General features: G+C 70.5%; 49 protein-coding genes and 1 tRNA gene (2 of these 50 only partly in view). 36 read left to right on the forward strand and 14 right to left on the reverse strand.

What is annotated here, in order from left to right; genetic code table 11:
- A protein-coding gene (gene pyk, locus BM028_RS12950) for a pyruvate kinase (RefSeq protein WP_070416231.1) crosses the window boundary here: on the forward strand, window positions 1-678 show its 3' end. 768 nt of this gene lie to the left of the window's left edge; 678 of the gene's 1,446 nt are visible here — the last part of the coding sequence; its start codon lies beyond the left edge, outside the window; the stop codon is at window positions 676-678.
- A gap of 127 nt (window positions 679-805) precedes the next feature.
- Complete coding sequence (locus tag BM028_RS12955) at window positions 806-1,885, forward strand: VIT1/CCC1 transporter family protein (RefSeq protein WP_092387019.1); 1,080 nt, start codon at window positions 806-808, stop codon at window positions 1,883-1,885.
- Between the two features lie 22 nt (window positions 1,886-1,907).
- Here BM028_RS12955 and BM028_RS12960 read toward each other — a convergent pair whose 3' ends face one another.
- Complete coding sequence (locus BM028_RS12960; protein ID WP_070416229.1) at window positions 1,908-2,447, reverse strand: HdeD family acid-resistance protein; 540 nt, start codon at window positions 2,445-2,447, stop codon at window positions 1,908-1,910.
- 178 nt (window positions 2,448-2,625) lie between these two features.
- On the opposite strand from BM028_RS12960, the gene exaC reads away from it, so the two are divergent.
- The 3 genes from exaC to BM028_RS12975 are packed head-to-tail and all read left to right on the forward strand — an operon-like array spanning window position 2,626 to window position 5,843.
- Entirely contained in the window at window positions 2,626-4,167 is a 1,542-nt protein-coding gene (exaC, locus tag BM028_RS12965; protein ID WP_071296289.1) for an acetaldehyde dehydrogenase ExaC, read from the forward strand.
- On the forward strand, window positions 4,167-4,622 hold the full coding sequence (locus BM028_RS12970) for a DUF779 domain-containing protein (RefSeq protein WP_092387021.1): 456 nt from the start codon (window positions 4,167-4,169) through the stop codon (window positions 4,620-4,622). The genes exaC and BM028_RS12970 overlap by 1 nt, the downstream gene beginning before the upstream one ends.
- Window positions 4,623-4,667: 45 nt before the next feature.
- Complete coding sequence (locus BM028_RS12975) at window positions 4,668-5,843, forward strand: GAF domain-containing protein (protein ID WP_092387023.1); 1,176 nt, start codon at window positions 4,668-4,670, stop codon at window positions 5,841-5,843.
- 86 nt (window positions 5,844-5,929) lie between these two features.
- On the opposite strand, the gene BM028_RS12980 is transcribed toward BM028_RS12975, so the two are convergent.
- The gene (locus tag BM028_RS12980; protein ID WP_092387033.1) at window positions 5,930-6,517 is read right to left on the reverse strand and encodes a hypothetical protein; all 588 of its coding nucleotides are present in this window, start codon (window positions 6,515-6,517) and stop codon (window positions 5,930-5,932) included.
- Between the two features lie 159 nt (window positions 6,518-6,676).
- On the opposite strand from BM028_RS12980, the gene BM028_RS12985 reads away from it, so the two are divergent.
- The 5 genes from BM028_RS12985 to BM028_RS13005 all read left to right on the forward strand — a co-directional run bounded on the left by BM028_RS12985 (window position 6,677) and on the right by BM028_RS13005 (window position 10,096).
- The gene (locus tag BM028_RS12985; RefSeq protein ID WP_071296365.1) at window positions 6,677-7,360 is read left to right on the forward strand and encodes a response regulator transcription factor; all 684 of its coding nucleotides are present in this window, start codon (window positions 6,677-6,679) and stop codon (window positions 7,358-7,360) included.
- Window positions 7,360-8,850 (forward strand): HAMP domain-containing sensor histidine kinase, encoded by a 1,491-nt coding sequence (locus BM028_RS12990; RefSeq protein WP_092387034.1) that lies wholly within the window; start codon window positions 7,360-7,362, stop codon window positions 8,848-8,850. Before BM028_RS12985 ends, BM028_RS12990 begins: the two co-directional genes overlap by 1 nt.
- Before the next feature lie 8 nt (window positions 8,851-8,858).
- Window positions 8,859-8,939 (forward strand) — tRNA-Leu (locus BM028_RS12995).
- A gap of 36 nt (window positions 8,940-8,975) precedes the next feature.
- Window positions 8,976-9,581 (forward strand): ANTAR domain-containing response regulator, encoded by a 606-nt coding sequence (locus BM028_RS13000; protein ID WP_022905562.1) that lies wholly within the window; start codon window positions 8,976-8,978, stop codon window positions 9,579-9,581.
- A gap of 44 nt (window positions 9,582-9,625) precedes the next feature.
- Complete coding sequence (locus tag BM028_RS13005; RefSeq protein WP_092387035.1) at window positions 9,626-10,096, forward strand: GNAT family N-acetyltransferase; 471 nt, start codon at window positions 9,626-9,628, stop codon at window positions 10,094-10,096.
- Window positions 10,097-10,100: 4 nt separating this feature from the next.
- Here the strand turns inward: BM028_RS13005 and BM028_RS13010 are convergent, their stop codons facing one another.
- Together BM028_RS13010 and BM028_RS13015 are read right to left on the reverse strand one after the other, a co-directional pair.
- On the reverse strand, window positions 10,101-10,484 hold the full coding sequence (locus tag BM028_RS13010; protein ID WP_092387036.1) for a VOC family protein: 384 nt from the start codon (window positions 10,482-10,484) through the stop codon (window positions 10,101-10,103).
- A gap of 29 nt (window positions 10,485-10,513) precedes the next feature.
- The gene (locus BM028_RS13015; protein ID WP_071296366.1) at window positions 10,514-10,882 is read right to left on the reverse strand and encodes a PaaI family thioesterase; all 369 of its coding nucleotides are present in this window, start codon (window positions 10,880-10,882) and stop codon (window positions 10,514-10,516) included.
- Between the two features lie 100 nt (window positions 10,883-10,982).
- On the opposite strand from BM028_RS13015, the gene polA reads away from it, so the two are divergent.
- The 8 genes from polA to BM028_RS13055 all read left to right on the forward strand — a co-directional run bounded on the left by polA (window position 10,983) and on the right by BM028_RS13055 (window position 22,973).
- Complete coding sequence (gene polA, locus BM028_RS13020) at window positions 10,983-13,655, forward strand: DNA polymerase I (RefSeq protein ID WP_092387037.1); 2,673 nt, start codon at window positions 10,983-10,985, stop codon at window positions 13,653-13,655.
- 101 nt (window positions 13,656-13,756) lie between these two features.
- Complete coding sequence (locus tag BM028_RS13025) at window positions 13,757-15,436, forward strand: DUF885 domain-containing protein (protein ID WP_092387316.1); 1,680 nt, start codon at window positions 13,757-13,759, stop codon at window positions 15,434-15,436.
- A gap of 189 nt (window positions 15,437-15,625) precedes the next feature.
- The gene (rpsA, locus tag BM028_RS13030) at window positions 15,626-17,095 is read left to right on the forward strand and encodes a 30S ribosomal protein S1 (protein ID WP_070416219.1); all 1,470 of its coding nucleotides are present in this window, start codon (window positions 15,626-15,628) and stop codon (window positions 17,093-17,095) included.
- Between the two features lie 151 nt (window positions 17,096-17,246).
- Window positions 17,247-18,341, forward strand: a complete 1,095-nt coding sequence (locus BM028_RS13035) for an acyltransferase family protein (protein ID WP_092387038.1) — start codon at window positions 17,247-17,249, stop codon at window positions 18,339-18,341.
- Between the two features lie 112 nt (window positions 18,342-18,453).
- Window positions 18,454-19,056: a dephospho-CoA kinase gene (gene coaE / locus BM028_RS13040; RefSeq protein WP_092387039.1), complete on the forward strand. Its 603-nt coding sequence runs from the start codon at window positions 18,454-18,456 to the stop codon at window positions 19,054-19,056.
- A complete protein-coding gene (locus BM028_RS13045) occupies window positions 19,053-20,084 on the forward strand; it encodes a BPSS1187 family protein (RefSeq protein ID WP_092387040.1) in 1,032 nt (343 codons plus the stop codon). Before coaE ends, BM028_RS13045 begins: the two co-directional genes overlap by 4 nt.
- Before the next feature lie 22 nt (window positions 20,085-20,106).
- Window positions 20,107-21,603, forward strand: a complete 1,497-nt coding sequence (locus tag BM028_RS13050) for a class I adenylate-forming enzyme family protein (protein WP_092387042.1) — start codon at window positions 20,107-20,109, stop codon at window positions 21,601-21,603.
- On the forward strand, window positions 21,600-22,973 hold the full coding sequence (locus tag BM028_RS13055) for an acyltransferase (RefSeq protein WP_092387044.1): 1,374 nt from the start codon (window positions 21,600-21,602) through the stop codon (window positions 22,971-22,973). Before BM028_RS13050 ends, BM028_RS13055 begins: the two co-directional genes overlap by 4 nt.
- Window positions 22,974-23,134: 161 nt before the next feature.
- Here BM028_RS13055 and BM028_RS13060 read toward each other — a convergent pair whose 3' ends face one another.
- Complete coding sequence (locus BM028_RS13060) at window positions 23,135-24,463, reverse strand: MFS transporter (RefSeq protein WP_092387046.1); 1,329 nt, start codon at window positions 24,461-24,463, stop codon at window positions 23,135-23,137.
- Between the two features lie 170 nt (window positions 24,464-24,633).
- Here BM028_RS13060 and uvrB point away from each other — a divergent pair, with 170 nt between their 5' ends.
- The 11 genes from uvrB (at window position 24,634) to BM028_RS13120 (ending at window position 39,143) form a co-directional block, all read left to right on the forward strand.
- A complete protein-coding gene (gene uvrB, locus BM028_RS13065; protein ID WP_070419051.1) occupies window positions 24,634-26,706 on the forward strand; it encodes an excinuclease ABC subunit UvrB in 2,073 nt (690 codons plus the stop codon).
- Window positions 26,696-27,640 carry an SDR family NAD(P)-dependent oxidoreductase gene (locus BM028_RS13070; RefSeq protein WP_092387047.1) on the forward strand — a complete coding sequence of 315 codons (945 nt, stop codon included), beginning with the start codon at window positions 26,696-26,698 and terminating at the stop codon, window positions 27,638-27,640. Before uvrB ends, BM028_RS13070 begins: the two co-directional genes overlap by 11 nt.
- Before the next feature lie 48 nt (window positions 27,641-27,688).
- Window positions 27,689-30,715, forward strand: coding sequence for an excinuclease ABC subunit UvrA (gene uvrA, locus BM028_RS13075; protein ID WP_092387048.1), 3,027 nt, complete (start codon window positions 27,689-27,691; stop codon window positions 30,713-30,715).
- The gene (gene uvrC, locus BM028_RS13080) at window positions 30,716-32,896 is read left to right on the forward strand and encodes an excinuclease ABC subunit UvrC (RefSeq protein ID WP_254789571.1); all 2,181 of its coding nucleotides are present in this window, start codon (window positions 30,716-30,718) and stop codon (window positions 32,894-32,896) included.
- A 294-nt stretch (window positions 32,897-33,190) separates the two neighbouring features.
- A complete protein-coding gene (gene rapZ / locus BM028_RS13090) occupies window positions 33,191-34,093 on the forward strand; it encodes an RNase adapter RapZ (protein WP_070416211.1) in 903 nt (300 codons plus the stop codon).
- A gap of 75 nt (window positions 34,094-34,168) precedes the next feature.
- The gene (whiA, locus tag BM028_RS13095) at window positions 34,169-35,149 is read left to right on the forward strand and encodes a DNA-binding protein WhiA (RefSeq protein WP_070416210.1); all 981 of its coding nucleotides are present in this window, start codon (window positions 34,169-34,171) and stop codon (window positions 35,147-35,149) included.
- A 258-nt stretch (window positions 35,150-35,407) separates the two neighbouring features.
- Window positions 35,408-36,412, forward strand: coding sequence for a type I glyceraldehyde-3-phosphate dehydrogenase (gap, locus tag BM028_RS13100; RefSeq protein ID WP_070416209.1), 1,005 nt, complete (start codon window positions 35,408-35,410; stop codon window positions 36,410-36,412).
- A 3-nt stretch (window positions 36,413-36,415) separates the two neighbouring features.
- Window positions 36,416-37,633 carry a phosphoglycerate kinase gene (locus BM028_RS13105; RefSeq protein WP_071296303.1) on the forward strand — a complete coding sequence of 406 codons (1,218 nt, stop codon included), beginning with the start codon at window positions 36,416-36,418 and terminating at the stop codon, window positions 37,631-37,633.
- Complete coding sequence (gene tpiA, locus BM028_RS13110; RefSeq protein ID WP_071296368.1) at window positions 37,630-38,409, forward strand: triose-phosphate isomerase; 780 nt, start codon at window positions 37,630-37,632, stop codon at window positions 38,407-38,409. Before BM028_RS13105 ends, tpiA begins: the two co-directional genes overlap by 4 nt.
- A 119-nt stretch (window positions 38,410-38,528) precedes the next feature.
- On the forward strand, window positions 38,529-38,780 hold the full coding sequence (secG, locus tag BM028_RS13115; RefSeq protein ID WP_056124375.1) for a preprotein translocase subunit SecG: 252 nt from the start codon (window positions 38,529-38,531) through the stop codon (window positions 38,778-38,780).
- Window positions 38,781-38,783: 3 nt separating this feature from the next.
- A complete protein-coding gene (locus tag BM028_RS13120) occupies window positions 38,784-39,143 on the forward strand; it encodes an RNA polymerase-binding protein RbpA (RefSeq protein WP_070416207.1) in 360 nt (119 codons plus the stop codon).
- Between the two features lie 268 nt (window positions 39,144-39,411).
- Here the strand turns inward: BM028_RS13120 and pgl are convergent, their stop codons facing one another.
- The 6 genes from pgl to tkt form a co-directional block, all read right to left on the reverse strand.
- Window positions 39,412-40,182 (reverse strand): 6-phosphogluconolactonase, encoded by a 771-nt coding sequence (pgl, locus tag BM028_RS13125; RefSeq protein WP_071296304.1) that lies wholly within the window; start codon window positions 40,180-40,182, stop codon window positions 39,412-39,414.
- Window positions 40,183-40,303: 121 nt separating this feature from the next.
- Window positions 40,304-41,248, reverse strand: coding sequence for a glucose-6-phosphate dehydrogenase assembly protein OpcA (locus BM028_RS13130; RefSeq protein WP_070416205.1), 945 nt, complete (start codon window positions 41,246-41,248; stop codon window positions 40,304-40,306).
- A complete protein-coding gene (gene zwf / locus BM028_RS13135; RefSeq protein WP_092387050.1) occupies window positions 41,245-42,783 on the reverse strand; it encodes a glucose-6-phosphate dehydrogenase in 1,539 nt (512 codons plus the stop codon). Before zwf ends, BM028_RS13130 begins: the two co-directional genes overlap by 4 nt.
- 23 nt (window positions 42,784-42,806) lie before the next feature.
- The gene (locus tag BM028_RS13140; protein ID WP_092387051.1) at window positions 42,807-44,405 is read right to left on the reverse strand and encodes a glucose-6-phosphate isomerase; all 1,599 of its coding nucleotides are present in this window, start codon (window positions 44,403-44,405) and stop codon (window positions 42,807-42,809) included.
- On the reverse strand, window positions 44,405-45,517 hold the full coding sequence (gene tal / locus BM028_RS13145; protein WP_070416202.1) for a transaldolase: 1,113 nt from the start codon (window positions 45,515-45,517) through the stop codon (window positions 44,405-44,407). The genes BM028_RS13140 and tal overlap by 1 nt, the downstream gene beginning before the upstream one ends.
- A 129-nt stretch (window positions 45,518-45,646) precedes the next feature.
- Complete coding sequence (gene tkt / locus BM028_RS13150) at window positions 45,647-47,740, reverse strand: transketolase (RefSeq protein WP_092387053.1); 2,094 nt, start codon at window positions 47,738-47,740, stop codon at window positions 45,647-45,649.
- Window positions 47,741-48,164: 424 nt separating this feature from the next.
- Between tkt and BM028_RS13155 the strand changes: the two genes are divergently transcribed.
- Entirely contained in the window at window positions 48,165-49,091 is a 927-nt protein-coding gene (locus BM028_RS13155) for a heme o synthase (RefSeq protein WP_070416200.1), read from the forward strand.
- A gap of 331 nt (window positions 49,092-49,422) precedes the next feature.
- On the opposite strand, the gene BM028_RS13160 is transcribed toward BM028_RS13155, so the two are convergent.
- Window positions 49,423-50,397 (reverse strand): COX15/CtaA family protein, encoded by a 975-nt coding sequence (locus BM028_RS13160; protein ID WP_092387054.1) that lies wholly within the window; start codon window positions 50,395-50,397, stop codon window positions 49,423-49,425.
- A 281-nt stretch (window positions 50,398-50,678) separates the two neighbouring features.
- Here BM028_RS13160 and sufB point away from each other — a divergent pair, with 281 nt between their 5' ends.
- From sufB to BM028_RS13185, 5 genes are all read left to right on the forward strand, one after another.
- On the forward strand, window positions 50,679-52,097 hold the full coding sequence (gene sufB, locus BM028_RS13165) for a Fe-S cluster assembly protein SufB (RefSeq protein WP_092387056.1): 1,419 nt from the start codon (window positions 50,679-50,681) through the stop codon (window positions 52,095-52,097).
- The gene (sufD, locus tag BM028_RS13170; RefSeq protein WP_071303096.1) at window positions 52,098-53,354 is read left to right on the forward strand and encodes a Fe-S cluster assembly protein SufD; all 1,257 of its coding nucleotides are present in this window, start codon (window positions 52,098-52,100) and stop codon (window positions 53,352-53,354) included.
- Window positions 53,354-53,680: a non-heme iron oxygenase ferredoxin subunit gene (locus BM028_RS13175; protein ID WP_092387058.1), complete on the forward strand. Its 327-nt coding sequence runs from the start codon at window positions 53,354-53,356 to the stop codon at window positions 53,678-53,680. The genes sufD and BM028_RS13175 overlap by 1 nt, the downstream gene beginning before the upstream one ends.
- 82 nt (window positions 53,681-53,762) lie before the next feature.
- Window positions 53,763-54,536, forward strand: coding sequence for a Fe-S cluster assembly ATPase SufC (gene sufC, locus BM028_RS13180; protein ID WP_070419045.1), 774 nt, complete (start codon window positions 53,763-53,765; stop codon window positions 54,534-54,536).
- Window positions 54,536-54,865, forward strand: coding sequence for a metal-sulfur cluster assembly factor (locus BM028_RS13185; protein WP_022906025.1), 330 nt, complete (start codon window positions 54,536-54,538; stop codon window positions 54,863-54,865). Before sufC ends, BM028_RS13185 begins: the two co-directional genes overlap by 1 nt.
- A gap of 259 nt (window positions 54,866-55,124) precedes the next feature.
- Here BM028_RS13185 and BM028_RS13190 read toward each other — a convergent pair whose 3' ends face one another.
- Window positions 55,125-55,724 carry a biotin transporter BioY gene (locus tag BM028_RS13190; RefSeq protein WP_070419044.1) on the reverse strand — a complete coding sequence of 200 codons (600 nt, stop codon included), beginning with the start codon at window positions 55,722-55,724 and terminating at the stop codon, window positions 55,125-55,127.
- Window positions 55,725-55,839: 115 nt separating this feature from the next.
- Between BM028_RS13190 and BM028_RS13195 the strand changes: the two genes are divergently transcribed.
- Window positions 55,840-57,438, forward strand: coding sequence for an ABC-F family ATP-binding cassette domain-containing protein (locus BM028_RS13195; protein WP_031261586.1), 1,599 nt, complete (start codon window positions 55,840-55,842; stop codon window positions 57,436-57,438).
- A gap of 103 nt (window positions 57,439-57,541) precedes the next feature.
- Here the strand turns inward: BM028_RS13195 and BM028_RS13200 are convergent, their stop codons facing one another.
- On the reverse strand, window positions 57,542-57,671 hold the 3' end of the coding sequence (locus BM028_RS13200) for an SURF1 family cytochrome oxidase biogenesis protein (protein ID WP_092387060.1). 857 nt of this gene lie beyond the right edge of the window; 130 of the gene's 987 nt are visible here — the last part of the coding sequence; its start codon lies off the right edge, out of view; the stop codon is at window positions 57,542-57,544.

Consider the following 57,671-nt stretch of genomic DNA (forward strand, 5'->3'; position numbering starts at 1 on the left):
CAGAAGCGCGCCGTCGAGCTCGCCCGCCGCATGGCGAAGCCGGTCATCGTCGCGACCCAGATGCTCGAGTCGATGATCTCGTCGCCGATCCCGACCCGCGCCGAGACCTCCGACGTCGCGAACGCCGTGCTCGACGGCGCGGACGCGGTCATGCTCTCGGGCGAGACCAGCGTCGGCGAGTACCCGGTGCAGACGGTCCGCACGATGGCCCGCATCGTCGAGTCCACCGAGGACCACGGCCTCGAGCGCATCGCGCCGCTCGGCACCAAGCCGCGCACCCTCGGCGGGGCGATCACGCTCGCCGCGGTCGAGATCGCGGAGTTCACCGAGGCCTCGTACCTCTGCGTGTTCACCGAGTCCGGCGACTCGGCCCGACGCATGTCGCGTCTGCGCCACGGCCTGCCGATCATCGCGTTCACCCCGAACGAGGCGACGCGTCGCCGCATGGCCCTCACCTGGGGTGTCCGCTCGTTCCTCGTCGAGCGCAAGACCCACACCGACGAGCTCTTCTCGCAGGTGGACGACGTCCTCCTCGAGAACGGCCTCGCCGCCCCCGGGGACCGCGTCATCGTGACGGCCGGTTCCCCTCCCGGCATCGAGGGGTCGACGAACGACCTGCGCGTGCACCGCGTGGGCGACGCCCACGCCGAGGCCGCTCCGGCCTACGTGCGCGACTGACGTCGCGTCGCGTCCCGACAGGGCGCGGACGGGAGGCGCGGTGCGGCGACGCACGCAGCCTCCGGTCCGCGCCCTGTCGCGTTCCGCCCCGCGGCCGCGTGACCACGCGGTCGCGCGAGCGGGCAGGATGGCCGGTGTGAGCCTCCAGTCCCGACCCACCGCCCAGCGCACCGACGTCCGACGCTGGCGCCGCTACCTGGCGGACGAACGGGCGGAAGCCGCCGTCTACCGGAACCTCGCCGCCCGGCGACACGGTGAGGAACGCGAGATCCTGTCCGCCCTGGCCGAGGCCGAGGGCCGGCACGAACAGCACTGGCTCGACCTGCTCGGCGACGACGTGGGTCGGCCGCAGCGCGGGAGCCTCCGCACCCGGGTGCTCGCGTCGCTGGCGAAGCGGTTCGGGTCGGTGTTCGTCCTCGCGCTCATGCAGCGCGCCGAGGACCGCTCGCCCTACGCCGACGACGCCGACGCGACCGCGAGCATGGCGGCCGACGAACGGATCCACGGCGAGGTCGTCCGCGGGCTCGCCAACCGCGGGCGGATGCGTCTGTCCGGCACCTTCCGAGCCGCGGTGTTCGGCGCGAACGACGGCCTCGTGTCGAACCTGGCGCTCATCATCGGCGTCAGCGCGTCCGGGGCGGACCGGCACTTCGTCCTCCTGAGCGGCATCGCGGGACTCCTCGCCGGCGCGCTGTCGATGGGGGCGGGGGAGTACGTCTCGGTGCGGTCGCAGCGCGAGCTCCTCACGGCATCGGCCCCGCACCCCGAAGCCGGCCGGGCCGTCGCGGACCTCGACGTGGACGCGAACGAGCTCGCCCTCGTGTACCGCGCTCGGGGCATGTCCGAGGCCGAGGCCCAGCAGCACGCCGACGACGTCCTCGGCGGAGCCGCGGTGACGGGCACGGCGCCGGTGGACGACCACGAGGCCATCGGCAACGGCATGAGCGCGGCGGTCTCGAGCTTCTGCTTCTTCGCGTCGGGGGCGATCATCCCGGTGCTCCCGTACCTGTTCGGCCTCGAGGGGTGGGCGGCGATCGTGGTCGCGGCGCTCCTCGTGGGGATCGCCCTGCTCGGCACGGGCGCGGTGGTCGGCGTGCTGAGCGGTGCGTCGCCGCTGCGTCGGGCGCTCCGGCAGCTCGCGATCGGGTTCGGTGCGGCAGCGGTCACCTACGGGCTCGGGCTGCTGTTCGGGACGGGCAGCGCCTAGCCCGAGGACCGTAGAGGCCCCGCTAGCGACGGACGGCCGCCCGGGGCGGGAGCAGCAGCAGGGCCGCGGCGCCCACGACGATGAGCGCGATGCCCGAGAAGACCATGAACACGGTCAGTGCGAGCCCGGGCGCGACCAGCACGACCACGCCCCCGAGGATCGAGAGCACCCCGCTCACGATCGACGGGACCCGCGACGACCCCGGGTGTCCCACGAAGCCGCCGATCAACGACGCGATCCCCTCGACGATGAAGCCGACGCCGGCGAGCACCGCGTAGACGACGAGCGGGACGGCGGGGTCCAGCAGCGTCACGAGTCCGGCGACCCCGACCAGGCCACCGACGACGCCAGAGGTCCAGCGCCACACCGGCGGCGTGCCGTGGCCCCGCACCGCGGCGAACACCCGCAGTGCGCCGGCCACGACGAGGTACACGCCGAAGAGCAGCGCGACGACGACGAGCGACGGCCGTGGCCAGACGATCGCGACGATGCCGAGCGCGATGGCGACGACCGCGGTGACGATGACGAACACGCGGAACGTGCGGACGGCACGAGAGTCCACGAGCACTCCTCCCTGTCAGGTCTGCTCGGTCCGACGCTACCTCGGCCGGCAGCGGTCGGTTCGTCGCGCGGAGGGCGAAGCGCCGCGAAGCGGTGCAACCGGATGCAACCTGCGCCGCCGTAGCGTTCGGGCAGGCGCGGACCCAGCGCCCCGACAGAGTCGTCGAAAGGTGTCCACCATGACCATCGCACCGTCACCATCCACCTACGCCGCACCCGGCGAGGAGGGGTCCCTCGTCTCGTACCGCTCCCGGTACGACCACTACATCGGCGGCGCGTACGTCCCGCCGGCCGGGGGGCAGTACTTCGAGAACCCCACACCCGTCACCGGCAAGGTCTTCACCGAGATCGCCCGCGGTGACTCCACCGACGTCGACCGTGCGGTCGAGGCCGCGTGGAAGGCGTTCCCGGCCTGGGGTCGGACGAGCGTCGCCGAACGCGCCGGCATCCTCAACAGGATCGCGGACCGGATGGAGCAGAACCTCGAGGCCCTGGCGGTCGCGGAGACGTGGGAGAACGGCAAGCCCATCCGCGAGACGATCGGCGCGGACATCCCGCTGGCGATCGACCACTTCCGCTACTTCGCCGGGGCGATCCGCGCGCAGGAGGGCTCGACGGGGGAGATCGACCACGACACCGTGGCCTACCACTTCCACGAACCGCTCGGCGTCGTCGGGCAGATCATCCCGTGGAACTTCCCCATCCTGATGGCGGTGTGGAAGCTCGCCCCGGCACTGGCGGCGGGCAACTGCGTCGTCCTGAAGCCGGCCGAGCAGACGCCGGCGTCCATCCACGTGCTCATCGACCTGATCGGGGACCTGCTCCCGGCCGGTGTCCTCAACGTCGTGAACGGCTTCGGCATCGAGGTCGGTGCACCGCTCGCGCAGCACCCGGACATCCGCAAGGTCGCCTTCACGGGGGAGACGACCACGGGCCGGCTCATCATGCAGTACGCGTCGCAGAACCTCATCCCCGTGACGCTCGAACTCGGCGGCAAGAGCCCGAACGTCTTCTTCGCCGACGTCGCCCAGCAGCAGGACGCCTTCTACGACAAGGCACTCGAGGGCTTCGCGTTCTTCAACCTCAACCAGGGCGAGGTCTGCACCTGCCCGTCGCGGGCACTCGTGGCGAGGGAGATCTACGACGGCTTCGTCGCGGACGGCCTCGACCGGGTGCGCGCGGTCAAGCAGGGGCACCCGCTCGACCTGTCGACGATGATCGGCGCGCAGGCGTCGAACGACCAGCTCGAGAAGATCCTGAGCTACATCGACATCGGGAAGCAGGAGGGCGCGAAGCTCCTCACCGGTGGCGAGCGGGCGGACCTCGGCGGGGAGCTGTCCGGCGGGTACTACGTCACGCCGACGGTCTTCGAGGGGGACAACTCGATGCGGATCTTCCAGGAGGAGATCTTCGGCCCGGTCCTCGCGCTGACGAGCTTCAGCGGCTACGACGACGCGATCTCGATCGCCAACGACACGCTGTACGGCCTCGGCGCCGGGGTGTGGAGCCGCGAGGCCACCACGCTCTACCGCGCCGGCCGTGACATCCAGGCCGGGCGCGTGTGGGAGAACACCTACCACCAGTACCCCGCCGGAGCGGCGTTCGGCGGCTACAAGCAGTCCGGCATCGGACGGGAGAACCACAAGATGATGCTGGAGCACTACCAGCAGACGAAGAACCTGCTGGTGTCCTACGCCGAGGGCCCGATGGGCTTCTTCTGATGCCCGACACCGACGACCGGCCGGCCACCGACGACCGGCCCGCCACCGCCCGCGTGGCGGTGACGCCGGCGGCGGGGGAGCTCCTGCGCTCCCTCGCCGCCCGGCACGGCCCGCTCATGTTCCACCAGTCGGGCGGGTGCTGCGACGGCTCCAGCCCGATGTGCTACCCCGTCGGCATGTTCATGACCGGCTCGGGCGACGTGCTCCTCGGCGCGCTCGAGGTCGACGGCATCGCGCCCGTCGAGGTGTACATGTCGCGGTCGCAGTTCGAGTACTGGAAGTACACCCACCTCACGATCGACGTCGTGGACGGTCGTGGCGCGGGCTTCTCCCTCGAGGTGCCGGAGGGCAAGCGGTTCCTCACCCGCTCCCGGATGCTGGACGACGCCGAGCTCGCGGATCTCGGCCTGGTCAGCGCCGGCCCTGGCCCGAGCGGGGTGCCGGACGTAGGCTGACCGCACCGCTCGCGACGACGCGACGGGGACCGGACAGGAGGGCGCATGCGCGAACCGTCCGGTCTCCGCCCGCTCGTCGCCGCGTCCTGGCGTCGCTCCGCCCGCGTCGACCCCGAGACCGTGCCGACGCCCTCGATCGGCGAGGACGAACTCGACGCCCTCCGCCGTGCCGGTCCGCTCGGCACGGCGCTGCCGGTCGTCCGACGGCTCCTGCTCGACGACGTCCGGTCGGCGGGGTGCGTCGTCGCCCTCGCGGACGCATCGGGTCGGCTCGTCTGGGTGGACGGCGCACGATCCGCCCGGCGCGCCGCGGAGGGCATGGGGTTCGTCCCCGGTGCCGACTGGGCGGAGGAACGCGCCGGGACGAGTGCTCCGGGGACCGCGCTCCGGCTCGGACGCGCCGTGCAGATCCACGCGGAGGAGCACTACGCGACGGCCGTGAAGGGGTTCTCCTGCACGGCGGTCCCGCTCCGCGACGCCGCGGGCACGGTGGTCGGCGCGCTCGACATCACGGGCGACGACCGCGCCGTCGAACGCCACACGCTGCCGCTCCTGACGGCGACGGCCGCGGCGGCCGAGGCCGAACTCGCACTGGCGGCGCTCTCGGCCCGGACCGCACACCGTCCGGCTGCGGCCCCGTCCGCCGAGCTCACGCTGCTCGGGTCCGACACCGCGACGCTGCAGGTCGGGTCGCGGTCGGTCGCGTTGTCGGAGCGGCATTCGGAGATCCTCGCGGTGCTCGCCGCGAACCCGCAGGGACTGGCCGCCGCGGACCTCGCGGTCGCCGTCTACGGCGACCCGCGCGCCGTCCAGACGCTGCGGGCCGAGGTGGTGCGGCTCCGCCGTGTCCTCGCCCACCACGCGCTCGACGCGCGCCTGACGTCCAGGCCGTACCGCCTGGAGGGGATCCGGACCGACGTCGAGACGGTCCTGTCCGCGCTCGACCGCGGGGCGCGCCTCCAGGCCGTCGACCGGTACACCGGACCGGTCCTGCCGGGGTCCGCGTCGCCCGGGGTCGACGACCTGCGTGACCGCGTCCGGTCCCGGTTCCGTGAGTCGCTCCTCCAGGACGGCGGGGTGGACGCGCTGCAGGCGTGGGCACGCACCGCGGACGGTGCGGCGGACGAGCAGGTGCTGCGGGCGCTGCTCGCGGCGTTGCCGCGTCGGTCGCCGCGGCGGGCGGGCGTGGTGGCGGCGATCGAGGCGATCGAGCGTCCCTGAGCGGACGGCTCCGCCGGCTCGGGAGGCACGGCACACGTCGGTCCGTCGGCCGACGGCGCGCGCCTCCCGCGGCGGGTGCGGGGTGGTCAGGACCCGGTCGTCGGCTCCGGTGTCGAGGTCGCGTCCGCGTCGGGTGCGGCCGGCGGGGTCGGTGCCGTTCCGTTCTTCGGCGGGGTCGGAACCTTCCCGTCCTTCGGCGGCTTCGGTGCCGTTCCGTCCTTCGGCGGGGTGGGTGCCGTGCCGTCCTTCGGGGGCTCGGGTGCCTTCCCGTCCTTCGGCGGGGTGGGTGCCGTGCCGTCCTTCGGGGGCTTGGGTGCCTTCCCGTCCTTCGGGGGCTTGGGTGCCTTCCCGTCCTTCGGCGGGGTCGGAGCCGTGCCGTCCTTCGGCGGGGTCGGCGCCTTCCCGTCGGCGAGCGGGCCGGCGACGCAGCCGGGGGCGGTGCCGGTGTCGCCCTTCCCGGCGGGCCCGGCGGCGGGTCCGTCCGTGGGCGCGCCGGTCGGTGCGCCGCTCGGTGCTCCGGACGGGGTTCCGGTCGCCGCTGCGCTCGGCGTGGCGGGGGCCGCCACCGCGGCGCTCACCCCGATCCCGCCGAGGACCAGCACGGCCGCCGCTGCGGATCCGATCCCGACCGCGCGGAGGGTCCGGCGACGCTTCGTGCCCTGTTCGTTCTCCATGGTGTTCTCCTGTTCGTCCGTCGGTCGACCGGGTCGGTCCGCCGACGAGGACGACGCTCGGGTTCGAATCTGAAGCAGGACTGAAGCATTCGTGGAGCACAGGGTTTCTCCAGGCCGTTCCATGCTCCGTGCTGGCGGAGCCGACCTACGGTGTCCGCCGTGACCGCACCCGCCCGCATCCTGGTCGTCGAGGACGACGACTCCCTCCGCACCGCCGTCGTGACGACCCTCCGCGCCGAGGGGTTCTCCGTCGCCGAGGTCGCGGACGGCCGTTCCATCGCCGCCGACCTCGACCGCACCGCCCCGGACCTCGTCCTGCTCGACTGGATGCTCCCCGGGCCGAGCGGCATCCTGCTCGCCGCCCGCATCCGGGCCCGGTCGGACGCCGCCGTCGTGATGACCACCGCGCGGGACGAGCTCGACGACCGACTGCGCGGGTTCGCCGAGGGGGCGGACGACTACGTCGTGAAGCCGTTCGCGATGGCCGAACTCGTCGCCCGGGTGACGGCGGTGCTCCGGCGCCGAGGACGGGTGCCGTCCGTGATCGAGGTGGGCGACCTCGTGCTCGACCCCGACGGCTCCACTGTCCGTCGCGCCGGCGTGCTGCTCGACCTGACCGCGACCGAGTTCCGACTCCTCCGGTTCCTCGCCGAGAGCCGCGGACGGACGGTGTCGAAGGGGCAGATCACGACCCAGGTCTGGGGCTACGAGGACATCGCACCCAACCTGGTCGAGGTGCACCTCAGCGCACTGCGGCGGAAGATGGAGGCGCACGGGCCGCGGCTCGTGCACACCGTCCGGGGCCTCGGGTACCGGCTCGCGGTGGACCGGGGTGCGGCGTGATGCGCGACGGACGCCTGCGGACCACCTCGCTCCGGCTGCGGACCGTGGTCGCGATCCTGGTGCTCCTCGCGGTCCTGCTGACGGCCCTCGTCGTCGCGGTCGAGGCCGTCCTCGGCGCCCGACTGACCGCGCAGGTCGAGGACCGCCTGCGTGACCGGGCGTCCGCCGCGGCCGCGCTCGTCGGGGTACTCGACGCGAGCGACCTCGCCGATCGGTTGTCGGCGCAGGGGCTCTCCGTGCGGATCGTCGAACCCGACGGCGCCGCGGTCGAGGCCGGCCCCAGCCCCGAGCAGTTGCGGAAGGGGCCAGCCGACCCGACGGGCCTGCCCGGACCGGCGGCCCGGTCCTCGGCGGCTCCGTCGACCACCGGCACGTCCGACAGTGCCGGCGACACCATCACGTCGTCGTCGGTGCACGAGGACGACGGCGTGCTGACCCTCCGCTCGGACCTCGAGGACGGTACCCGCATCACGTTGACCGCCGGCACGCGCGACGTGCAGGAGACCCTGACGCAGCTCGGCTGGGTGATGGGCGGTGCGTCCGCCGCGTTCCTCGGCGTCGCCGTCGTGGGTGTCGTGCTCGTCGTCCGACGCTCGCTGCGCCCGCTCGACGAGATGACCGCCGCCGCCCGGTCCATCACCGCGGGGGACCGCGGACGCCGACTCCGGCCGTCCCGGACCGACACGGAGATCGGCCGGGTGGCGCTCGCCCTCGACGAGATGCTCGACGCGGTCGAGGGCGCGGAGGCACAGGCCGTCGCCGCCGAGGAACGTGTCCGCGCGTTCCTGTCCGATGCCGCCCACGAGCTGCGGACGCCGATCGCCGGTGTCCGGGCCGCGGCGGACACCCTCGTGCGCAACGGCCCGGACGACCCGGAGACGAACGAGCTGCTCGCGGTGCACGTCGTGCGGCAGGCCGACCGGGCGGCTCGGCTCGTCGACGACATGCTGACGATGGCGCGGCTGGACCGGGGGATCGCCCTCGACCGGCACCGGACGGACCTCGTCGACTGGCTCGACACCGAGGCCGAGCGGCTCCGCATCCGGTTGCCCGGCGTGGAGCTGCACGTCGAGGTCCCCGAGCACCCGGTCGACGCCGACGTGGACCCGGACCGACTCGCCCAGGTGCTCGGCAACCTGGTCGACAACGCCGCGAGGGCCACCGGGGGCACCGGCACGGTCTGGCTCCGCCTCAGCGTGGGACCGGAGGGGGCTCGACTCCGTGTCGAGGACGACGGCCCCGGGATCCCGGCAGCCGACCGCGAGCGCGTGTTCGACCGACTCGTCCGGCTCGAGGACGCTCGGGACACCCGCTCCGGCGGCGCCGGCCTCGGGCTGCCGATCGCGCGCGGGATCGCCGTCGCGCACGGCGGTTCGCTCGCGCACGGGGGCGACGGCGAGCTCGGCGGCGCGGTGTTCGACGTGCGCCTGCCCGCGAGCGCGACGGTGCCGGCCGGTGCACGTCCGCGAGCGGGCGTCCTGCTAGCCTGATGCCCTACGCGAGTGTGGTGGAATGGTAGACACGGGGCACTCAAAATGCTCTGCTTCACGGCGTGCGGGTTCGAGTCCCGCCACTCGTACAACTGGCACTTCCGAGGTCTAGTAGGCTTCTGCGTGTGAGTGACACAGAAGCAACTGCAACAGCACCCCGTCGCGTCGTCGTCGCCGAGGACGAGTCGCTCATCCGCCTCGACATCGTCGAGATCCTCCGCGACAACGGGTTCGACGTCGTCGGCGAAGCGGGTGACGGCGAGACCGCCGTGCAGCTCGCGACCGACCTCCGTCCCGACCTCGTCGTGATGGACGTCAAGATGCCGCAGCTCGACGGCATCTCCGCCGCCGAGAAGCTCTCGAAGAACCACATCGCCCCCGTGGTCCTCCTCACGGCGTTCAGCCAGAAGGACCTCGTCGAGCGTGCGACCGAGGCCGGCGCCCTCGCCTACGTCGTCAAGCCGTTCACGCCGAACGACCTCCTGCCCGCGATCGAGATCGCCCTCTCGCGGCACCAGCAGATCATCACGCTCGAGGCCGAGGTCGCCGACCTCGTCGAGCGCTTCGAGACCCGCAAGCTCGTCGACCGCGCCAAGGGCCTGCTCAACGAGAAGATGGGCCTCACCGAGCCCGAGGCCTTCCGCTGGATCCAGAAGGCCTCGATGGACCGCCGCCTGACCATGCACGACGTCGCCAAGGCGATCATCGAGCAGCTCAGCGCCAAGAAGTAGCGACCCGAGCGCGCACCAGGCCGACCACCTGGCAGGGTGGAGCCATGGACGACGTGGTGATCCGTGCCTCCAGGCCCGAAGACATGCCGGCGGTGGCCGATCTGCGATGGCGGTGGAGCGTCGACGAAGGCGGTGCGACGCCGGGCGTGACCCCGGACGAGTACCGCGAGGCGATGTCGGCGTTCGCCGCCGCCCACCCCGACACGCACCGCTGCGTCGTGGCCGAACGCGACGACCGGGTGCTCGGCATGGCGTGGCTCGGGCTCGTCGCACGGCCCCCGACGCCGGACCGACCCGGGCGACGGCTGACCGCTGACGTGCAGACCGTCTACGTCCACCCAGACCTGCGGGGCGCCGGCGTCGCGAAGCGCCTCGTGACCGCGTTGCTCGACGCCGCCGACGAGCTCGGTGCGGAGCGGACGTCGGTGCACTCGAGCGTCGAGGGCGAGACGCTCTACCGCCGCCTCGGGTTCGGCGACGCCCGACTGCTGCTGCAGCGCCCGCCCGAGGACTGACCCGTCATCCGCGCGCCGGGAGCTGCTGCAGCGTCCACGCGTTCCGGTCGGGATCGGTGAAGAACACGAAGCGTCCCCACGCCATCTCGTCCACCCCGATCGCGTCGACGCCGAGCCCCTGCAGGTGCGCGAGGGCCTCGTCGGCGTCCGGGACGACGACCTGGATCGACTTGAGCGAGCCGGGGACGACGTCCGGGGACATGATGCCCTCACCGAACGCGATGGAGCAGGCGGACCCGGGCGGGGTGGCCTGCACGAAGCGGAGCTCGTCGGAGACGCGCTGGTCGTGGTCGATCGAGAAGCCGATCCGTTCGTAGAACTCGCGGGATCGGTCGACGTCGCTGACGGGGACGAGGATCAGTTCGATCCTCCAGTCGGTGGCGGGCACGGGTCACTCCTTCGTGACGCCCGCCGGGGTCAGCGGGCTTCGCGGATCATGTTGGTGATGCGCACGGTGGAGCAGCGCCGCCCCTGGTCGTCGGTGAGGACGATCTCGTGCGTGGTGAGCGTGTTGCCCAGGTGCAGTGCCGTGCAGGTACCGGTGACCAGGCCGCTCGTGGCGCTCCGGGAGTGCGAGGCGTTCAGCTCGATGCCGACCGCGTACCGGCCGGGACCGGCGTGCACGTTCGCGGCCATCGACCCGAGGCTCTCGGCCAGGACGACGTAGGCGCCGCCGTGCAGGAGTCCGACGGGCTGACGGTTGCCCTCGACCGGGATCGTGCCCACCGCGCGCTCGGCCGTGAGCTCCGTGATGACCATGCCCATCTTCTCGGCGAGCTCGCCCATCCCACGGTCGGCGAGGCGCTCGTCGACGGTCCCGGTGGTGGCAGCTCGATCGGTCACGCTGGCGGACTCCCGTGTCGGATGGCGTCGGTAGGCTGTCCGGGTGTCGGACTCCGCAAAGCCTACCCTCATGGTCATCGACGGCCACTCGCTCGCCTTCCGGGCCTTCTACGCGCTGCCGGTCGACAGTTTCGTGAACCGTGACGGGCAGCACACGAACGCCATCCACGGCTTCATCTCGATGCTGCTCATGCTCCTCCAGCGCGAGAAGCCCACCCACCTCGCGGTCGCGTTCGACATCTCGCGCTTCTCGTTCCGCACGCGTGAGTACGAGGACTACAAGGGCACCCGCTCCGAGACCCCGGCCGAGTTCAAGGGCCAGATCCCGCTCCTCCAGCAGGCGCTCGAGGCGATGGGCATCACCACCGTCACGAAAGAGGACTACGAGGCCGACGACATCCTCGCCACCTTCGCCCGCCAGGGCTCCGAACAGGGCTACCAGGTCTACGTGGTGTCCGGCGACCGCGACTCGATCCAGCTCGTGAACGACGACGTCACGCTGCTGTACCCGTCGGTCCGCGGCGTCTCCGAGCTCACCCGGTACGACCGCGACAAGGTGTACGAGCGGTACGGCATCGAGCCGCACCAGTACCCCGACATCGCTGCCCTCGTCGGCGAGACCAGCGACAACCTCATCGGCATCGACAAGGTCGGCGAGAAGACCGCGGTGAAGTGGATCACGGCGTACGGCTCCCTCGACGGCGTCCTCGAGCACGCCGACGAGATCAAGGGCGTCGTCGGCAACAACCTGCGCGAGCAGAAGGACCGGGCGATCCGCAACCGGAAGCTCAACCGGCTCGTGAACGACGTGGAACTGCCCGTCGGGCCGGCTGACGTCGCACTCCGTCCCCTCGACGAGGCCGCGGTGCGCGAGCTCTTCGCGAAGCTGCAGTTCCGCACGCTGCTCGACCGCGTGTTCAAGGTCGCGGGCTCCGGCGAGGCGTCGGAGTCCAGCGCGGTCGAGGGCTCGGTCGACAGCGGTGCGCCGACGCCGCCCGCGGTCAAGACCCTCATCGACGAGGAGCTCGGCTACTGGCTCGAGCGGCGCAACGCGGCCGAGGCGGCGAACGGCTACGGCGTCGCGGTCGAGGTCATCGACGGGCGCCTCAGCGCGATCGGCATCGCCACGCACGACGACGCCGTCCTCGTCCCGGGCGGCAGCGGCGCGAAGGACTACGAGCAGCTGTCGGCGTGGTTCGCCTCCGACGCCCCGAAGCACTTCCACGACGCCAAGACCGCGATCAAGGCACTCGCCACGGTCGGCTTCGAGGTGAACGGCATCGCCGGCGACGCCCGCCTGACCGGGTGGCTCGCGCAGCCGGGCAAGCAGGGGCAGCCCCTCGCCGACCTCGTCTACCAGGAACTCGGCGAAGAGCTCCCCACGGCCGACCCGAACCAGCTCGTCCCCGAGACCGACCCGGTGAACGTCGGCGTGCACGCGTGGTTCGTGCTCCGGGTCACCACCGCGCTGCGTGCGCGTCTCGACGAGTCCTCGCTCACCGTCCTCGACGACATCGAGCTCCCGCTCGTCCCGGTCCTCGCCGGCATGGAGACCACGGGTGTCGCGATCGACCGTCCGGTGCTCACCGGGCTGTCGCACGACCTGGGGGAGCGCGCGGCCGAACTCGCGCAGCAGGCCTTCGCCGAGATCGGGCACGAGGTGAACCTCGGGTCGCCGAAGCAGCTGCAGGAGGTCCTCTTCATCGAGCTCGCGATGCCGAAGACCCGCAAGACGAAGACCGGGTTCTCGACCGACGCCGCGAGCCTCGCCGACCTGCAGGAACAGCACCCGCACCCGTTCCTCGGCCTGCTGCTCCAGCACCGCGACGCCACGAAGCTCCGGCAGATCGTGGACACGCTCGACGCCGCGATCGTCGACGGTCGCATCCACACCCGGTACGAGCAGACCGGCAGCAGCACCGGCCGCATCTCGTCGACCGACCCGAACCTGCAGAACATCCCGGTGAAGACCGCGGTGGGGCGCCGGGTCCGGTCGGCGTTCGCCGTCGCCGAGCCCTACACGACGCTCATCACGGCCGACTACTCGCAGATCGAGATGCGCATCATGGCGCACCTGTCCGGTGACCCGGGTCTCATCCAGGCCTTCAACGAGGGCGAGGACCTGCACCGGTTCGTCGGCGCCCGGGTGTTCTCGGTCGAGCCGGCCGACGTCACGCCCGAGATGCGCACGAAGGTCAAGGCGATGTCGTACGGCCTCGCGTACGGCCTCAGCCCGTTCGGCCTGTCGAAGCAGCTCCGCATCGAGCAGTCAGAGGCGCGCACCCTCATGAACGAGTACTTCGCCCGGTTCGGCGCGGTGCGCGACTACCTGCGCGGTGTCGTCGAGCAGGCGCGCGAGGACGGCTACACCGAGACCATCTTCGGTCGCCGTCGCCCGTTCCCCGACTTGAAGAGCCCAAACCGCGTCCTCCGCGAGAACGCCGAGCGCGCGGCGCTGAACGCGCCGATCCAGGGCTCGGCGGCCGACATCATGAAGATCGCGATGCTCGGCGTCGCCGCCGACCTCCGCGACGGCGAGCTCGCGTCGCACCTGCTGCTGCAGGTGCACGACGAGCTCATCCTCGAGGTCGCGCCCGGCGAGCAGGAGCGGGTCGAGGAGATCCTCCGCACCCGCATGGGCGGCGCGGCCGAGCTGACCGTCCCGCTGGACGTGTCCGTGGGCGTCGGCCCGAACTGGGAAGCCGCCGCGCACTGAGGCGCGACCGGTCGCGGGACTGGAGGCACGGTGCCGGCCCGCACCGCGCCTCCAGTCCCGCAGGTTCCTCGTCGTGAGCCGTCGTGGATAGGGTCGTGAGCATGACCGATGACCGTCCCGACCGCCAGCCCTCCGCCGTCGACCGCGTCGCCGAGGACTGGGTGTCCACCCTCGTCGACCTCGACCCGACCGTCGCCACGTACATCGGCGTCCCGGGGCGCACGGGGGAGTACGGCGACACGTCGCCCGCCGGTGCGGCGGCCATGGCGGACGCGGCGCGCGCCGCGAAGCGTGCGCTGGACGCGGCCGACGCGGTGGACGCCGTCGACGAGGTGACGAAGACCGATCTCGGCGCAGAGCTCGACCTCGTCCAGGAGTCCTTCGACCGCAAGCTCCACCTCCGCGACCTCAACGTCATCGCCAGCCCGGCGCAGTCCGTGCGCGACGTCCTCGACCTCATGCCGACCGCGACCGAGTCCGACTGGCAGGACATCGCGAGTCGGCTGCACGCGCTCCCCGACGCGATCGAGGGCATCCGCGAGACCCTGCTCGAGGGAACGCGCGAGGACGTCACGCCCGCTCGTCGCCAGGTCGCGCTCATCGCCGAGCAGGCCACCCGCACCGGTGCGGCGGACGGCGTCTTCCGGCAGCTGGTCGACGGCGCCGCGTTCGACGACGGTGGTCCGGTGCCTGAGCCGCTCCGGGCCGAGCTCGCCCGCGGGGCCGAGGTCGCCGCTGCTGCGTACCGGTCGTTCGGGCAGTTCCTCGAGCACGAGCTGATGCCGCTCGCGACGCCGGTCGACGCCGTCGGGCGCGAGGCGTACGAGCTGCACTCGCGGCGATTCCTCGGTGCGGTCGTCGACCTCGACGAGACGTACCAGTGGGGGATCGAGGAACTCGCGCGGATGCGTGACGAGCAGGAGCGCATCGCCGACCGCATCGAGTCCGGTGCGAGCGTCGCCCGGGCGATCGAGGTCCTCGACGCCGACCCGGCGCGGGTGCTGCACGGCACCGACGCCCTGCAGCGGTGGATGCAGGAGACGAGCGACGAGTCGATCCGGGCGATGGACGGCAAGTACTTCGACATCGCCGACCCGATCAAGCGCCTCGAGTGCCGGATCGCCCCCACACAAGAGGGCGGGATCTACTACACCGGCCCGTCCGACGACTTCTCGCGCGCCGGCCGCATGTGGTGGTCCGTGCCGCAGGGCGTCACCGAGTTCGGCACCTGGCGCGAGAAGACGACGGTCTACCACGAGGGTGTCCCCGGCCACCACCTCCAGATCAGCCAGGGCGTCTACAACCGCGGCGAGCTGAACACCTGGCGTCGGCAGCTGTCCGGGTCCTCGGGGCACGTCGAGGGCTGGGCGCTCTACGCCGAGCGCCTCATGGAGCAGCTCGGCTTCCTCGACGACGACGGGGACCGGCTCGGCATGCTCGACGGGCAGCGCATGCGTGCGGCCCGAGTGGTGCTCGACATCGGCGTCCACCTGCAGAAGACGAACCCCGACGGTGGCGCCTGGACGTGGGAGTACGCCCTCGACTTCATGCGCCAGAACGTGAACATGTCCGACGAGTTCGTCCAGTTCGAGGTGGCGCGCTACTTCGGCTGGCCCGGGCAGGCGCCGTCGTACAAGGTCGGTCAGCGCGTCTGGGAGTCCATCCGCGACGAGGTGGCCGCCCGCGAGGGTGCGTGGTTCGACCTCAAGGCCTTCCACCACCGGGCCCTCGCGCTCGGCAGCATCGGTCTGGACACGCTCCGCAGCGCCCTGCTCGGCTGATCGATCGGGGCCGACACGATCCGACACGCCCGGTTGTGGGCGCTCGCTCGCTGCGGTTAGACTTGTGCGGCGCAATCCGCGCTCACCAAACACATCGCCAGGACGGCTCGAACCGGCATCCGGTTCGGACCAGGGGGTCGCTCCCTCGCCGTCTCGGCCCGACTCATGTCCGTTCGGAGCAATCTCTACATGACAACCACCACGACCAAGGCTCCCAAGCAGGTCGCCATCAACGACATCGGCTCGGCTGATGACTTCCTGGCCGAGGTCGAGAAGACCCTGAAGTTCTTCAACGACGGAGACCTCATCTCCGGCACCGTCGTGAAGATCGACCGCGACGAGGTCCTCCTCGACGTCGGTTACAAGACCGAGGGTGTCATCCCCTCGCGCGAACTCTCCATCAAGCACGACGTCGACCCCAACGAGGTCGTCGAGGTCGGCGACGAGGTCGAGGCCCTGGTTCTCCAGAAGGAGGACAAGGAAGGTCGCCTCATCCTGTCGAAGAAGCGTGCGCAGTACGAGCGCGCCTGGGGCGACGTCGAGAAGATCAAGGAGTCCGACGGCGTCGTGACCGGTACGGTCATCGAGGTCGTCAAGGGCGGTCTGATCGTCGACATCGGCCTCCGCGGCTTCCTCCCGGCGTCGCTCATCGAGCTGCGTCGCGTCCGCGACCTCACGCCGTACCTCGGTCAGGAGCTCGAGGCGAAGATCCTCGAGCTCGACAAGAACCGGAACAACGTCGTCCTCTCGCGCCGCGCGCTGCTCGAGCAGACGCAGTCCGAGTCGCGGACCACGTTCCTCAACAACCTCCACAAGGGCCAGGTCCGCAAGGGCATCGTGTCGTCGATCGTCAACTTCGGTGCGTTCGTCGACCTGGGCGGCGTCGACGGTCTCGTCCACGTCTCCGAGCTCAGCTGGAAGCACATCGAGCACGCCAGCGAGGTCGTCGAGGTCGGTCAGGAAGTCACCGTCGAGATCCTCGAGGTGGACCTGGACCGCGAGCGCGTGTCGCTCTCGCTCAAGGCCACGCAGGAAGACCCGTGGCAGGTCTTCGCCCGCACGCACGCGATCGGCCAGATCGCACCGGGCAAGGTAACGAAGCTCGTGCCGTTCGGTGCCTTCGTCCGCGTTGCCGACGGCATCGAGGGCCTCGTGCACATCTCGGAGCTCTCGAACAAGCACGTCGAGCTCGCCGAGCAGGTCGTCTCGGTCAACGACGAGGTCTTCGTCAAGATCATCGACATCGACCTCGACCGTCGTCGCATCTCGCTCAGCCTCAAGCAGGCGAACGAGGGCGTGGACCCGGAAGGCTCCGAGTTCGACCCGGCGCTCTACGGCATGCCGACCGAGTACGACGACAAGGGCGACTACAAGTACCCGGACGGCTTCGACCCGGAGACGAACGAGTGGCTCGAGGGCTTCGACACCCAGCGCGAGGAGTGGGAGCGTCAGTACGCTGCCGCCCAGTCGCGTTGGGAGGCCCACAAGGCGCAGGTCGCGAAGACCATCGCCGACGAGGCGCAGGGTGGCTTCGACCTCCCGGCGACCGCTTCGTCGTCGTCGTCCTCGACGTTCGCGACCGAGTCGAACGGTCAGGGCACCCTGGCCGACGACGCTTCGCTCGCAGCGCTCCGCGAGAAGCTCAGCTCGACCAACTGATCGAGCGGCGCAGCCGTACCGGAAGCCCGGCATCCCTGAGAAGGGGTGCCGGGCTTCCGGCCGTTCCGGCGCCACCTCAAAGTCTGTGGTATATTGTATTTCGTACATGCATGGGTTGCGCTTTGCGCACATGAGGTGATGGAGACGCCAAATGAGTGCATCGACGAGCAGCAAGCCGCGGATCCACTTCCTTTCACCACTCCGGATCGTCATGTTCCTGACGGTGGTCTGGAACCACGCTGAGGCCTTCGCCCGAGAGCGCACCGCGGATGATCCCTTGGCGCAGTTGCTCTTCTCGCTCTTGCCGGAGGGACGATTCCTGTTCGTCACCATCACCGCATGTCTCATCGCGCGCTCGGCATCGTCGTCGTCGACGGTCAAGCGGTTGTTCGTGATCGCGTGGCCGTTCCTGGTCTGGTCCGCTGTGTACGCCGGCGTCGAGATCGCGGCGAACGGCTCCGGCCCAGGCGGGGTCGGTGGCATCGTGGTGTCGATCCTGACCGGTTCCGCGGCCCCACACCTGTACTTCGTGTTCGTCACGATCCAGTTGACGCTCCTGGCGCCGCTCATCCAGTTCCTCGCCCGTCTGGGGCGACGTACGCAGGTCGTTCTCGTCGTCGTTGCGGCCGTGGGACAGTTCGCCGTCGTCGGGTTCGGCCTGGTGATCGCGCCGATACAGTTCCCGTTGGGCCGACTCTGCATCGCGTACCCGTTCTGGGTGATCGGTGGCGTGGCCCTCGCGGCGAACCTCGAGGTGGCGACGACGTGGTTCCGTGCGCACGTCGTGCACCTGACCGTGGGACTCGGGGCCTTCGCCGCTGCGTACATCGGCATCGCTACGTCGGTGGACGATCCGCGCTCCTTCGGCAACGACCTCCTGCTCAGCGAGCTCCGATTCGTGTGGAACGTGCTCTTCGGGCTCGCCGCCGTTGCGATGTGCATGCAGCTGGTCGCGTCGACCGGGCGATGGTCGTCGATGGCGAAGCGCGCCGGTGAACGCATGCAGGACCTCGGGTACGGCCTCTTCCTCGCCCACGAACTCCTCCTGTACGGGGTGGCCGCTGTGCTCGCCCCGGTCTCCGGGCCCGTGCCGTTCGCGGTACTGACCCCCGTGTTCTTCGTCGGTGCGGTCATCGCGACGCTGGGGTTCGTGCTCGTCGTCCGCCGGACGCCGTTGAGCTGGAGCCTGACCGGTCGGCCGATGCAACGGCGCGTGACCCGGGTGCCGGCGCTCGTGAGTGGGTAGACGCTTCCGCAGGACGACGACGAACACCCCCCGCTGCGGTGCTCACCGTCTCGACCCGGTGCCGCGCACGGTCGTCGGGGGTCTCGCCGGTGCGGGTCGGTAGCCTGTCGGTGTGCGCATCATCGGTCTCACGGGCGGCATCGCCGCGGGCAAGTCCACCGTCTCCGGCCGCTGGGCCGAGCACGGCGCGGTCGTGGTGGACGCCGACCGGCTGGCGCGCGACGCCGTCGCTCCCGGCAGCCCGGGCCTCGCGCAGGTCGCCGAGCGGTTCGGCCCCGGCGTGATCGCACCCGACGGTTCGCTCGACCGGCCGGCACTCGGCGCGATCGTGTTCGCCGACGCCGCGGCGCGGAAGGACCTCGAGCGGATCACCCACCCTGAGGTCTGGCGTCTCGCCCAGGCGGCGTTCGACGCAGCCGAGGCAGCGGACCCGGGCGCCGTCGTGGTCTACGACGTGCCGCTCCTCGCCGAAGCCCGGGGGAGCCGGCCGCTGCGGTTCGACGCGGTCGTGGTGGTCGATGCTCCCGCTGCCCAGCGGATCGAGCGGCTCGTGGAGCACCGCGGCATGCCCCGCGACGAAGCCGAGCGCCGCGTCGCCGCACAGGCGAGCGACGCCGACCGACTGGCGCTGGCCGACCACGTGGTGGACGCCACCGGCACCCTCGCCGACACGATCCGATCCGCCGATAAGGTCTGGGAGCGCATCGGCCGATGAAGCACCGGGTGCTCCTGGTCCTCGCGGCCGTCCTCCTCGTGGCGATCGGCGCCGCGTCGCTCGTCGCGGCGAACGTCCTCGGTGGCGATCGGGTCGCGGAGCACGGCCGGGTGTCCGCAGCCGACCGACCGCGCGGCGACGAGCACGGTCCGGTGGGGGAGTTCCACCGCTTCCGCCTCGGCACGATCAACGGGCAGCGGCTCGAGCCGAACCGTGACGACTTCGCGGCACGCACCGACTCCGGCGGACCGCTGCTGTTGTTCCTGCCGGCGACCCGAGCCCGGCCCGCCGACTACCAGCTGTTCCTGTCCGCGGCGCTGCGCGACGGGTACCACGTGCTCGGGCTCGACTACTGGAACCTCGGCAAGACGCTGTCGGGGACGTGCGAGGCGGATCCGCACTGCTACGGGCAGGTGCAGCGGAACCGGTTCGACGGCACCCGGCCGTCACGGTTCAGCTCGGTGCAGCCGGCCGGCTCGATCGTCTCGCGGTTCCGCGACGCGATCGCCTACCTCGATGACCACGACCCGGACGGCGGGTGGGGACGGTTCGTCCAGGGCGACTCGGACATCGCCTGGCACGACATCGTGGTGGCCGGGCACTCGCAGGGCGGTGGAGAAGCTGCGTACATCGCGCACATCCGGCCGGTGCAGGGCGCGCTGATGTTCTCCTCGCCCGTCGAGTCGTTGGGCAGCGAGCACGCGGCCTGGATGGACCGCCCGGGGCGGACACCGGTCGCCCGGATGTACGCGATCGACGACGTGCGCGACGTCTTCGGCCCCCGGATCCGCGGCTCCTGGAAGGTGCTCGGGCTCGACGGTCCCGACGGGCCGTTCCGGACCGACACCGCGCCGCCCGGACCCGACGAGGACCCGCACGCGATCCTCACCGACATCGCGGTGGGGTCGCCGGCCGAGGCGCACTCGCGCACGATCAAGGACACGACCCCGATCGGCCGCGACGGGCTCCCGCGGATGGAGGCGCTGTGGCAGTGGCTGCTCCACCGCTTCCCCTCGGACCCGTCATAGGATCCCGCAATACTCTGAGTCCGTGCAGCAAGCAGGCGAACGACCCGACCTGCGCTCGACCATCCGTGCCCGCGCGGCGCAGGACGGGGAGCGCAGCTACCTCGAGGACGCGCGCAGTGACCGCGTCCTGACCTACCGTGCGCTCGAGGACGCGGTGTCGGCGTGGTCGTCGACCTTCGACGCGATCGGGGTCGCGCCGTCCGGGGCGGTCCTGGTCGACCTCGCCGACCCGCTCTCGTTCGCGGTCGTGCACCTCGCCGCCCTCGCGACCGGTCGGCGGGCGATCCCCGTCGACACCGGACAGCCGACCTCGGAACCCGGCCGTCTCGCCGACCTGATCGGCGGCGCCTCGCTCGTGGTGTCGGACCGCGCCGTGGACGCGACCGTCCCCGGGGCGCCGGCGAGCGGGATCGACGCGGCCACGTTCCTCCCGGCAGCCGTCCGCGACGGCGACCTGCCGTCGGAGAACCCGGACGCACCCGGCGAGGGGTCCGTCGTGCTCTTCACCTCCGGCTCCACCGGCACCCCGAAGGGCGTCGAGCTGCCCGAGTCGCAGCTGCTGTTCGTGGCCCGGTCCGTGGCGCAGCACAACCGCCTCACGCCGGAGGACCGCGGGTTCAACTCCCTCCCGCTCTTCCACGTGAACGCCGAGGTCGTCGGGTTGTTGGCGACCCTCGTGGCCGGCGGGACCCTCGTGCTCGACCGGCGGTTCCGTCGCACCGGCTTCTGGGAGCTGCTCGCCGAGCGCCGGATCACCTGGCTGAACGCGGTCCCGGCGATCCTCGCGGTCCTCGCGAAGACCGGTCCGCTCGACTTCCCCGAGGGGCTCCGGTTCGTCCGCAGCGCCTCCGCTCCGCTGCCCGATCCGGTGCGGCAGGCGCTCGGCGACGTCCCGCTCGTCGTCAGCTGGGGGATGACCGAGGGGGCGTCGCAGATCACCGCCACGCCGCTCGGTGCACCCGCACGCGTCGGGACCGTCGGCGTGCCGGTCGGGTCCGAGGTGCAGGTCCGGGGCGAGGACGGCACGGTGCTGCCCGCCGACGAGGTCGGCGCCCTCTGGATCCGCGGCGAGGGCATCGTCCACCGCTACCTCTTCGGTCGCGCAGCCGAGCGGTTCGACGCGGACGGCTGGTTGAGCACGGGCGACGTCGGATCGGTCTCGGCGGACGGCTGGGTGTCGCTCGCCGGTCGCTCGGACGACGTCATCAACCGGGGCGGCGAGAAGGTGTACCCGTCCGAGGTGGAGGACGTGCTGCTCGGCGACGACCGCGTGCTCGAGGCCGTGGTCGTCGGGCGGCCGCACGAGGTCCTCGGCGCGGTGCCGATCGCCTACGTGATCCCGCAGCCGGACGAGGCCGTGGACGCCGAGGCCCTGGTCGCCGACCTCACCGCGCGAGCCGAGGCGCACCTCACACGGTTCCGCCGTCCGGTCGAGATCGTCGTCGTGCCCGACCTGCCGCGCGCGCCGACCGGCAAGGTCCAGCGGGCGAAGGTGCGGACGATGGCCGAACACCCGTGACCGACGCCGCCACGCCCACCGCCGACGCCGCCACGCCCACCGCCGGCGCCGCTACGCCCACCGCCGACGCTGCCGACCGTCGGGTGCAGACGCCGACCCGCACCGCCGAGGGGAAGCCGCGGCACCTCTACGAGGTCGACGTCCTCCGCATCCTGACCTTCGCCTGCGTCATCGGCGTGCACACCACGAGTCACACGGTCGCCGCCGACGACGTCCCGCTGAACGCCCTGCTCGGCCTGCTCCACTTCACCCGCCTGGTCTTCTTCTCGCTGACGGCCTTCGTGCTCGTCTACAGCTACACGCTCCGACCGCGGCCGATGGCGCAGTTCTGGCCGAAGCGCTTCCTGCTCGTCGGCGTGCCCTACCTGGCGTGGTCCTTCGTCTACGTGGCGTCGTCCTGGCTCCTCAGCGCCACTCGCCGGGGCGACGTGCCCGACCTCGTGCGCACCTACGCCGAGGGCATCGTCACCGGCGTCTCCTGGTACCACCTCTACTTCCTGCTCGTGACGATGCAGGTGTACCTGCTCCTGCCGGTCATCGCGTGGCTGGTCCGGAGGACGCGCGGCCACCACGTCGCGGTCCTCGCCGGGACGCTCGTGTTCCAGCTCGTGGTCTTCGCGGGGTACAAGTACTTCCCCGCCAGCGACGCGTGGATGCACGGCTACCAGAAGCAGTTCTTCTTCTCGTACGTGTTCTTCATCGTGTCCGGCGCGATCGCCGCCGACCACGCGGACGCCTTCCTCCGGTTCATCCGGGTGCACCGCCGCGCCGTCCTCTGGGGCTTCGCGGGCGTCGGCGCGCTCACCCTCGGCGTGTGGTGGCTGCAGGTCGGTCTCGGGCAGTCGCTCTACGCCGCCGGCACGCCCCTGCAGCCCGTCCAGGTGCTCTGGAGCAGCGCCGTGTTCGTCGGGTTCCTGGCGATCGGCGCGCGCTGGGCGGATCGGCGTCGGCCCGGGAGCGCGCTCGCCCGCGTCGTCGACTACGGCTCGGACCGGTCGTTCGGCATCTTCCTCAGCCACCCGTTCGCGATCTGGATCCTGCTGTACGGCGACAGCTGGCTCGAACGGGTCGTGCCCCCGCCCTGGCTCACGCTGGTCACCTACGTGCTCGTGCTCGTGCTGTCGGTGGCCGTGACGGAGCTGTTCCGGTGGACGCCGTTGAGCGTGCCGCTCACGGGGCGGCCGTCGTTGTCGTCGCGTGGGCAACGGGCGGCGCGGGCGCGGAAGCGGGAGGCGGCTGCTCGGGGTGCGGGTGCTGGTGCCGTGCCGGTGGTCGCCCCGGAACCGCGGGTCGAGCCGGCCGAGCCGGTCGAGCCGGACGATGCGCTCGTGGGGGAGACGGACGACGTCGGGCCGCGGTCGACGCGCTGAGCGCGTCCGTCGATGGGGCGTCGCCCGCACCGCGTGGGGACTGGAGGCACGGGTCGGGCTGGCACCGCGCCTCCCGTCGTGCGCAGTGTCGGACGGGAGGCGCGGGTCGGCCTGGCACCGCGCCTCCCGTCCGCAGCGTGCAGCGGTCGTCGCGACGCGGATCAGCCGGCGTGCTGCTCGGCCTTCGGGACGCCGATCTCGAGGACGCCGTCCGTCATCGTGAGTCGCGTCGGCTTCATGAACCACGCGACCACGGCCGCAGCGGCGAGCAGCACGCAGGAGAGCGCGAAGGGCAGCTGCCAGCCGGAGGCGTCGATCAGCGCGCCGAACACGATCGGCGAGATCACGCCGGCGATGCCGAAGCCGGTGTTCATGAACCCCGACGCGGTGCCGGACCACTGCGGGGCGACGTCCATCGGGATGGCCCAGAGGTTGGCGTTGCAGAGCTCCAGGAAGAAGAACGAGAGGGCGAGCGAGATCGTCGCGACGACCAGGCCCTGCCCGATCACGAGGGGGACGAGGCAGACGAGGGAGCCGCCGAGGCCGATGACGAGGACGATCCTCCGGGCGTTCCGGCTGTCGCCGCCGCGGTGGATGATGCGGTCGCTGAGCATCCCGCCGACGGTGTCGCCGACGACGCCCGCGAGGAGCACGAGCGTGGTGAAGAGGGCGAACTGGCTGATCGGCAGGCCGTAGGTGTCGCTGAGGAACGTCGGGATCCAGGTGAGGAACACCCAGAGCACCCAGCCGTACCCGAAGTCGACGAAGGTCACCGGGGAGATCTGCCGGGCCAGCGTGCGCCACGGGACGGGCGGCCGGGTGGCGCGGGTCTCGACGGGCGGGAGCTCGTCGAGCTCGACCTGCTGGATGCCGGCGGTGTCCTCGGGCTTGTCGCGGAACCAGACGAACCAGACGATCGCCCAGGCGATGGACAGGACGGCCGTCGCGAAGAAGGCCCACCGCCAGCTGCCCGTCGCACCGATGACCCAGGCGACGAGGAGCGGTGCGAGGGCGTTGCCGAGGCGCGCCGCGGAGTGCACGACGCCCTGTGCGAAGCCGTTGCGGTCGCGGGGGATCCAGCGGCTCATGGCCTGGGTGGCGGCGGGGAACGCGGCGGCCTCGCTCAGGCCGAGGAGGGCGCGGGCGGCGAAGAGCGTCCAGAAGCCGACCGAGAACCCGGTCCAGAGGGTGGCGACACCCCAGATCACGGTGATGACGAACAGGGCCTTCCGGGGACCGAACTTCTCGGCGATCGTGCCGCCGAAGACCTGCAGCAGGGCGTAGGGGAGTGCGAAGGCGGAGACGATGAGCCCGGCGGTCGTCTCGTTGAAGCCGAAGTCCTCGGTGATGTGGGGGAGCGCCGTGGAGATGTTGGTGCGGTCGATGTACGAGATCGCGTACATGCAGCACAGCAGGATGAGCACTCGTCCGCGGATGCGTCCGCGGAACGGGGTGCCCTTCGTCGGTGCGGCGGGGGTCGCCGTCGTCATGGGGGCCTCTTCGGGGAGTGAGAGCGAGTCGGGTTGCTGAACGGATCGGAGGCTATGCCGGGTCCCTATCAGCGGTCTCGGAGCGTGCTTGGCGTGGACGATACGCCGAGGGCGAGCAGACGGCTCCGGTGTCAGGGGTGCCGACTACCGTGGTGGGCATGGCAGTGTCAATCGAGCCCACGCGCGCGGTCCGCCCGTTCGAGGTCATCAGCGAGTACTCGCCGAGCGGCGACCAGCCCGCGGCGATCGCCGAACTGGCCGGTCGCATCAACGCCGGTGAGACCGACGTCGTGCTGCTCGGTGCGACCGGTACGGGCAAGTCGGCGACGACCGCGTGGCTCATCGAGCAGGTGCAGCGGCCGACGCTCGTGCTCGCGCACAACAAGACCCTGGCGGCCCAGCTCGCGAACGAGTTCCGGAGCCTGCTGCCGAACAACGCCGTCGAGTACTTCGTCTCGTACTACGACTACTACCAGCCCGAGGCGTACGTCCCGCAGACGGACACCTTCATCGAGAAGGACTCCTCGGTCAACGCCGAGGTCGAGCGGCTCCGGCACTCGACGACGAACTCGCTGCTCAGCCGGCGCGACGTCGTGGTGGTCTCGACGGTGTCCTGCATCTACGGCCTGGGGACGCCGGAGCAGTACATGAACGCCTCGGTCGCGCTGCACGTCGGCCAGACCATCTCCCGCGACCAGCTCGTCCGCAAGTTCGTCGCGATGCAGTACCAGCGGAACGACGTCGACTTCGCACGAGGGACCTTCCGGGTCCGCGGCGACACGCTCGAGATCATCCCGATGTACGAAGAGCACGCGATCCGCATCGAGATGTTCGGCGACGAGGTCGAGGCCCTGTCGTACCTGCACCCGCTCACCGGCAACGTGATCGAGGACATGCCCGCCGTGTCGATCTTCCCGGCGTCGCACTACGTCGCCGACACCGAGGTCATGCACCGGGCGATCGCCACGATCAAGGACGAACTCGCCGAGCGCCTGGCCGAGCTCGAGGGGCAGGGCAAGCTGCTCGAGGCCCAGCGGCTCCGGATGCGCACCACGTTCGACATCGAGATGATGGAGCAGATCGGCTTCTGCTCCGGCATCGAGAACTACTCGCGCCACATGGACGGCCGTGCCGCGGGGGAACCGCCGCACTGCCTGCTCGACTTCTTCCCGGACGACCTCCTCATCGTGATCGACGAGTCGCACGTCACCGTGCCGCAGATCGGCGCGATGTACGAAGGGGACGCCTCCCGCAAGCGCACGCTGGTCGAGCACGGGTTCCGGCTGCCGAGCGCCCTCGACAACCGACCGCTCACCTGGGAAGAGTTCCTCGAGCGCTCCGGCCAGAAGGTCTACCTGTCGGCGACCCCGGGCCGGTACGAACTCGGCGTGACCGACAGCGTCGTCGAGCAGATCATCCGCCCGACGGGCCTGGTCGACCCCGAGATCGTCGTGAAGCCGAGTGACGGCCAGATCGACGACCTGCTCGAGGAGATCAACCAGCGCGTCGAGAAGGACGAGCGTGTGCTCGTCACGACGCTGACCAAGCGCATGGCCGAGGAACTCACCGACTTCCTCGGCAACGCCGGCGTCCGGGTCCGGTACCTGCACTCCGACGTCGACACCCTCAAGCGCGTCGAGCTGCTGACCGAACTGCGCCAGGGCGTCTACGACGTGCTCGTCGGCATCAACCTCCTGCGCGAGGGGCTCGACCTGCCCGAGGTCTCGCTCGTGGCGATCCTCGACGCCGACAAGGAAGGCTTCCTCCGCTCGTCGACGTCGCTCATCCAGACGATCGGTCGTGCCGCCCGCAACGTGTCGGGCCAGGTGCTGATGTACGCCGACAAGATGACCGACTCGATGAAGACCGCGATCGAGGAGACCGACCGGCGCCGCGAGAAGCAGGTGGCGTACAACACCGAGCGCGGCATCGACCCGCAGCCGCTGCGCAAGAAGATCGCCGACATCACCGAGATCCTGGCGCGTGAGAACGACGACACGAAGGCGCTGCTCGAAGGTCGCCCCGGAGCGGACGGCCGACGCTCGCCGACGCCGAACCTCAAGCGCGGCGGGATCGCCGGCGAGGGGGCGATGCAGCTCGAAGCGACCATCGGCGACCTCAACGAGCAGATGCTGCAGGCGGCGGCCGAGCTGAAGTTCGAACTCGCCGCACGGCTCCGCGACGAGGTGCAGGACCTCAAGAAGGCGCTCCGCCAGATGGAGTCGGCGGGCCATGTCAGCTGACGCCGGCGCGCGCGCCGCGCGCGACGGGTCTCGTCGCACCGTCGTCGTCACCGGTGCGAGTGCCGGCCTCGGGTACTTCGCCGCGGAGCAGCTCGCCGCCGCCGGTCACCGCGTCGTCCTCGCGACCCGCAGCCGCGAGCGCGCTGCGGCGGCCGAGCGGAGCATCCGTCGCCACGTGGACGGCGCCGACCTCGCGCACGTGCACCTCGACCTCGCCGACCTCGACAGCGTGCGGGCAGCCGCCGACGAGCTCGCGGCGCTGCAGCCGGAGGGTGTCGACGCGATCGTGAACAACGCCGGCGTGGTGGGCGCGAGCACGATGCAGCGAACGGCCCAGGGCACCGAGCTGCAGGTGGGCACGAACCACCTCGGGCACTTCGCCTGGACGGCGCTGACGCTCCCACTGCTCGACCGCCGCGCGGGCCGCGTGGTGCACCTCGGGTCGATCGCCCACCGGTGGGCACGGCTCGACCCGGCGGGCCCGCTCGGCGCGAGCCACTACTCGAGTTACCGCCAGTACGGGCGGAGCAAGCTCGCGGTCATGCTCTTCGGCTTCGAGCTCGCCGAACGCCTCGCCGATGCCGGGTCACCGGTCTCCAGCGTCGTCGCGCATCCCGGGTTCTCGCTCGACCTGCTGTCACCCGAGCGTCCCGACGTCGCATCGTCCCGATCGGAGCCGGCGTGGACCCGTCCGGCGCAGCGGCTGTACGCCCAGGGCAAGGACGCCGGCGCCGACCCGCTCGTGCACGCGGCGATCGCCGACGGCGTCCGATCCGGCGAGTACTGGGGGCCGTCGGGCTGGATGCAGCTCCGGGGGCCGGCAGCGGTCGTCCGGGCCGAACCGCGGGCCCACGACCGGGCCGAGGCCGCCCGGCTCTGGGTGGCGAGCGAGCGTGCCGCCGGGGTCGCGTTCGCTCTCGACGCACTCGTCTGACCGTCCATCGCGGCCGAATGTCGGTGCCGCTTCGTAGAATCGACGACGATGACCATCACCTCTGACCGCGGAACCTCGACGTCGGGCCGGAATGCCTTCGGCGAGCCCGTAGACCTCCACATCCCCGGCGGCACGGCACCGCACAGCACCTCCACGCTCAGCGTGCGCGGTGCCCGCGTGCACAACCTGCGCGACGTCGACCTCGAGATCCCACGCGACTCGCTCGTCGTGTTCACGGGTCTGTCCGGATCCGGCAAGTCCTCGCTGGCGTTCGACACGATCTTCGCCGAGGGACAGCGCCGCTACGTCGAGTCGCTGTCCGCGTACGCGCGCCAGTTCCTCGGGCAGGTCGACCGCCCGGACGTCGACTTCATCGAAGGGCTCTCGCCCGCGGTCTCGATCGACCAGAAGTCGACGAACCGCAACCCGCGCTCGACGGTCGGCACCATCACCGAGGTCTACGACTACATGCGTCTGCTCTGGGCGCGCATCGGCATCCCGCACTGCCCCGTCTGCGGTGAGGTGATCAGCAAGCAGAGCGTGCAGCAGATCGCCGACCAGCTCATGGAGTTCGAGTCGGGCACGCGCTTCCAGGTGCTCGCGCCCGTCATCTCCAAGAAGAAGGGCGAGTTCGTCGACCTCTTCCAAGAACTGGCGGCGTCCGGCTACGCCCGCGCGATCGTGGACGGGGAGCGCATCCAGCTCAGCGACCCGCCCAAGCTCAAGAAGCAGGTCAAGCACGACATCTCGGTCATCGTCGACCGTCTCGTCGCGAACGAGGACATCCTCGGGCGTCTGACCGACTCGCTCGAGACGGCACTGCGCCTGACCGACGGCACGGTCGCGATCGACCTCGTCGACGCCGAGGGACCCGGTGCGGTCCGGACCTACTCCGAGAACCTCTCCTGCCCGAACAACCACCCGCTGGCGCTCACCGAGATCGAGCCGCGCACGTTCTCGTTCAACGCGCCGTTCGGTGCGTGCCCCGAGTGCTCCGGCCTCGGTACCCGCATGTCGGTCGACCCGGACCTCGTCCTCGGCGACCCCGAGGCGTCCCTGCGCGACGGCGTCCTGCTGCCGTGGACGGGCACGAGCGGGCTCTACTCCTACTTCGAGAAGCTCCTCGCCGGCCTCGGCAAGGACCTCGGGTTCGACCTGGACACCCCGTGGAACCGTCTCGACGCCTCGGTCCAGGCAGCGATCCTCACCGGCAAGGACTTCCAGGTGTCGGTGTCCTGGCGCAACCGGTTCGGCCGCGAGATGCGGTACACGAGCGGGTTCGAGGGCGTCATGCCCTACATCGAGCGCAAGTTCGCCGAGGCCGAGTCGGACTCGCAGCGGCAGCGCTTCCAGGGCTACCTGCGAGAGGTCCCCTGCCCGGTCTGCGACGGCACGCGTCTCAAGCCCGAGGTGCTCGCGGTGACGGTGGACGGCCGCAGCATCGCCGACGTGACGGACATGTCGCTCGACAACGCGTACGGCTTCATGGAGAGCCTCACCCTCACCGAGCGCGAGGCGCACATCGCGGCGGCGGTCCTGCGCGAGATCCGGGCGCGGCTCGAGTTCCTGCTCGAGGTCGGTCTGAACTACCTGACGCTCTCCCGTGGCGCGGGCGGGCTGTCCGGCGGCGAGGCGCAGCGCATCCGTCTGGCCACCCAGATCGGGTCCGGTCTGACCGGCGTGCTCTACGTCCTCGACGAGCCGAGCATCGGGCTGCACCAGCGCGACAACCGGCGGTTGATCGACACCCTGGTGAAGCTCAAGGACCTCGGCAACACGCTCATCGTCGTCGAGCACGACGAGGACACGATCCGCACGGCTGACTGGGTCGTCGACATCGGCCCCGGCGCGGGTGTGAACGGCGGCAACGTCGTCCACTCCGGCTCGTACGAGGGGATCATCGAGAACCGCGAATCGATCACGGGCGACTACCTCGCGGGCCGACGTGCGATCGAGGTCCCGGCCGAGCGTCGCACGGTGAACCTCAAGCGCACGATCAGCGTGCAGGGTGCGCGGGCGAACAACCTCAAGTCGATCGATGCGGACTTCCCGCTCGGAGTGTTCACCGCGGTCACCGGGGTGAGCGGCTCGGGCAAGTCGACGCTCGTCAACGACATCCTCTACAAGGTGCTCGCCAACCAGCTCAACGGCGCACGGCACATCGCGGGCAAGCACACCCGCGTGAAGGGGCTCGACCAGCTCGACAAGGTCGTGCACGTCGACCAGGCGCCGATCGGTCGGACCCCGCGGTCCAACCCGGCGACGTACACGGGCGTGTTCGACCGGATCCGACAGCTCTTCGCCGAGACGCCCGAGGCGAAGGCGCGCGGCTACCAGCCCGGTCGCTTCAGCTTCAACGTCAAGGGCGGTCGCTGCGAGAACTGCTCCGGTGACGGCACGATCAAGATCGAGATGAACTTCCTCCCCGACGTCTACGTCGCGTGCGAGGTCTGCGGCGGTGCGCGGTACAACCGCGAGACGCTGCAGGTGCACTACAAGGGCAAGGACATCTCCGAGGTCCTCGACATGCCGATCAGCGAGGCAGCCGAGTTCTTCGAGCCGATCTCCGCGATCCACCGGTACATGGCGACCCTCGTCGACGTCGGGCTGGGCTACGTCCGGCTCGGACAGAGCGCGACGACCCTCTCCGGGGGCGAGGCGCAGCGCGTCAAGCTCGCCACCGAGCTCCAGCGCCGGTCGAACGGCCGGACGGTCTACGTCCTCGACGAACCGACCACCGGTCTGCACTTCGAAGACGTCCGCAAGCTGCTCCTCGTGCTGCAGAGCCTGGTCGACAAGGGCAACACGGTCATCACGATCGAGCACAACCTCGACGTCATCAAGTCGGCGGACTGGCTGATCGACATGGGACCCGAGGGTGGATCCGGCGGCGGGACGGTCCTCGCGACGGGGACGCCCGAGCACGTGGCGAACGTGCCCGAGAGCCACACCGGGGTCTTCCTCAAGGAGATCTTCGACGCGCAGGACGCGCGGGTCGGCAAGGAACAGGCGGTCGGCGCACGCACGGCCAGCCAGAAGCGGCCGAAGGCGAAGCAGAAGGCGGGTGCTCGGTAGGTGGCGGACACCGTCCCGTGGCGTCCGAAGGCGGGGGAGATCCCGACTGATCCGGGCGTCTACCGCTGGCGTGACGAAGCCGGCCGGGTGCTCTACGTCGGCAAGGCGAAGAACCTCCGTGCCCGGCTGAGCAACTACTTCGCACCGCTGCCGACGCTGCACGAGCGCACCCGGCGCATGGTGCTCACAGCACGGAGCGTCGAGTGGACGACGGTCGGCTCCGAGATCGAGGCGCTGCAGCTCGAGTACACGTGGATCAAGGAGTTCGATCCGCCCTTCAACGTCAAGTTCCGGGACGACAAGTCCTACCCGTACATGGCGATCACCCTGGGCGAGGAGTCGCCGCGGGTGATGGTCACCCGGAACCGGAAGATCAAGGGCGCGAAGTACTTCGGGCCCTACCCGAAGATCTGGGCCGTGCACGACACGATCGACCTGATGATCAAGGTGTTCCCGATCCGCACCTGCTCGGACTCGTCGTACAAGAAGGCGATGCAGACCGGCAAGCCGTGCTTCCCGGGGCAGATCGGCAAGTGCGGCGGCCCGTGCTCCCAGAAGGTCACGATCGCCGAGCACCGCGCGCTGGTCGAGGAGTTCGTGCGCTTCATGGCGAGCTACGACCGCCGGGTGATCACCCAGCTGCGGCAGCGCATGGCCGCTTCGGCCGACGCGATGCAGTACGAGCAGGCCGCGAAGTTCCGCGACCAGGTCGGCGCGCTCGAGGCCGTGCTCGAGAAGTCCGCGGTCGTGCTCCGCGACTCGGTCGACCTCGACCTGTTCGGCATCTCCGAGGACGAGCTCGCCGCGGCCGTGCAGCTGTTCTCGGTGCGCGGCGGGCGCATCCGCGGTGTGCGCGGGTGGGTCGTCGACAAGGAACTCGACATCTCGACGGGCGACCTCATCGAGCAGATCGTGCAGGGACAGTACGCGACGGGCGAGGAACCCCCGCGCGAGGTCGTCGTGCCGGAACTGCCGGAGGACGCCGACGCGCTGCAGCAGTGGCTCAGCGAACGCCGTGGCGGTCGGGGCACCAAGCTCAGCACCGCGCAGCGGGGTGACCGGGCGGGGCTCGCCCGGACCGCGGCGCAGAACGCTGCCCAGGCGCTCATGCTCTACAAGACGAAGCGCTCCGCCGACTACACGACGCGGTCCGCGGCGCTGGCGGACATCCAGGACGCCCTCGGCATGACCGAGGCACCGCTCCGCATGGAGTGCTACGACATCTCGCACCTGCAGGGGACGAACGTCGTCGCGTCGATGGTCGTGTTCGAGGACGGGTTGCCCCGCAAGGACCAGTACCGGCGGTACTCGATCGCCGAGACCACCGACGACACCGACAGCATGTACCAGGTGCTGTCCCGCCGGCTCGCGCGCCTCGACGAGGACGCCGAGCTGCCGGACGTTCCCGACGTCACCAGTGACGAGGTCGTCGAGGGCTCGAAGCCCACCAAGCGGTTCGCGTACCGGCCGCAGCTCCTCATCGTCGACGGCGGGCAGCCACAGGTGCAGGCGGCGAAGCGCGCGATGGACGAGGCCGGGGTGCACGACATCGCGCTCGTGGGCATCGCGAAGCGGCTCGAGGAACTCTGGTTGCCGGACGACGACTTCCCGGTGATCCTGCCGCGCAACTCCGAGGCACTGTTCCTCATCCAGCGCATCCGTGACGAGGCACACCGGTTCGCGATCACGCTCCAGCGGACCCGGCGCAAGCGGGACGTCCGGTCGCGGCTGTCCGAGATCCCGGGTCTCGGCCCCACCCGGGTGAACGCGCTGCTGAAGCACTTCGGGTCGGTGGCGCGGCTGCGCGAGGCGACGGCGGAGGAGATCGCCGAGGTGAACGGCGTCGGGCCGGCGACTGCGGCGGCCGTGGTCACGAAGCTCGCGCAGACGCCGACGAGCGCGCCGGAGGCCGCGGGCGCCCCGACGCCGACGAGCGCGCCGGAGGCCGCGGGCGCCCCGACGCCGACGAGTGCTCCCGACGGGGCCGGTGCGCCGGACACGGCGATCGAACCCGGCAGCGCCAGCGCGGCCGACGCAGCCGGCGAACCGGGCACCGCCAGCGCGCCCGGCCCAGCCAGCGCGCCCGACCTGGCAGCTGCCACGCAGTCGGCAGCGACCCGCTCCGGAGGGCCGGCCCGGCTCCCCGAGGTGACCGACGACGGCCCGCACCTGCCCGCATGACGCACACCGCGCCTCCCGTGCGGCCGACGGACGGACAGGACCCGACCGGCGGACGGCACCAGACCGACGGACAGGACCCGACCGACGGACCGCACCCGACCGACGGGCCACACCCGACCGACGGACGTCACCCGACCGACGGACCGCACCCGACCGACGGGCCACGGCCGACGGACGGACCGCACCCGACCGGATGACGCACCCCGAGCCCGGCGTCCGGGCGATACCCTTGTCCCGCAGCCGAGACCTCCCCGGGCGACGCGCCCGGGCCGCCACGACGGAGCCCACTCCCAGATGACCGACAGCGTCCCAGCGCCGACACGATCGCCGCAGCAGCACGACATCCTCATCGTCACCGGCATGTCCGGAGCCGGTCGTTCGACGGTGGGGAAGGCGCTCGAGGACCTCGGCTGGTACGTCGTCGACAACCTCCCGACACAGATGCTCGCGCCGCTCACCGAGCTCGCGGACCGTGCCGGTGAGAAGATCCCCAAGATCGCCACGGTGGTCGACGTCCGCGGCGGCCGGTTCTTCACCGACCCCGAGCAGGCGGTCGAGCAGGTGCGCAAGAGCGCCTCGGCCCGGGTCCGGGTGCTGTTCCTCGAGGCGACGGACGCGGTCCTCGTGCGGCGCTTCGAGCAGGTGCGGCGACCGCACCCGCTCCAGGGTGAGGACACGCTGCTCGACGGCATCGGCCGCGAACGCAGTCGGCTCGCTGCCCTGCGCGAGGCGTCGGACCTCGTCATCGACACCTCCGACCTGAACATCCACCAACTCGCGAACGCCGTGACCGAGCAGTTCGCCGACGACCACTTCACGGGTGTCCAGGTGACCCTGATGAGCTTCGGGTTCAAGTACGGACTGCCCGCCGACGCCGACATGGTGGCCGACGTGCGGTTCCTGCCGAACCCCTACTGGGTCCCGGAACTCCGCCCGCACACGGGCCTCGACCGACCCGTCTCGGACTACGTCCTGGCCCAGCCCGGAGCCCGCACGTTCGTCGAGCGCTACGCCGACGTCCTCGAGCCGGTGTTCGAGGGGTACCAGCGCGAGAACAAAAGACACGCTACGATCGCCATCGGCTGTACCGGCGGCAAGCACCGTTCGGTCGCCATCGTCGCCGAGCTGGCGAACCTCCTCCGCGGGATGCCCGACGTCGCCGTGCGTGTGAAGAACCGAGACCTCGGCCGAGAGTGACCGTCCCTCCGGCCGCTCCACACGACGTGCGCCGGGCACGCGGACCCCACCAGAAGAAACGTTAGGAATGATGCTGTGCCGTTGACTGCCGAGGTCAAGGACGAACTGGCCCGGGTCGTCGTGAACCGCAACACGGTCCGCGCTGCCGAGCTCGCGACCATCCTGCGGTTCGCGGGTGGCCTGCACGTCATCTCGGGCCGGATCGCCGTCGAGGTCGAACTCGACACCCGGATCATCGTGCACCGCGTGCGCAAGGACCTCGCCGAGCTGTACGGCGTGCGGAGCGAGGCGTCGGTGGGGTCGTCCGCGTCCGCCCGTCGTGGCACCCGGTACCTCGTGCGCGTGCTCGAGGCGGGAGAGACCCTCGCCCGGCAGACGGGCCTCATGGACGCCCGCCGCCGCCCGGTGCGCGGTCTGCCGAACCGGCTCACCACCGGCAACCGCGAGGACCTCGCCGCGATCTGGCGTGGTGCGTTCCTCGCCGCCGGCACCCTGACCGACCCCGGTCGTGCCGCCGCACTCGAGGTCACCTGCCCCGGCAACGAGGCAGCGATGGCCCTGGTCGGCGCTGCCTCGCGGCTCGGCATCGCGGCGAAGGGCCGTGAGGTCCGCGGCGTGCACCGCGTGGTCATCCGCGACGGCGAGGCCATCGGCCAGATGCTGACCGTGATGGGCGCCGCCCGCACCACCGCCGACTGGGAGGAGATGCGCCAGCGCCGCGAGGTCCGCGCCACCGCCAACCGTCTCGTCAACTTCGACGACGCGAACCTCCGTCGCTCCGCGCAGGCCGCCGTCGCCGCGTGCGCGCGGGTCGAGCGTGCGCTCGAGATCCTCGGCGACGAGGTCCCCGACCACCTCCAGTACGCCGGATCGCTGCGGCTGCAGCACCGCGACGCGTCCCTCGACGAGCTCGGCCAGCACGCGGATCCGCCGATGACGAAGGACGCCATCGCCGGGCGCATCCGCCGCCTCCTCGCGATGGCCGACAAGCGCGCGTCCGACCTCGGGATCCCGGGGACCGAAGCGAGCGTTCCCGAGGAGCTCGAAGGGGCCTGATCGACGGTCGTGACGACGTTCCGGACGGGAGGCGCGGTGCCAGCTGGCACCGCGCCTCCCGTCCGTCGTCGGGGTGGTCCAGGGCGGCGCTCGCGACCGTCCGGACGGACCGTCATCCCGCGCGGTCTGGCAGAGTCCGACTGCTAGGGTCGTTACGGCGACGTTACGGGGCGTATCGTCCACCACACGTGGGCCCGAAGGGCCACACGACTCCGAAAGCAGCGCCCCCCGGGCGCTCCACACCCACCAGGAGATCCATTGACCGTCAAGATCGGTATCAACGGCTTCGGCCGCATCGGCCGTAACTTCTTCCGGGCCGCACTGGCCAAGGGCAGCGACCTCGAGATCGTGGCGGTGAACGACCTCACCGACAACGCGTCCCTCGCGAACCTGCTGAAGTTCGACTCCATCACCGGCAAGCTCCCGGCGACGGTCGAGCTCGACGGCGACAACATCGTGGTCGACGGCAAGGCGATCAAGGTCCTCGCGGAGCGCGACCCCGCCAACCTCCCCTGGGGCGAGCTGGGTGTCGACATCGTCATCGAGTCGACCGGTTTCTTCACCAAGGCCGCCGATGCGCAGAAGCACATCGACGCCGGTGCCAAGAAGGTCATCATCTCCGCCCCGGCCACGGGTGACGACGTCACCATCGTGCTCGGCGTGAACGAGGACCAGTACGACCCCGCGAACCACAACATCATCTCGAACGCGTCCTGCACCACGAACAGCCTCGCGCCGCTCGCCAAGGTGTTCCACGACAAGTTCGGCATCGAGCGCGGTCTCATGACCACGGTCCACGCCTACACCGCCGACCAGAACCTCCAGGACGGCCCGCACAAGGACCCGCGTCGTGCGCGTGCCGCCGCCCTGAACATCGTCCCGACCTCCACGGGTGCGGCGAAGGCCATCGGCCTCGTCCTGCCGGAGCTCGCCGGCAAGCTCGACGGCTTCGCGCTCCGCGTCCCGGTGCCGACCGGCTCGATCACCGACCTCACCCTCGAGACCAAGTCCGAGGTCACCGTCGACGAGATCAACGCCGCCTACAAGGAGGCAGCCGAGGGCCCGCTCAAGGGCATCCTGCTCTACAGCGAGGACCCGCTGGTGTCGACCGACATCACCACGGACCCGCACTCCTCGATCTACGACTCCGGCCTGACCAAGGTCATCGGCGGCCTCGTGAAGATCACCTCGTGGTACGACAACGAGTGGGGCTACTCGAACCGCCTCGTCGACCTCACCGAGTACGTGGGCGAGCGCCTCTAACCCATGGCACTCCGCACCCTCGAGGACCTCGGCGACCTCGCCGGCAAGCGTGTCGTCGTCCGTTGTGACCTCAACGTCCCGCTCAAGGACGGCGTGATCACGGACGACGGCCGCGTGCGCGCGTCGCTGACCACCCTGAACACCCTCATCAACGCCGGCGCCCGCGTCATCGTGATCTCCCACCTGGGCCGCCCCGACGGCGAGCCCAAGCCGGAGTTCTCGCTCGCGCCGGTGGCCCAGCGGCTCTCCGAGCTGCTCGGCAAAGAGGTCACGTTCGTCGGCGAGACCGTCGGCGACGAAGCGACCGCGGCCGCCGGGGAACTCGGGGACGGCGACGTCCTGCTGCTCGAGAACCTCCGGTTCAACCCGGAGGAGACCTCGAAGGACGCTGCCGTGCGCAGTGGCTTCGCGGACCGCATCGCCGCCCTCGGGGACGCCTTCGTGTCCGACGGCTTCGGTGTGGTGCACCGCAAGCAGGCCTCGGTGTACGAGCTCGCGTCCGCGCTGCCCAGCGCAGCGGGGTCGCTCATCGAGACCGAGCTCGGCGTGCTCGAACGCCTCACGACGACGCCGGAGCGGCCGTACACGGTCGTGCTCGGCGGGTCGAAGGTCAGCGACAAGCTGGGTGTCATCGACCACCTCCTGCCGCAGGTCGACACGCTGTGCATCGGCGGCGGCATGCTCTTCACGTTCCTCGCGGCCCAGGGCCACGGGGTCGCGAAGTCGCTGCTCGAGGCCGACCAGCTCGACGTCGTCCGCGAGTACCTCTCGCGGGCGAAGGAACTCGGCGTGACGATCGACCTGCCGACGGACGTCGTCGTGGCGTCCGGGTTCGCGGCCGACGCGTCGCACGAGACCGTCGCCGCGGACGCGATCGAGTCGTCGTCCTTCGGGGCGGACGGCATCGGCCTCGACATCGGCCCGGAGACGGCGGCGCGGTTCGCGTCCGCGGTGTCCTCGTCGAAGACCGTGTTCTGGAACGGTCCGATGGGCGTGTTCGAGTTCCCGGCCTTCGCCGCCGGCACGAAGACCGTCGCACAGGCCCTGACCGAGGTCGACGGCCTCGGTGTGGTCGGCGGTGGCGACTCCGCCGCGGCCGTCCGGTCGCTCGGCTTCTCGGACGACCAGTTCGGGCACATCTCGACTGGTGGCGGTGCGAGCCTCGAGTTCCTCGAGGGCAAGTCGCTCCCCGGTCTCGAAGCACTGGGGTGGTCGCGATGACCCGGACGCCGTTGATCGCGGGCAATTGGAAGATGAACCTGGACCACCTCCAGGCCATCGCCACCGTGCAGAAGCTCGCGTGGACGCTGAAGGACGCACGCCACGACTTCGACGACGTCGAGGTCGCGGTCTTCCCGCCCTTCACCGACCTCCGGAGCGTGCAGACGCTCATCTCGGCCGACAAGCTCCCGATCCGCTTCGGTGCGCAGGACCTGTCCCAGTACGACTCGGGCGCCTACACGGGCGACGTGTCCGGGGCGTTCCTCGCCGCACTCGACGCGCAGTACGTCATCGTCGGACACTCCGAGCGACGCACGCTGCACGCGGAGACCGACGAGGTCGTCGCCGCGAAGACCGCCGCGGCCGTCAAGCACGGTCTCGTGCCGGTGGTCTGCGTCGGCGAGACGGGTGAGCAGCGCGAGGAGCGCGGCGCCGGTGTCGTGCCGGTCGAGCAGCTGCAGGTCGTCCTCGACGCCGTGCAGCCCTCCGAGATCGTCGTGGCGTACGAGCCGGTCTGGGCGATCGGCTCCGGCCAGGCCGCGACCGCCGAGCAGGCGCAGGACGAATGCGCTGCGATCCGTCGAGGGATCGCTGCAGCCTGGGGCGACGAGGCAGCCGCGGCGACGCGGGTCCTCTACGGCGGCTCGGTGAAGTCGGGCAACATCGCCGGCTTCCTGCGCGAGCCCGACATCGACGGCGCGCTCGTCGGTGGCGCCTCCCTCGACGTGCAGGAGTTCGCGGCCATCGCGCGCTTCCGGCAGCACGTCGGACTCTGATCCACCGGACACAGGCCGGTCGCCATCGTGCGGCCGGCCTGTGCCACGCCCAGCCCGGGGACCTCGGCCGACCACCAGGCCGGTATACTCGGATGGCTGACTGACACGAAAGGTACGTCGTGGCGATTCTCTCCGTCGTGCTGCAGGTCCTGCTCGCGATAACGAGCCTCCTGCTCACGCTCCTCATCCTGCTGCACAAGGGCCGCGGTGGTGGCCTCTCCGACATGTTCGGCGGCGGCGTGACGAGCAACCTCGGGGCGTCCGGCGTCGCCGAGCGCAACCTCAACCGCATCACGGTGATCCTCGGTCTCCTCTGGATCGTGTCGATCATCGTGCTCGGTCTCATCAACAAGTTCACGGCGGGGAGCTGATCCATGGCATCCGGAGGCAGTGCAATCCGGGGTTCGCGCGTCGGCGCGGGCCCGATGGGGGAGCAGGACCGCGGGGTCCAGGCCGAGCGTGTGGCGATCTCGTACTGGGACGCCCTCGGCAACGAGGTCGTGCGGTACTTCGCCGCCGGCCTCCCCGATGACGAGATCCCCGAGACGGTGGACTCGCCGTCGACCGGGCTCCCGGCTGGTCGCGACAAGGAGAACCCTCCTGTGGTCTCCAAGACCGAGCCGTACAAGACGCACCTCGCGTACGTGAAGGAGCGCCGCACCGAAGAAGAGGCGGCGCAGCTCCTCGAGGACGCGTTGCAGCAGCTCCGTCAGCGTCGCGGCACCGCGAAGTAGTCGCACGAGACGTCCGAAGGCCCCCGTACCGATCCGGTACGGGGGCCTTCGTGCGTGTGGTGGGTGCGCGGGGGCGGCATCGAGTGGGCAGGACACGCCGGAGGCGTCCCTTCGAGCGGGCGGAACGCGCCGCTCCGGCGCGCCGAGCGTGACGTATTCTGCCCGCTCGCGGGCGGGCGGGCGGGCGGGCGCGGCAGCCGCACCCACGGACGGACGGGAGGCGCGGTGCCAGCCGGCACCGCGCCTCCCGTCCGTCAGGGACCCGCGTCTAGTACGTCGACGCGATGAGGTTCTCGGGGACGTCGCGAGCGGCGTCCTGGTCCACGAAGAACACGGTGCGCTTGCGCCCCTGCACGCCACCGACGGGGACCTCGTCGACCGAGGCACCCGCGAGCGCGAGCCCGAGGACCGAGGCCTTCTCGGCACCCGACAGGATGACCCAGACACGCTGCGACGCGTTGATCGCCGGGTAGGTGAGGGTCAGGCGCTGCGGCGGCGGCTTGGGGGAGTCGTCCACCGGCAGCACGATGCGGTCCGTCACGGTGAGCTGCGGGAACTCCGGGAAGAGCGACGCGGTGTGACCGTCGGGTCCGACCCCGAGGAGCGTGATGTCGAACCGCGGCGCGATGGCGTCGTCCGGCGCGGCAGCGTGGAGCTCCTGCTCGTAGCGGGTCGCAGCGTCCTCGATCGAGATGCCAGCGTCCGACGCCGCGATCGGGTGGATGTTCGACTCCGGGATGTCGACGTGGTCGAAGAAGTCCGTCTGCGTGCCGGTGATGTTGCGATCGGCATCGCCCGCGGGCACCCAGCGCTCGTCGACCCACCACACGTGCACCTTCGACCAGTCGACGCTCTCACGCGCCGGCGACTGGCCGATCGCGGCGAGGACGAGGGACGACACGGAGCCACCGCTGATGGCGATGTCCGCGCGCTCCTGCTCGTCGAGCACGTCGATGATCTTCGTGATGAAGCGTGCGGCGACCGAAGCGCCGAGGGCCTGCTTGTCCGGGTGCACCAGCACCCGCCGTTCGTTGGTCACGTGACTCCCGTGTTCGTGGTGGTCGACCGGTCGTACGACCACCGTCGGTCCGACCGTCCGGGCCGGCCGCCGCTCGCGCTGGACGAACGACGGCCGGCCCGACCGGTCGTGTGGGGCTTGCTCAGCCGGCGATGGACTCGCGCAGCTGGGGGACCCCGTGCTTGACGACGTCTCCGAAGAGGACGTCCGGGTCGAGTCTACGGAGTTCCTCGGCCAGGCAGTCGCGCAGGTTGCGGCGCGGCAGCGACAGGTCGTGCGTCGGCTGCCCGGGCATCGAGAGCGTCGCGACGTCCACCAGGGACCGCTCGAGCTCGATGGTGCCGGACTCGCGCACGAGCTTCACGCCGTGGATGCCGCTCGACCCGGTCGCGCGCGGCGACGTGACGACGGCCACCGGCACCTCGAGCTGCAGCTGCAGCCACGCGGCAAGCAGGATCGTCGACGGGCTGTCGTACGCACCCGAGACCTCGACGGCGGTGATCGGCTCGTACGGCGGCTGGTCGAGCGCCGCGGCGAGCTGGTTGCGCCACAGGGTCAGTCGGGTCCACGCGAAGTCGGTGTCGCCCGGCACGTACGAGGCCCCGAGGGCCTCGATCGCGCCGTTCGGGTCCTTCTGCGCGGCCGCGTCGGTGATCCGTCGCTGGGCGATGCGACCCAGGGCCGACGCCGAGGGCTGCTCCGGGGCGGTCTGCGGCCACCAGGCCACGACGGGCGCGTCCGGCAGCAGGAGGCCGGTGACCAGGCTCTCCTCGTCGGTCGCGGTCTCGCCGTAGGCACGGAGGACGATGACCTCGCTCGCACCCGCGTCGCTGCCGACGCGGATCTGCGCGTCGAGGCGACCGGGCGACTTCGTGTCGCCGTCGTTCTTCGACACGATGATGACACGCATCGGGTGCTCGCGGGACGCCTCGTTCGCGGCCTCGATCGCCTCTTCCTCGTGGCCGAGGGCCGTCGAGATGATGAGGGTCAGGACACGACCGAGGGCGACGGCGCCGCCCTCTTCGCGGATGTGGACGAGCTTCTTCTGGATCTTCGAGACCGTGGTGTTCGGCAGGTCGATCTTCATGGACGCCTCCAGGTCCGGCCGTCGCGGGCGAGCAGGGCGTCGGCGGATGCCGGGCCCCACGTGCCGGGACGGTACTGCTCGGGCTGGCCCTGCGTGGCCCAGAACTCCTCGATCGGGTCGAGGATCTTCCACGACAGCTCCACCTCTTGGTGACGGGGGAACAGGGGCGGGTCACCGAGGAGCACGTCGAGGATGAGCCGCTCGTACGCCTCGGGCGAGGCCTCGGTGAACGCGTGGCCGTAGCCGAAGTCCATCGTCACGTCGCGCACCTGCGTGCCGACGCCGGGGACCTTCGAGCCGAAGCGGAGCGTGACGCCCTCGTCCGGCTGCACACGGATGACGAGCGCGTTCTGGCCGAGGGGCGACTGCGAGTTGCCGTAGACGTCCTCGGGGACACGCTTGAACACGATCGCGATCTCGGTCACGCGGCGACCGAGACGCTTGCCGGCGCGGAGGTAGAACGGGACGCCCTGCCAGCGACGGGTCGCGATGTCGAGCTTGATCGCCGCGTAGGTCTCGGTGCCGGACTCGGGGTCCATGCCGGCTTCCTCGAGGAAGCCGAGCACCTTCTCGCCGCCCTGCCAACCGCCGGCGTACTGCCCGCGGGCCGTGGCGGCCGACAGGTCGTCGGGCAGGCGCACCGCGGAGAGGACCTTCTCCTTCTCGGCGCGGAGGTCCGCCGCCTTGAACGAGACCGGTTCCTCCATCGCGGTGAGCGCGAGGAGCTGCAGGAGGTGGTTCTGGATGACGTCGCGCGCCGCACCGATGCCGTCGTAGTACGCGGCACGTCCGGCGACGCCGATGTCCTCGGCCATCGTGATCTGCACGTGGTCCACGTAGTTCGAGTTCCAGATGGGTTCGTACATCTGGTTCGCGAACCGCAGCGTCAGGAGGTTCTGGACGGTCTCCTTGCCGAGGTAGTGGTCGATGCGGAACACGTCGTCCGGAGCGAAGACGCTCTCGACGATCGCGTTCAGCTCGCGCGCCGTGCGGAGGTCGGAGCCGAAGGGCTTCTCGACGACCACGCGGCTCCACGAGTCCTCGCGCTTCTCGGTCAGCCCGGACAGCTTGAGCTGCTCGGTGACCACGGGGAACATCTTCGGCGGGATGGACAGGTAGAACGCGTGGTTGCCGAGCGTCCCGCGCTCCGCGTCCAGCGTGTCGACGGTCCGCTTGAGCTCGCGGAACGCCTCGGGGTCGTCGAACGATCCCTGGACGAACCGGATGCCCTGTTCGAGCTGACGCCAGACGTCCTCGTCGAACGGGGTGCGAGAGTGCTCCTGGACCGCGTCGTGGACGAGCTGGGAGAAGTCTTGGTCCTCCCAGTCACGTCGAGCGAACCCGACGAGGGCGAACCCCGGGGGCAGGAGCCCTCGGTTCGCCAGGTCGTAGACCGCGGGCATCAGCTTCTTGCGGGACAGGTCGCCCGTCACGCCGAAGATGATGAGGGTGCTGGGTCCCGCGATCCGGTTCAGTCGACGATCCGTCGGCAGCCGGAGCGGGTTGTGCTCCGGGGTGATTGCCACCGGTGACATGAGTCGGTGAACTCCTTCGAGAGTCAGAGGGTGACGGCGGCCGTCAGTGCTGCGGTGGCAGCTGCGACGTCCGTCGTCGTGAGGGTCAGGACCGGGCGGCCGTGCTGCGCGAGGACACTCGCGTCGCCGGAGGCCTGGGCCTGGATGAGCTGGCCGAACGTGAACGGACGACCGGGGATGGCCAGGTCGTCGGGCTCGTCGGCCACGATCTGCAGGAACACGCCGTTCGCCGGGCCGCCCTTGTGGTACTGGCCGGTCGAGTGCAGGAAGCGCGGTCCGTAGCCGAACGTGACGGGTCGGCCGGTGCGCGCCGCGAAGGCGTCGCGCAGCGATTCGAGGTCCGGGTGCGCGGTGCGGTCCACGTACGCCTGCACGGCCAGGTAGTCGGTGGGGCCGACGTGGTCCAGGAGGCGCGACACGGCTTCCGCGATCGTCGTCCCGACCGCCAGGCCCTCGGTCGCGTGGACGGCGGTGCCGTCCTCGGTGAAGGCCGGTTCGGTCGGTGCCGGGCGGTCGTCCAGGAGGGCGCGGGCCGCGGACTTGGCGGCCTCGACGTCGGGCTGGTCGAACGGGTCGATGCCGAGCAGGCGACCGGCAACGGCCACGGCGTACTCCCACACGAGGAGCTGGCCGCCGAGCGTGCCGGTGATCTCGACCTCGCCCTCGGCGACGTGGCGCTCGTCCTCGCGGGAGCCGACGAGTCGGATCACCTGCAGGTCGGGCAGCCCGGCGGTCACCTCGGGGGAGTCGACGTCGAGCACGACCGGCAGCAGGCCGCGGCCGTCCTTGCCGGTGGACTCCGCGATCAGCTGTTCCGCCCAGTCGCCGAAACCGACGATGTGCGTGCCGTCCGCGACGATGCCGATCGTGGAGCGGAGGGGCGCGGTGCCCCCGAGGACGGCGCCGAGCACGAGGCCCGGGTTCTCGTCGATGTCGACCGAGAGCAGCGCCGAGATGGCGTCGGCCTCGTCGAGGAGCTCCGCGATGTCGGCACCGGCGAGGCCGGACGGCACCAGGCCGAACGCGGTCAGTGCGGAGTAGCGGCCGCCGACGTTCGGGTCGGCGGTGAAGACGCGGTACCCGGCGTCCGTCGCGACGGCCTCGAGCGGGGAGCCCGGGTCGGTGACGACGACGATGCGCTTCGCCGGGTCGATGCCGGCGTCGCGGAAGGCCTGCTCGTAGACACGGCGCTGCGAGTCGGTCTCGAGGGTCGAACCCGACTTCGAGGACACGACGAGCACGGTGCGGTCCAGCTGGTGCTCCACGGCGGCGCGGACCTGCGCCGGGTCGGTGGAGTCGAGGACCGTGAGCGGCACGCCCGCGGTCCGGGTGATGACCTCCGGCGCGAGCGACGAGCCGCCCATGCCGGCGAGGACGACGTGGTCGACCCCCTCGGCGAGGAGCGACTCGCGCAGCGCCGCGACCTCGGCGACGAGCGGGCGGGAGACCGAGACGGCTTCCACCCAGCCGAGGCGCTTCGACGCCTCGGCCTCGGCGTCGGGACCCCAGAGCTCGGGGTCCTGGGCGGTGATGCCCGACGCCACCAGATCGGTGACGAGACGCGGGACCACCTGGTCGATGGCCCGCGCCGCGTCACCGCTGGCGGCGATGGAAACCGTCACTACTTGGCGCCCTCGAGTGCGTTCTTGACGGTGTCGACGAGCTCGCCCCACGAGACGTTGAACTTGTCGACGCCCTCCTTCTCGAGCAGCGCCACGACGTCGTCGTAGTCGATGCCCTGGGCGGCGAGCTGGTCGAGGACCTGCTGCGCCGCGTCGAACGACCCGGCGATGGCGTCGCCGTGGATCTCGCCGTGGTCGAACGTGGCGTCGAGCGTCTTGCCCGGCATGGTGTTGACGGTGCTCGGCGCGGCCAGCTCGGTCACGTAGAGCGTGTCGGGGAGCGACGGGTCCTTGACACCGGTCGAGGCCCAGAGCGGACGCTGGGTGTTCGCACCGGCCTCGAGCAGGCCGAGGGCGCGTTCGGAGGCGAACGCCTCGGTCCAGACCTGGTAGGCGAGCTGCGCGTTGGCGATGCCGGCCTTCGACTTGAGGGCCTTCGCCTCGTCCGTGCCGACGGCGTCGAGACGCTTGTCGATCTCGGAGTCGACGCGCGACACGAAGAAGGACGCGACCGAGTGGATCTTCGAGAGGTCGTGGCCGGCGGCCTTGGCCTTCTCGAGGCCACCGAGGTAGGCGTCGATGACGGCGCGGTAGCGCTCGAGCGAGAAGATCAGGGTGACGTTGACCGAGATGCCGGCGGCGATGACCTCGGTGATGGCCTCGAGGCCCTCGACCGTTGCCGGGATCTTGATGAGGACGTTCTCCTTGCCGACCTTGTCGAACAGGAACTTGGCCTGCTCGATGGTCTTCTGGGTCTCGTGCGCGAGGCCCGGCTCGACCTCGATCGACACGCGGCCGTCGAAGCCCTTGGTCGAGTCGTAGATCGGCTTGAAGACGTCGGACGCGTTGGCGACGTCCTGCGTGGTGATCTCGAAGATCGCGTCGGTGACCTCGGTGCCGGCGGCGGCCAGCTCCTTGACCTGTGCGTCGTAGCGCTCGCCCTTGGCGAGGGCCGAGGCGAAGATCGTCGGGTTCGTCGTGACGCCGACGACGTTCTTCTCGGCGATGAGGGACTCGAGCTTGCCGGTCTCGAGGAGCTCGCGGGACAGGTCGTCGAGCCAGATGCTCACGCCGACCGCGGAGAGCGCGGCGGTGGGGGTGTTCTCAGCCATGTGTTTCTCTTCTTTCCTTCATCGGCCTGGTGGCCGGGGTCTGGGGGACCGGGAGGCGCGTGGCGGGGCCGAGCCGCGCCTCCCGGAAGAAGGGCCGGATCCGGCGAACCGGACCCGGCCCTCGGGGGGTCAGGAAGCCGCGAGGGATTCCTTCGCGGCGGCCACGACGTGCTCCGTCGTGAAGCCGAACTCCTTGAACAGCGTCTGGTAGTCGGCCGAGGCACCGAAGTGCTCGATCGAGACGCTGCGGCCCTTGTCGCCCATGATGTCGCGCCAGCTCATGGCGATCCCGGCCTCGACCGAGACGCGCGCGGTGACGTTCTTCGGCAGCACCTGGTCCTGGTAGTTCTCGGACTGGGCGCGGAACCACTCGAGCGACGGGGCGCTCACGACGCGGGCGTTGATGCCCTCGCCCTTGAGCTGCTCACGTGCCTCGACGGCGATCTGGACCTCGGAACCGGTCGCGATGAGGATCACGTCGGGGGTGCCGTTCGGCGCCTCGGCCAGGATGTACGCGCCCTTGGCGACGTTCTTCGCCGAGGCGAAGACCTCACCGGAGGCGTCGCCCTCGCCACGCTCGAAGACGGGGAGGTTCTGACGGCTCAGCGCGATGCCGGCCGGGCGGTCCTTGTGCTTGAGCATCTCGAGCCAGGCGTAGGCGACCTCGTTGGCGTCGGCCGGGCGGACGACGTCCAGACCCGGGATCGCGCGGAGGGCGCTGAGCTGCTCGATCGGCTGGTGCGTCGGGCCGTCCTCACCGAGGGCGACGGAGTCGTGCGTCCAGACGTAGATCGCCGGCGCCTGCATGAGCGCGGCGAGACGGACCGCCGGACGCATGTAGTCGCTGAAGATGAGGAACGTGCCGCCGAAGGGGCGGGTGTTCCCGTGCAGGACGATGCCCGACAGGATCGAGCCCATCGCGTGCTCGCGGATGCCGAAGTGCAGCACGCGGCCGTACGGGTCGGTGCTCCACGCCTTGGTCGAGGCCTCGACCGGACCGAAGGACTTGGCGCCCTCGATCGTGGTCAGGTTCGACTCGGCGAGGTCGGCCGAGCCGCCCCAGAACTCGGGCATGAGCGGCGCGATGGCGTTGATGACCTTGCCGGAGGCGGCACGGGTCGAGACGGCCTTCTCGGTCGGGAAGACCGGGAGGGCTTCTTCGAGGCCCTCGGGGAGCTCGCCGGCGTTGATGCGGTCGAGGAGCGTCTTCTTCTCGGGGTTGGCCGCGGCCCACGCGTCGAAGGTCTTCTGCCACTCGGCGTGCTGCGCCTGGCCCTTGGCGACGGCACCGCGGGTGTACTCGAGCACCTCGGGGTCGACGTGGAAGGTCTGCTCGGGGTCGAAGCCGAGGACCTCCTTGAGGCCCTTGAGCTCCTCGCCACCGAGGGCGGAGCCGTGGATCTTGCCGGAGTTCTGCTTGGTCGGCGACGGCCAGCCGATGATCGTCTTGAGGACGATGAGCGACGGCTTGTCGGTGACGGCCTTGGCGGCCTCGACCGCGGCGAAGAGGGACTCGACGTCTTCCGAGTACTCGCCCGTCTTCTTCCAGTCGACGGTCTGGACGTGCCAGCCGAGCGCCTCGTAGCGGTCCGGGACGCTCTCCGAGAAGGAGATGTCGGTGTCGTCCTCGATCGAGATCTGGTTCGAGTCGTAGAAGACGACCAGGCGACCGAGCTGCTGGCGGCCGGCGAGGCTCGCGGCCTCGTTCGTGACGCCTTCCTGCATGTCGCCGTCACCGGCGATCACGTAGGTGAAGTGGTCGAACGGCGACTCGCCGTCGGCGGTCTCCGGGTCGAAGAGGCCGCGCTCGAAGCGCTGGGCGTAGCCGAAGCCCACGGCCGAGGCGAGGCCCTGGCCGAGCGGGCCGGTGGTGATCTCGACGCCGTCGGTGTGGCCGTACTCCGGGTGACCCGGGGTCTTCGAGCCCCACTTGCGGAGGTGCTGGAGGTCCTCGAGCTCGAGGCCGTAGCCGTGCAGGTAGAACTGCACGTACTGGAGGATCGAGGCGTGACCGGCGGAGAGGATGAAGCGGTCGCGGCCGATCCAGGTGGAGTCGCTGGGGTCGCGACGCATCACCTTCTGGAAGAGCAGGTGGGCGACCGGCGCGAGGCTCATCGCGGTGCCGGGGTGACCGTTGCCGGCGGCCTCGACCGAGTCGGCGGCGAGTACGCGGGCCGTGTCGACGGCCTTCCTGTCGATGGCGTCCCAGGTGAATTCAGCCACTTGGATGTTGACCCTTCTTGATGCGACATGTGCGAGGGCTCGTGCCATCGCACGGACATGATCGCCATCCCGGGGCCTTCGTCGGGTCGCCGTCTCGCGGCGGCCGACCGGCTCTTCGCGGCCGACGTCATCGGGGCACGCACTGCGGGAGGGCGACTCCAGCATAGTGACCATGCACTCAGAAGGGGTTCAGGTGACGCCGGTTGTTCACTCGTCGTCGCGGGGACCCGCCGTCGGCCGGGCGTGTCGGTGGGTGACTTCGGTCCGGATGGCGGGGCGGGGCATCATCGCGGCGCCTCCATCACGTAAACTGTCGGGGACCCGTGCGCATTCCGGGTCGACGCACGCCCCGACGACGACGGAGCCGTCCACCGAGCGTGTGAGCTGACGCGAACAGACTGAGGTTCCCTTGCCGACTGCCACCGTGACCCGGCCCGACACCGATCGACCCCGCTCGACGCTGTCGCGCAAGGTGCGTGCCTACGTCTCGCTGACGAAGCCGCGGGTCATGGAGCTGCTGCTCGTCACGACGGCGCCGACGATGTTCCTCGCCGAGCGCGGGGTGCCGGACCTGTGGCTCGTCTTCTGGACGATGCTCGGTGGCGCGATGTCGGCCGGGTCCGCCTCGGCCTTCAACTGCTACATCGACCGTGACATCGACCGGCTCATGAAGCGCACGAGCACCCGGCCGCTGGTGACCGGTGAGCTCTCCGACCGTGAGGCACTCGTCTTCTCGTGGGTGCTCGGCGTCGCGTCCACCGCGGTCCTCGGGTTCCTGGTGAACTGGCTCGCGGCCGCCCTGAGCGTCATCGCGATCCTCATCTACGTCTTCGTCTACACGCTGTGGCTCAAGCGCCGCACCCCGCAGAACATCGTCTGGGGCGGTTCGGCCGGCTGCATGCCCGTGCTGATCGGCTGGGCGGGCGTCACCGGGTCGCTGACCTGGGCGCCGGTCATCCTCTTCATGGTGATCTTCCTCTGGACGCCGCCGCACTACTGGCCGCTGTCGATGAAGTACCGCGACGACTACGACGCCGCCGACGTGCCGATGCTCGCGGTCGTCCGCGGTCGCACGGTGGTCGGTCTGCAGGTCGTCCTGTACGCGTGGGCGACGCTCGTCTGCTCGCTGCTGCTCATCCCGGTCGCGCACATGGGGCCGCTCTACACGGTGGTCGCGCTGGCCGGTGGCATCTGGTTCGTCGTCGAGTCGCACCGGCTGTACTCGCGGGCGATCCAGCACGTGGAGCACGTGCAGCCGATGCGCGTCTTCCACAGCTCGATCACGTACCTGACGCTGCTGTTCATCGCCGTGGGCATCGACCCGCTGCTGCCGCAGGTCTTCACCTTCTAGCGCGGGGCGCGCGGCCCCGGGCGCGGCCGTCTCGGCTGCGGACCCCGTGCGACATCGTCGCTGTCGTACGACGGCGACGATGTCGTTCGTTGCGGACGCGGGTTGTCGAACGCGATGGCGTGCGACGACCCCGTCGTCGTACGACGACGGGGTGGTCGTTCCGGGTCCGCAGGAGGCGCCGGTCGCGACCACCCACCGGCCTGGAGGCGCGTGGCGGGCCCGCACCGCGCCTCCAGTCCGTCGGCCTGGTCGCGTTCCGCGCACGACGAACGACACCCCACGAGCCGATCGACTCGTGGGGTGTCGGGGACCGCGTGCGGTGCGTCGCGCGTCAGCCCGCGATCGGCTCGCGGACGGCCTGGCGACCGGCGGTGCCGCGCGTGGAGAGCGTCACGACCGTGGTGGCGCCGACGAGCAGCCCCGCGAGGACCATGTGCGTCCCCACCAGACCGACCGGCAGCCCCGTGCGCGCCTGGGTGAGCCCGACGGCGATCTGGACGAACTCGACCACCAGGAGCAGCAGCGCCCACTTGCTCGACAGGCGCAGGCGGACCGCGCCGACCACGAGGACGAGGGTCAGGGCGAACAGCACGTAGGCGGGGATCGCGTGCAGGTGCTCCATCACGGCGGGGTCGAAGCCCGTGCGGTGCAGTCGTCCGCCGTCGACCGCCTCGTCGGCGCCGGCGTGCGGGCCGCTTCCGGTGGTGAGGATGCCGACGAGCACGGTGACGACGACCGCGGCGACGGTGCCGCGCACGACGCCCGTGTACCAGCCGGGGACGAGCCGCTCGGCGGTGCGCGGACCACGGATGGCGCGGTAGACGAGTGCGGCGGTGACCGCCGTGAGCGCGGCGGAGACGACGAAGTGCAGCCCGACGACGAACGGGTTGAGGTTGGTCCAGACGCTCATGCCGCCGATCACGGCCTGCACCGGGATCGCTGCGCCCTGGGCGAACGCGAGCCAGAACAGTTCGGGGCGCGTGCGGCGCATCCGGACGACGAGCAGGAACATGGCGATCGCGACGACGACGAGCACGAAGGTGAGCAGTCGGTTGCCGAACTCGATGAGGCCGTGGATGCCCATCTCGGGCGTCGAGACGAGGGAGTCCGCCGTGCACTTCGGCCAGGTCGGGCACCCGAGACCCGATGCCGTGAGGCGGACGAGGCCGCCCGTGCCGATCAGGATCACCTCGACGACGAACGACGCCCAGGCGAGGACGACGACACGCTGGTCGACGACACGGGGGAGCGACCACCACCGCGCACGGCGGACGTCCTGGTCGACGGGGGATGCGACGCGAGTCACGAGCGTGGTGCCTTCCTGTTGTTCCGTGCAGCGAACCTGTAGGATTCGAGGGTTCAGCAGCAGTCAAGTCTAGGCAGGCGCCGGCTCCGAATGGTCCGAGATCGCCGTTCACACCCAGGACGTCGACACTCAGGGCTGTGTGGAACCATCGACGTTGCGAGGGAGCAACACCGTGTCCACCGTGCGCGCGACGAGCGTGTCGGGGGTCTGCGGTGGAATGGCGTCCAGACGCCACGGGTTGACACCCGAAGACGCTGCCGCGAGAAGGAAACGAGGAGACCATGTCCGACGTGCTCATCGACCGTCCCGAGCTCGAAGGGCTCGGCCAATACGAGTTCGGCTGGTCCGACTCCGACTCGGCCGGCGCCTCTGCTCGCCGCGGCATCTCGGAAGAGGTCGTGACCGACATCTCGAAGCTCAAGTCCGAGCCCGAGTGGATGCTCAAGAACCGGCTCAAGGGCCTGCAGCTCTTCGGCCGCAAGCCGATGCCGACGTGGGGTGCCGACCTGACGGGCATCGACTTCGACAACATCAAGTACTTCGTGCGCTCCACCGAGAAGCAGGCGCAGTCGTGGGAAGACCTCCCCGAGGACATCCGCGCGACCTACGAGAAGCTCGGTATCCCCGAGGCCGAGCGCCAGCGCCTCGTCGCCGGCGTCGCCGCGCAGTACGAGTCCGAGGTCGTGTACCACCAGATCCGCGAGGACCTGGAGCAGCAGGGTGTCATCTTCATGGACACCGACACGGCGCTGCGCGAGCACCCCGAGATCTTCGAGGAGTACTTCGGCACCGTGATCCCGGCCGGCGACAACAAGTTCGCCGCGCTGAACACGGCCGTGTGGTCCGGCGGCTCGTTCGTCTACGTCCCGAAGGGCGTCCACGTCGAGATCCCGCTGCAGGCCTACTTCCGGATCAACACCGAGAACATGGGCCAGTTCGAGCGGACGCTGATCATCGCGGACGAGGACTCCTACGTCCACTACATCGAGGGCTGCACCGCCCCGATCTACAAGTCGGACTCCCTGCACTCGGCCGTCGTCGAGATCATCGTGAAGAAGAACGCCCGCGTGCGCTACACGACGATCCAGAACTGGTCGAACAACGTCTACAACCTCGTCACCAAGCGTGCGATCGCGCACGAGGGCGCCACGATGGAGTGGATCGACGGCAACATCGGCTCCAAGGTGACGATGAAGTACCCCTCGATCTACCTCGCCGGTGAGCACGCCAAGGGCGAGACGCTCTCCGTCGCCTTCGCCGGCCCCGGCCAGCACCAGGACGCCGGCGCGAAGATGATCCACATGGCGCCGTACACGACGTCCTCGATCGTCTCGAAGTCGATCGCCCGTGGCGGCGGTCGCGCGGGGTACCGCGGTGAGGTCCGGGTCGACCCGGCAGCCCACCACGCGGCGAACACCGTGCGGTGCGACGCGCTGCTGGTGGACACCATCAGCCGGTCGGACACCTACCCGGCGATCGACATCCGCGTCGACGACGTCCAGCTCGGGCACGAGGCCACGGTCTCCCGCGTGAGCGAGGAGCAGCTGTTCTACCTCATGTCGCGCGGCATGCCCGAGGACGAGGCGATGGCGATGATCGTCCGCGGCTTCATCGAGCCGATCGCCCGCGAGCTCCCGATGGAGTACGCACTCGAACTCAACAAGCTCATCGAGATGAGCATGGAAGGATCCGTCGGCTAGATGTCCAGCACCACCCCTCCCCACATCGACCAGCCGATCGAGCCCGCGGCGACCACGCAGCACGGCGCCGGAGCACACTCCGACGGCGGCTGGGACGCGCCCGACAAGACGATCCCGGTGCAGACCCGCTCCGAGCGGTTCCAGTCCGGTGACGTCGACGCGTTCCCGACCGTCACCGGGCGAGAGGTGAACTGGAAGTTCGCGCCCCTCGCGAAGCTCCAGCCCCTGCTCGACGGTGGCCTCGACGGATCCGCCTACCCGTTCCTCGCGCGCCAGTCCGACGGCGCCGACGTCGAGTGGGGTCGCAGCGACGACCCCCGCGTCGGCACCGCCGGCCTGCCCGAGGACCGCGCCGCCGCAGCCGCCTGGACCGCTCGCGACGCGGTCCTGGCCGTCACGGTCAAGTCCACCGAGGCGCACGAGTTCATCACGATCACGCGCTCCGACTTCGGCACGCAGCCCCGCGCCGCGCACACGGTCATCACGGCCGAGGCGCACGCGCAGGGCATCGTCGTGCTCGACAACCGTGGCTCGGCGCTCCTCAGCGAGAACGTCGAGATCGTCGTCCGCGACGGCGCCCGCCTGACGGTCGTCAGCCTGCAGGACTGGGACGACGACGCGGTGCACGTGTCGACCCACTTCGCCGAGGTCGGCCGCGACGCCTTCCTCAAGCACGTCGTGGTCTCGCTCGGCGGCGACGTCATCCGGGTCAACCCCTCGACGCACCTCGGTGCGCAGGGTGCCGACACCGAGATGTACGGCGTGTACTTCGCCGACGCCGGTCAGTACATCGAGCAGCAGGTCTACGTGAACCACGACGCGCCCAACACGCGCGGTCGGGTCAACTACAAGGGCGCGCTGCAGGGTCAGGGCGCGCACACGGTCTGGATCGGCGACGTGCTCATCGGGCGCGCCGGCGACGGCACGGACTCGTACGAGCAGAACCGCAACCTCGTCCTCACCGACGGCACGCGTGCGGACAGCATCCCGAACCTCGAGATCGAGACGGGCAACATCGAGGGCGCCGGCCACGCGAGTGCGACCGGCCGCTTCGACGACGAGCAGCTGTTCTACCTGCAGTCCCGCGGCATCCCCGAGGAAGAGGCACGTCGTCTCGTCGTGCTCGGCTTCCTCGTCGAGGTCATCCAGAAGATCGGTGCGCCCGAGCTCGAGGAACGCCTCATCGCCGCGGTCGAGCAGGAGCTCGCCGAGGGGCGCTCGGTCATCGCCGAGGCCGCACCGGAGGCCTCCGCCTGATGTCGACGAAGGTCTGTGCCGAGGCGGACATCCAGGTGGACAGCCCGATGCGCGCCGTGGTCGACGGCACCGCGGTCGCCATCGTCAAGGACTCCGCCGGCACCGTGCACGCGATCGGCGACACCTGCACCCACGGGGACATCTCCCTGGCGGAGGGGTTCGTCGAGGGCGACACGCTCGAGTGCTGGGCCCACGGGTCCCGCTTCTCGCTGGCCACCGGCAAGCCGCAGAACTTCCCGGCGTACGAACCCGTCCCGGTCTTCCGGGTCGAGATCCGTGACGGCGAGGTCTACGTCGACGTGCACGACCCCGTCCCGGTCGACTGAGACCGCTCCGACCCGGCCGTCCCCGGCCTCCACTCACTTCCCGCGGCTGACGCCGCACACCAGCTGCAACCGAAGGAACGCAATGTCCACTCTCGAAATCCGCGACCTGCAGGTCTCGATCGACACCGATCAGGGTGTCAAGGAGATCCTCAAGGGCGTCGACCTCACCATCAACGAGGGCGAGATCCACGCGATCATGGGGCCGAACGGCTCGGGCAAGTCCACCCTCGCCTACACGATCGCCGGCCACCCCCGGTACAACGTGGTCGGTGGCTCGATCACGCTCGACGGCGAGGACGTCCTCGCGATGAGCGTCGACGAGCGTGCCCGTGCCGGCATGTTCCTCGCCATGCAGTACCCGGTGGAGATCCCCGGCGTGACGGTGTCGAACTTCCTCCGCACCGCCAAGACCGCGATCGACGGCGAGGCCCCGGCGCTCCGCAGCTGGGTCAAGGACCTCCGCCAGTCGATGGCCGACCTCAAGATGGACTCGGCCTTCGCCGAGCGCAACGTCAACGAGGGCTTCTCCGGCGGCGAGAAGAAGCGCCACGAGATCATGCAGCTCGAGCTCCTCAAGCCGAAGTTCGCCGTGCTCGACGAGACCGACTCCGGCCTCGACGTCGACGCGCTGAAGATCGTGTCCGAGGGCGTCAACCGTGCCAAGGCCGCGACCGGCCTCGGCGTGCTGCTCATCACCCACTACACGCGCATCCTCCGCTACATCAAGCCGGACTTCGTGCACGTGTTCGTCGCGGGCAAGGTCGCCGAGCAGGGTGGCCCCGAGCTCGCGGAGCGCCTCGAGAACGAGGGCTACGACCGCTACGTGCAGGCCGCAGCCGCCGCGGCGGGGAACTGATGATCACCGCACTCGCACCGGAGAAGTTCGACGAGGTCGTCGAGGGCCTCAAGGAGGTCCAGGACCCGGAACTCGGCGTGAACATCGTCGATCTCGGGCTCATCTACGACCTCGCCTGGGACGACGAGGCGACCGCGCTCGTGATCAGCATGACCCTGACGAGCGCGGGCTGCCCCCTGACCGACGTCATCGAGGGCGACACGGCGAACGCGCTGGACGGCATCGTCGACGCGTTCCGGATCAACTGGGTCTGGATGCCGCCGTGGGGCCCGGAGCGGATCACCGACGACGGGCGCGAGATGATGCGCGCGCTCGGGTTCTCGATCTAGTCGCGACCCCCTGACGGACGGGAGGCGCGGTGCCGGCTGGCACCGCGCCTCCCGTCCGTCTGTGCGTCGGGTCTCGGGCGCGCCCCGAGCGGGCCAAAAAAGTCACGCTCGCCGCTCTGGAGCGGCCGGTTTCGCCCGCTCGGCGGGCGGCCCGCGGCGTGTCCTGCCCGCTCGCGCACGCCCCCGACCGCCCCCGTGCGCCCCCGCGCACGCAGAAGGGCCCCGTACCGGACGGTGCGGGGCCCTTCTGCGACGGGACTCAGCGGCGGCCGAGGACCTTCCACGCCAGCGGCACGATGCCCGCGGCGATGAGGGCCTTCGCGATGCCACCCACGATGAACGGGTACAGCCCGGCCGCGAGGACCGACTGCAGGTCGTTCGGCGCGCCGAGCTGTCCGAGCACGACGGCCAGGTAGGGGAGACCGGTGACGAACGGGATCGCGCTGGCGACGAGCATCGCCACCGCGGCACGGCCGACGTGGCGGTCCCAGTCGCGACGGGCGAGCCAGCCGATGACGCCGGCGGCGGGGATGAAGCCGATGACGTAGCCGAAGCTCGGCACGGCGAGGGCGCCGAGGCCACCCGTGAAGTCGGCGAAGAACGGCGCACCGGCGAGTCCGGCGACCGCGTAGACGAGCAGCGACAGCATGCCGCGGCGGGCACCGAGGGTGGCACCGACGAGCACGACCGCCAGGGTCTGGCCCGTGATCGGCACCGGCCACATCGGCACCTCGACCTGCGCCATGGCGGCGGTGAAGAGTGCTCCGCCGGCGACCAGGGCGGCGTTCGTGGCCAGGCCGTGGGTGCGCAGACGGTCGGCGAGGACTGCGCGGCGAGCGAACCCGGTGGCGTTCGTCATGGATTCTCCTAGAATGGACTGCTGGTCCCGTTCGGGACCATCGGTCCCGTCAGCGTAGCGGTGCACCTCCCGCACACACCGTTGTGCACATCCACCAACTGATTGGACGTCTGCTGTGCTTGCCGTGCACGACCTCGAGATCCGCGTCGGGGCTCGCCTCCTGATGGAGAACGTGTCCTTCCGCGTCGAGAAGGGCGACAAGATCGGCCTCGTCGGCCGGAACGGCGCGGGGAAGACCACGATGACCAAGGCCCTGGCGGGTGAGACCCAGCCGACCGGGGGCAAGATCGACCGCTCCGGCGAGATCGGGTACCTGCCGCAGGACCCCCGCTCCGGCAACCCGGAGGACACCGCCCGCAAGCGCATCCTCGACGCCCGTGGGCTCGGCGAGCTCGTCGAGGGCATCCGCCAGGCCACGCTCGACATGGCCAGCACGGACACCGCCGTCGCCGAGAAGGCCATGCGGCGGTACAGCCGGCTCGACGACCAGTTCAACGCGCTCGGCGGCTACGCAGCCGAGGCCGAGGCGGCGTCGATCGCGTCGAACCTCAAGCTGCCGGACCGCATCCTCGACCAGCAGCTCAAGACACTGTCGGGTGGTCAGCGCCGTCGCATCGAGCTCGCCCGGATCCTGTTCTCGGACGCCGAGACGATGATCCTCGACGAGCCGACGAACCACCTCGACGCCGACTCGATCATCTGGCTGCGCGAACACCTCAAGACGTACCCGGGCGGTGTGATCGTCATCTCCCACGACGTCGAGCTCGTGGACGAGGTCGTCAACCGCGTCTTCTACCTCGACGCCAACCGCCAGTCGATCGACGTCTACAACATGGGGTGGAAGCTCTACCAGCGGCAGCGTGCCGCCGACGAGGAGCGCCGCCGCAAGGAGCGCGCGAACGCCGAGAAGAAGGCCGCCACGCTCAAGGACCAGGCCGCCCGCTTCGGTGCGAAGGCCACGAAGGCGGCAGCGGCGCACCAGATGGTCGCGCGTGCCGAGAAGCTCCTCGCCGGGCTCGAGGACGAGCGCGCCGTCGACCGCGTCGCGAAGCTGCGCTTCCCGACCCCGACACCCTGTGGCCGCACCCCGCTGATGGCCGAGGGGCTGTCGAAGTCGTACGGGTCGCTCGAGATCTTCGCCGGCGTGGACCTCGCCATCGACCGGGGCTCACGTGTCGTGATCCTCGGGTTCAACGGTGCCGGCAAGACGACGTTGCTGCGCATCCTCGCGGGCGCCGACCAGCCGGACACGGGGGAGATCCTTCCAGGGCACGGCCTGCGGATCGGGTACTACGCGCAGGAGCACGAGAACATCGACGTGAACCGCACCGTGATCGAGAACATGGTGTCCGCGTCGAACGACCTCAACGAGACCGAGGCGCGACGGGTCCTCGGCTCGTTCCTGTTCACCGGCGACGACGGCTACAAGAAGGCCGGTGTCCTCTCCGGCGGTGAGAAGACGCGGCTCTCGCTCGCGATGATCGTCGTGTCGGGCGCGAACGTGCTGCTGCTCGACGAGCCGACGAACAACCTCGACCCGGCCTCGCGCGAGGAGATCCTCGGCGCGCTGGCCGGCTACGAGGGGGCCGTGGTGCTGGTGTCGCACGACGCCGGTGCGGTCGAGGCGCTCAACCCCGAGCGGGTGCTGCTCCTGCCGGACGGCACCGAGGACCACTGGAACAAGGACTACGCGGAGCTCATCGAGCTCGCGTGACCCGCACCGCCGACGGGCGCGACCCGTCGACGGACAGGAGGCGCGGTGCCAGCTGGCACCGCGCCTCCAGTCCGTCCTGGGTGGCGTCAGCCCTGTGCTGGCGTCAGCGACCCGCGTTCAGCAGCTCGTCCTCGATCTGCGCGTCCGTCTTCGGCTTCGCGTCCTTGCGGCGCTGGCGCTCGAGGGCGCGCTCGCGCTCCTCGGGGTCGTCCTGGTTCAGGTTCCGGAACTCC

The sequence above is a fragment of the Curtobacterium sp. YR515 genome, assembly GCF_900113095.1.
Lineage (GTDB): Bacteria > Actinomycetota > Actinomycetes > Actinomycetales > Microbacteriaceae > Curtobacterium.

Bases quoted from the DNA above. Each gene is read 5' to 3' on its own strand.
- BM028_RS13070 (WP_092387047.1), top strand. From the start codon at position 26,696: ATGTCAGCTGACGCCGGCGCGCGCGCCGCGCGCGACGGGTCTCGTCGC.
- BM028_RS13015 (WP_071296366.1), bottom strand. From the start codon at position 10,882: ATGGGCGAGCTCGCCGAGAAGATGGGCATGGTCATCACGGAGCTCACG.
- BM028_RS12980 (WP_092387033.1), bottom strand. From the start codon at position 6,517: ATGGAGAACGAACAGGGCACGAAGCGTCGCCGGACCCTCCGCGCGGTC.
- BM028_RS13120 (WP_070416207.1), top strand. From the start codon at position 38,784: ATGGCATCCGGAGGCAGTGCAATCCGGGGTTCGCGCGTCGGCGCGGGC.
- BM028_RS13190 (WP_070419044.1), bottom strand. From the start codon at position 55,724: ATGACGAACGCCACCGGGTTCGCTCGCCGCGCAGTCCTCGCCGACCGT.
- BM028_RS13035 (WP_092387038.1), top strand. From the start codon at position 17,247: ATGAGTGCATCGACGAGCAGCAAGCCGCGGATCCACTTCCTTTCACCA.
- sufD (WP_071303096.1), top strand. From the start codon at position 52,098: ATGTCCAGCACCACCCCTCCCCACATCGACCAGCCGATCGAGCCCGCG.
- rpsA (WP_070416219.1), top strand. From the start codon at position 15,626: ATGACAACCACCACGACCAAGGCTCCCAAGCAGGTCGCCATCAACGAC.
- BM028_RS13175 (WP_092387058.1), top strand. From the start codon at position 53,354: ATGTCGACGAAGGTCTGTGCCGAGGCGGACATCCAGGTGGACAGCCCG.
- uvrA (WP_092387048.1), top strand. From the start codon at position 27,689: ATGACCATCACCTCTGACCGCGGAACCTCGACGTCGGGCCGGAATGCC.
- zwf (WP_092387050.1), bottom strand. From the start codon at position 42,783: ATGTCACCGGTGGCAATCACCCCGGAGCACAACCCGCTCCGGCTGCCG.
- exaC (WP_071296289.1), top strand. From the start codon at position 2,626: ATGACCATCGCACCGTCACCATCCACCTACGCCGCACCCGGCGAGGAG.
- BM028_RS12970 (WP_092387021.1), top strand. From the start codon at position 4,167: ATGCCCGACACCGACGACCGGCCGGCCACCGACGACCGGCCCGCCACC.
- sufC (WP_070419045.1), top strand. From the start codon at position 53,763: ATGTCCACTCTCGAAATCCGCGACCTGCAGGTCTCGATCGACACCGAT.
- BM028_RS12955 (WP_092387019.1), top strand. From the start codon at position 806: ATGGCCGGTGTGAGCCTCCAGTCCCGACCCACCGCCCAGCGCACCGAC.
- BM028_RS13105 (WP_071296303.1), top strand. From the start codon at position 36,416: ATGGCACTCCGCACCCTCGAGGACCTCGGCGACCTCGCCGGCAAGCGT.
- BM028_RS13130 (WP_070416205.1), bottom strand. From the start codon at position 41,248: ATGAAGATCGACCTGCCGAACACCACGGTCTCGAAGATCCAGAAGAAG.
- BM028_RS13185 (WP_022906025.1), top strand. From the start codon at position 54,536: ATGATCACCGCACTCGCACCGGAGAAGTTCGACGAGGTCGTCGAGGGC.
- BM028_RS13045 (WP_092387040.1), top strand. From the start codon at position 19,053: ATGAAGCACCGGGTGCTCCTGGTCCTCGCGGCCGTCCTCCTCGTGGCG.
- tal (WP_070416202.1), bottom strand. From the start codon at position 45,517: ATGGCTGAGAACACCCCCACCGCCGCGCTCTCCGCGGTCGGCGTGAGC.
- BM028_RS12990 (WP_092387034.1), top strand. From the start codon at position 7,360: ATGCGCGACGGACGCCTGCGGACCACCTCGCTCCGGCTGCGGACCGTG.
- sufB (WP_092387056.1), top strand. From the start codon at position 50,679: ATGTCCGACGTGCTCATCGACCGTCCCGAGCTCGAAGGGCTCGGCCAA.
- BM028_RS13005 (WP_092387035.1), top strand. From the start codon at position 9,626: ATGGACGACGTGGTGATCCGTGCCTCCAGGCCCGAAGACATGCCGGCG.
- BM028_RS13060 (WP_092387046.1), bottom strand. From the start codon at position 24,463: ATGACGACGGCGACCCCCGCCGCACCGACGAAGGGCACCCCGTTCCGC.
- BM028_RS12975 (WP_092387023.1), top strand. From the start codon at position 4,668: ATGCGCGAACCGTCCGGTCTCCGCCCGCTCGTCGCCGCGTCCTGGCGT.
- rapZ (WP_070416211.1), top strand. From the start codon at position 33,191: ATGACCGACAGCGTCCCAGCGCCGACACGATCGCCGCAGCAGCACGAC.
- BM028_RS13025 (WP_092387316.1), top strand. From the start codon at position 13,757: ATGACCGATGACCGTCCCGACCGCCAGCCCTCCGCCGTCGACCGCGTC.
- tpiA (WP_071296368.1), top strand. From the start codon at position 37,630: ATGACCCGGACGCCGTTGATCGCGGGCAATTGGAAGATGAACCTGGAC.